Raw genomic sequence first — 54,933 nt, forward strand, 5'->3', positions numbered from 1 at the left:
TCCGCTCCGGACCCGCTCCGGGGCGGAGTTTTGTTTTCAACAGCGGATCGCGCTCCGATCCACAGCGTCAGCCCGAATCAGGGCTAAGGTGATCCCCCGTGGCTAGATATGTATTCATCACGGGCGGCGTGGTTTCCTCGCTGGGCAAGGGGCTGGCGTCCGCAGCCCTGGGGGCCCTGCTTCAGGCGCGCGGCTACAAGGTTCGGCTGAGGAAGCTCGATCCCTATCTGAACGTCGATCCCGGGACGATGAGCCCCTATCAGCACGGCGAGGTCTTCGTGACCGACGACGGGGCGGAGACCGACCTCGACCTCGGCCACTACGAGCGGTTCACGGGCGTGTCGGCCGCCAAGTCGGACAACATCACCACCGGCCGCATCTATTCGACGATCCTGGAGAAAGAGCGGCGCGGGGACTACCTCGGCGCCACGGTGCAGGTCATTCCTCACGTCACCGATCAGATCAAATCCTTCTGCCTGACGCCCGCCCTGACCGACGACGGGGAAGACGTCGACTTTGTCCTGGTCGAGATCGGCGGCACCGTCGGCGACATCGAGGGCCTGCCCTTCTTCGAGGCCATCCGCCAGCTGGGCCAGGACCTGCCGCGCGGCCAGTCGTGCTTCGTTCACCTGACCTTGCTGCCCTTCATCAAGACCGCCGGCGAGATGAAGACCAAGCCGACGCAGCATTCCGTCAAGGAACTGCGATCCATCGGCATTCAGCCCGACATCCTGCTGTGCCGCTGCGAGTTCCCGATCCCGGAGGACGAGAAACGCAAGATCGGCCTGTTCTGCAACGTGCGGCCCAGTGGCGTGATCCAGGCGATGGATTCGGCCGACATCTATGCCGTGCCGCTGGACTATCACCGCGAGGGCCTGGATTCCGAGGTGCTGGCTCACTTCGGCATCGCCGACGCACCCGAGCCGGATCTGTCGGGCTGGCAGGAGATCGTGCGTCGCCGGCTGCAGCCCGACGGCGAGGTGACCGTGGCCGTGGTCGGCAAATACACGGTGCTGAAGGACGCCTACAAATCCCTGATCGAGGCCCTGCATCACGGCGGGGTCGCCAATCAGGTCAAGGTCAACATCGACTGGGTCGAGGCCGACACCTTCGAAGGCGACCGCGAGCTGTGCGAGCAGCGCCTGCAGGGGGCCCACGCGGTGCTGGTGCCCGGCGGCTTCGGCGAGCGAGGGGCCGAGGGCAAGATCGAGGCGGCGCGCTTCGCCCGCGAGCGCAACATTCCCTATTTCGGCATCTGTTTCGGGATGCAGATGGCGGTGATCGAGGCGGCGCGGAACCAGGCCGGGCTCGTCGGGGCGTCTTCCACCGAGTTCGGCCCGACCGAGGAACCGGTCGTCGGCCTGATGACCGAATGGACGCAGGGCAACCAGCGGGTGCTGCGCCAGCAGGGCGGAGACCTGGGCGGGACCATGCGACTGGGGGCCTATGATTCGACGCTCGCGCCGGGGTCGAAGATCGCCGAGATCTATGGGACCAGCGCCATCAGCGAGCGGCACCGCCACCGCTATGAGGTCAACATCAACTATCGCGAGGCGATCGAGGCCAAGGGCCTGCGCTTCGCCGGCCTGTCGCCCGACGGGGTCCTGCCCGAGACGGTCGAACGAACGGACCATCCCTGGTTCATCGGCGTGCAGTATCACCCCGAGCTGAAGAGCCGGCCCTTCGCGCCGCATCCGCTGTTCGCCAGCTTCATCGGCGCGGCCCTGGTGCAGAGCCGTCTGGTCTAAGGGTCGCCGGAGTTCCAGTGCAGGGGCTGTGGACTCCAAGGTCAAAGGGACTCGATCGTCCCCGGGAGAGGTTTGCTATTTATTACAATAGCTTGTAGTATATTTCTTCGCGGCTACATCCGAAATTGTACCTTTTGGACTCGGTGCCTCCGGAGTCTAATCCGCCCCTTGGGGCCAGCCAACGCTTTAAGGGTTCGGCGTCTCGCGCGGCAGGGTCGGATCCGCGACCGTGCCGTCAGGGTTGGCCGTGTCGTCGGATTCGTTCGACGAGCCGGGCACGCCGCCACCTTCGGGCGGGGCGTAGCCGACGCTGGGTTCGGCCGGCGTGGTCCCCTCCGGCGCCGTGGCGTTGGTGTCGGGCACCGATGCGGGCTCCTCGGGCTGGGAACAGGCGGCCAGGGTCAGGGCGGCGGCGACGGGCAGGGCAATCCGGGCGATCAGGCGCATGGGTGTCTCCTCATGGTAGAGCTGCAACCCGGATCACGCCGTTCGGGTTCCGCGACCCGTGCGGCGGGATGACCGTTGCCACCGGAGACGCGGTCGCCTAGGTCCGGAGCCGTGAGCCTAGAACCCATTCCCGACGACGCCGTGAGCCAGAGCGAGGCCCGGGCCTATCGCGACGCGCTGGGGGCCTTCGCGACAGGCGTCTGTGTCGTCACGGCCGACGGGCCGGACGGGCCGTTGGGCATCACCATCAACTCCTTCACCTCGGTGTCGCTGAGGCCCCGACTGGTGATGTGGTGCCTGGACGAGCGTTCCGAGCGGTATCCGGCCTTCGCTGAGGCCGAACGGTTCGCCATCCATGTGCTGGACGCCCAGTCCGAAGCCCTGGCCCGCCGGTTCGCCAGGGGCAGCGGTATCATGGTCGAGGGCGAGTTCGAACGGATCGGCGACGGGCCGCCGCAGCTGGCCGCCGCCGCCGCGCGCTTCGACTGCCGCACCCATCAGCGGGTCCAGATGGGTGACCATGTGATCCTGGTCGGGGCCGTCGAGGGGTTCGCCGCGTCGGACAGCGCGACCTTGACCTATTTCCGGGGCCGGTACGGCATCGCGGGCGGAGCAGGGGCATGAGGATCGGGTTCGCCGGGCTGGGCGTCATGGGCGGGCCGATGGCGCGGCACCTGATCGGCGCCGGGCATTCGGTGGCCGGCTACAACCGCTCGCCGGAGAAGGCGCGGGCCTGGGCCGAGGCGCATGGCGGCCGGTTCGCGGCGACGGCGGCCGAAGCGGCGGAGGGGGCGGAGCTGTTCGTCCTGTGCGTCGGCAACGACGATGACGTGCGGCGGGTCGCAGGCGAGGTCCTGCCGGCTCTGGGCGGGGGCGCGGTGATCGTGGATCACACCACGACCTCGGCGAAGGTGGCGCGCGAGATGGCGGGGGTGGCGGCCGAACGCGGCGTGGCCTTCATCGACGCGCCGGTCTCGGGCGGTCAGGCCGGGGCCGAGAACGGGCAGCTGAGCGTCATGGCCGGCGGCGACGCCGAGGCGCTGGAGCGGGTGCGGCCGGTGCTGATGAGCTATTCCAAGGCGATCCAGCATATGGGGCCGTCGGGGGCCGGCCAACTGACCAAGATGGTCAACCAGATCGCCATCGCGGGCGTGGTCCAGGGCCTGGCCGAGGCGGTGCATTTCGCGCAAGGAGCCGGGCTCGACACCGACGCGGTCTACGAGGCGATCTCCAAGGGGGCGGCCCAGTCCTGGCAGATGGACAACCGCTGGAAGACGGCGGCGCGGGGCGAGTTCGACTTCGGCTTCGCCGTAGACTGGATGAGGAAGGATCTCGGGCTGGTGCTGGACGAGGCGCGGACGAACGGCACGCAGCTCGCCATCACCGCTCTCGTCGATCAGTTCTATGCCGAGGTGCAGGCCATGGGCGGATCGCGATGGGACACCTCGAGCCTGAAGGCGCGGCTGAAGTAGAACCGGTTCAACCCACGTCGTCATTCTCGGATCAAGTCCGAGGATATCCCTAAGCCAAATGCGCCCTAGAACCGGAAGCTGGCCCGCAGCAGAAGGGTGTAGCGGACGTAGTCCTCGATCATCTCGGCGTCGGCGGTGACCGACAGGCGGCCCAGGTCGTTGCCGACCGACAGGTTGAAGCCCGCGATCGGTCCGCCGCCTTCGATGGAGTCCGGCGTCAGGGTGAAGGGACCGCCGCCCGAGACGAAGCGGGCGATGGTCTCGCCCGGATCGACCGAGATGTTCTGGCGCCAGCCGAGGCGCAGCTCCGGCCGAATCCAGCCGTTCTCGCCAAAGCCGTAGCCGATATTCACCGCCGCCACGCCCGCGAACATGTGCCCGTCGCGGTCCTCGATCTCGAGGTTGAAGCCGTCGTTCAGGCCTTCCTCGACGTGGGCGTCCTCGCTGAGCGAGAAATATTCCAGGTAGGCCTCGGGACGGATGTTCAGCCGCCCGAAGTTGCGCTCATACGAAGCGCCGCCCGCCAGCGAAAGGGTGAAGCCGTTCCAGCTGGACTGGTTGATCAGGTTGATGTCCTGGGTCACCAGCTGACGCGTGGACTCGAAGGTGGCATAGCCGCCGGCCGCCCGCGCCCAGGTCGACCAGGCCTGCCCCTGGGCGCGCCACGACAGGCCCAGCTCGATCAGGCTGGCCGACAGGATTTCCTCGGCCTCGGCCTCGGGGTCTTCGATGTCGGACGAGGTGAAGGCCACGGTGACACCCAGCGCTCCCAGGCTGGTGCCGCGCTCGACGCCACCGGCCACGCCGAAGCCTTCGGAGCGGAAGCCGTAGGAATCGGTCTTGTCCTTGTCGGCGTAGAAGTTGATCTCCTGCAGCCAGGCGCTGGTCTCGCCGGGGGTGACCGTGGCGTTGCGGCCGGACAGGGCGCGGGTGACCGCGTCGACGCCCGACGCCAGCGACAGCAGCGGTCCGCCGGAATGGTCGGGCAGGATCTGCTCGTACAGATCGATGAAGCCCTCGCGCCCCGCCTGGGCGATGAAGAGTTCGCGCAACGGGGTGTTGCCGGACAGGGCGCCGTAGAAGGCGTCGAAGGCCTGGGCCTCGACCGCGATCAGGTCGGCTTCGGCGGCGGTGCGGCGACGGGCATCGACGAAGACATCGCCGGCGGCGACATCGGTTCCGGCCGCCACCACGAACAGATAGGGCGAGTTCGCCTGCACCGCCGACTGGTCGAGAGCGCCGGCGTTCAGCACATCGGCGTCGATGATGGTGAAGCGGCGAGGATCGGTGATCAGCGAGTTGAAGCGAATACCCAGCCCGGCACCGGCCGCCAGGGTGGCTGTGCCGTTGACCCTGAAGCCGGCGTTGCTGCCGGTCGCGGGATCGAGCGTGACGATCAGGTCTCCACTCGAGCCGATGTTCAGGCTGGTCGCGCCGGTGACGCCCACCTGGCGGGCGTCGAGGGTGCCGTTGGCGACGTCGACGGTCAGCAGACCATCGGTGTCCGTCACCGCGCCTGTGACGACGCTGCCGCCGGTGATCGACAGCCGGTCCGCGCCGGTGCCGAAGGCGATGGCCCCGCGGACCTGGCCGTTCTCGACCGACAGGATGTCGGCGCCCGAGCCGAAGCGCACATCGCCCACGATCGCCGGCTCGCGCGAATTGGGCACGCCGTCACCGTCGGTGTCGGGATCCAGGTCGGACGGGGTGCTGGTCACGCCGAACTGGCGCACGGTCACGCCGGTGGTGTTCGCCGACACGTCGATCGCGGTCGCCGTGCCCGTGACGGCGTCGCCGGCCAGATTGGGGGCCACGAGGGCCTGAACGAAGCGGGAGTTGGTCAGCGTCGTCAAGGAGCCCGACAGGTCCCGGATGCCGTAGGCGCTGCCCAGGCCGCCGTTGGCGTTGACCAGGATGGAGCCCGAGTTGTTCAGCGTCGGCACGCTGGCTCCGGCCCCGATCAGCACGCCCCCCGCGCTGACGTTGTCGACGGTCGAGACGATGCCCGTGCTGATCGCGCTGGTGTTGTCGAAGCGGGGAGTCGAGACACCTGCGCCGATCGAGACGCCCGTCGTCGATGCGTTGCGGCCAACAGCCGTGATATTGCCCTCGTTGCGGACGCCGCCGGCGATCGCAACGGTCTGGCCACCCGCCACGCCCAGCTGGATGCCGGTCGTGCTGATGCCGTCGTAGACGCCGTCGCTGTTGATCGTGCCCCGGTTGATGAGGCCGTAGTTCAGGTCGCCTGTTCCAGCGGCACCCAGTGTGATGGAGCGGGTCGAGGAGCCGACGAGAAGCGCCGGCGCGGCACCGTAGCTGGTCAGGGCCGAGTTGCCCTCGACCGAGTCCTGAATCCCGTCGTTGTCCTCATCGGTCGAGGTGGTGCTGTTGTCGGCCGGGCGCACGTCGAGCACGACGCCACCGGCCACATTGCCCGCGACGACGACCGTCGATCCGCCCTGTAGCAGATCGTCGGGCTCCAGCCGGCCGATGGCGGCGTCGCTGGGCCGGTTGATTGAGCGATAGCCGGTAGACGTCATCGCCCCCTGGAGCGTCAGGCGCCCACCTACGTCGCCCTGGATGTTGACGCTCGACGCGCCCTCACCCTGGGCCGCGACCGTGCCACCCAGGTTCACTGGACCGGAGACGGAGCCGGTCTGGTTGTAACCGATGGCATTGGTGCCGATGGCGCGCATCGAGCCGAACACCGTCACATTGCCGGTCAGGTCCCGTTCCAGCGAGACGGTGCGGGCACCGTTGCCCTCGACCTGAAGGTTGGCCGTGCTTTCGATCAGAATGTTGCCGGTCAGGGCCGTGCCGCCTGTCAGGCGCAGGGCGTACCGATCGACACCGTTCGCGAAGGGGCCATCCAGATCGCCGTCGCTGTCGGTGTCCGGATAGGTTTCGATATTGTCGGTGGCGGTGATGTTGCCGCCGATGGTGACGTTCGCCGCCGTGGCGCCGGGGCCCACCAGGATGCCCGTCGATCCGTCGGCCGAGTTCAGCATGCTGATGCTGGAGCCCGAATCCAGGTCGATGAAGTTGTTGGTGTCGACGGTGACTGCCACGCCACTGGTCACCGTGATCGAGCCGCCTGAGGCGATGCGGATGTCGTCGCGCGCCGAGCCGGTGGCGTTCGAGGTCAGGATCGGCGTCGTGCGCGCGTTGGAGATTACGGTCTGGGCCTGGACGCCCGTGGCAGCCATCAGAGGGGCAAGCGCCACCGCGGTCGCAAGCAGTCTACGCATTCGAGAAATCACCCCAGATGGATACGCGCAATCGGGCGCCGGAGCCTTCTAACAAGGGCCGCGCGGCCTGTCCCAAGTTTCGCGAATTTGAGGCGAATGCAAGGCCGAAAGTCAGGCGCTGGGGGAACGGCGGTCCCTCTGCTATTGCAAAGGTCGCGATCAATATGATATCACTTTCATATCGATTGGGAGGCTGAGATGAACGACCGCAGAACCATTTCCACCGAACGACCCGCCAGCACGGCCAACGGCATCACCATGCTGCTGGCGGGTCTGGGTCTCGTCATCCTGGGGCCCGTGTGGATCGCTCAGGGGCCGGACGCGCTGCTCAATCTGATCGGCGGGATCGTGCTGGCGACCATCGGCCTGTTCCTGATGTGCGGTCTGTATTCGCTGCAGCCGAACGAGGCGGCGGCCATCCTGCTGTTCGGCGACTATCGCGGCACCGACCGGGCGACCGGCCTGCGCTGGGTGCTGCCCTGGTATACCCGCAAGAAGATCTCGCTGAGGGCGCGAAACGTCACCTCGGACACGCTGAAGGTGAACGACAAGCGGGGCAGCCCCGTCGAGATCGCGGCGAACGTCGTCTGGCGGGTCGAGGATTCGGCCCAGGCCCTGTTCGACGTTGATGATTACCAGGCCTTCGTGAACATCCAGATCGAGACGGGTCTGCGCGATATCGCGTCCCGCTACGCCTACGACCACGGCGAGCAGGAGGAGGGGGCCGACGCCGAACTGACGCTGCGCTCCGATGCCGAGGAGGTCGCCGACAAGCTTCAGATCGAACTGGCCAGTCGTGTGCGGGTGGCGGGCGTGACCGTGGACGAGGCGAGGCTGGCGCACCTGGCCTATGCGCCCGAGATCGCCGGGGCCATGCTGCGTCGCCAGCAGGCCGAGGCCATCCTGTCGGCGCGTCGCCTGATCGTGCGTGGCGCGGTGGGCATGGTCGAGAGCGCCCTGGCGGACCTCAGCGACCGGCGCGTCGTCGATCTGGACGAGGACCGCAAGGCGGCCATGGTGTCCAACCTGCTGGTCGTGCTGTGCGCCGACCGCGAGGCCCAGCCCGTGGTCAACACCGGGACGCTGTACGGCTGACGCGCGATGGCACGGGCGCGCAAACCTTTCCTGATGCGAGCCTCGCCCGGGCTGATGGCGGCGGTCGAGCGCCTGGCCGCCGCCGAGCTTCGCTCGGTCAACGCCCAGATGGAGATGCTGGTTCGGGAGGCGCTGGCCCGGCGCGGGGTGGCGGTTCCGGCGGAAGACGATCGGCGTGACGATAGCGCTTGAGCTTGGCGGTTCCCGGGCGTAGGGGCGCGTCATGGTCCGGCGCACATCGTCCGCACGCATCCAAAAACGTCGTGCGCGCGTTCAGCCGCCGCAATCGCAGGAGCACGACCCCATGAGCATGACGGATCTCGATGTCCATGAGGGCGAGCTGAGGCTCATTCCCGGGCTGGACGAAGAGGTCGCCGAAACGCTCCGGGTCCTGAAGGCCTCGACGAGCGATCCGCGCCCCCGGATGGTGGACACGACCATGCTCTATGCGCCGCGGTCCGGCGGGGTGAAGCGGTATCTGCTGTCCAAGAAGGCGTGGCTTGAAGAGAACCGGCCGGGCGTGGCCCATTCGCTGGTCGTGCCGGGCACCCGCCACCAGGCGGGCAAGGACGGCATCATCAAGTTGCATGCCACCAAGCTGCCGTTCGGCGACGGCTACCGCTGGCCGACCTCGGTCAAGCGCTGGGGGGCCTGGGTGGCGTCGATGAAGCCCAGCCTGATCGAGGCGGGCGACCCCTATACGCCGGGGCAGGGCGCGCTGGAGGCCGGACAGAGGGCCGGCTGCCCGGTCGTCGGTTTCTGCCACTCGGACCCGGCGGGCCTGGCGGCCCTGCATTTCGGCGAATGGGCCAAGAAGCCCGTCGAGAAGCGCTGGGCCCGCCTGTTCGGTCAGTTCGACCGCGTGATCTCGCCCAGCCGCTTCATCGCCCGGCGGCTGGAGGAGGCGGGCATCAGGGACATCGTCATCCGGCCCCTGGGCGTCGAGATCGACACCTTCCGGCCCGACCGGGGCGACCGCGACTGGCTGCTGAAGCGGCTGGGCCTGCCCGCCAGCGCGCGTTTGCTGTGCTTCGCCGGCCGTCCGGCGCGCGAGAAGAACATCGACGTCCTGATCGAGGCGGTCCAGCGGCTGGGCGCGCCCTATCATCTGGTGCTGGTCGGGGCCGGGGCGGGCATGCCGCCCGAGGACCGCGTCATCGCCCTGCCGTACGAGCGCGACCCGCGCGCGGTGGCCCGGATCATCGCCAGCTGCGACGCCTTCGTCCACGCCAACGACAAGGAGCCCTTCGGCCTGATCGTGCTGGAGGCCATGGCGTGTGGTCGGCCGGTCGTCGGCGTCAACGCCGGCGGCGTGGCCGAGACGGTCAACGACAGCGTGGGGCAACTGGCCCGCAGCGCCGACCCCGACGATTATGCCCAGGCCATCGAGGCCCTGTTCGCGCGCGACATCGAGGCCCTGGGGGCCGCCGCGCGGGTCCACACCGTGGAGACCTTCTCCTGGAACCGGGTCTTCGAGGACCTGTGCATGACCTATGGCGAGGTCAGCGGACGTCCGGAGTTCGTGCAGCCAGCGGAACAGCCGGCGGTTCACTGACCTCGCCGGCCTCGGGCGTCAGCCCATAGGGCGCGACCAGCCGCCAGACGTGATCGGGGATCATCGACTTCATGCGCCGGGGTTCCTCGCGGCGCAGGTGGATGACGGTCTCGGCGGCCTTCATCTCCAGCCGGGTGCGGGCGAACTCCAGGCCGCGGGGGCCGGTGCGGGGCTGGAGCCAGCTGACGATCGGGCGGACCCAGTCGGGCATGCGGCGTAGCGGCAGGCCGCCGGCCGCGCGTTCGACGTTGGCGATGAAGCCCTGGACCGCGACCTTGCGCTTGCCGTGGCTTTCGGGCTCCGACAGGCGCACCTCGTCGCCCAGCAGGTCCAGCAGGGCCTGGCCGCGTTCGTTGCGCACGATCAGCCACTGCTCGCCCTGACCGGCCATATAGCCGACCGTGATGTCGGACAGGGCGTTGGTGTAGTCGACGCAGGTCCGGCACGTCAGGGAGAAGAAGTCCGGGGCCAACTGGGAGATGGGTAAAGACAGGAAGGGGATCGTCTTTACCCGCCCGTCCGTGAAGCGCAGCTCGACGTGATAGTCGGCGCGAAACTCCAGATAGGTGATGGTCTCGGGCGCGTCGGACAACAGCGCAAGGAAGGCGTGGAAGTTCTCCGTCGTGGTGTTGTCCGAGCAGGGCGTGCCGATGACGGTGATGGCCTCGAAGCCCAGCTCGGCCTCCAGGGCGCGCAGGGCATAGACCTGGCAGGGGATGCCGATGACGGCGAGGCGGCGGACGCCCCGCTCGCGCGCGGTCTCCAGCAGGGCCAGCAGAGGCGCATAGCCCATCCGCATGCCGCGTGCCTGGGCCATATCCGACGCCTGGGTGATCAGGACGGGCATGGGCTTCCAGCGGTCGTCGGGGTCCGGGGCCATGGTCAGGACGGCCTCGACCGCGCCGGTCTCCAGCAGCCGCTCGCCGATCCGTGTGGTGATGCCAGTCCACTGGGCCCCCTCGGCGGGCGGCGTCAGGGACGCGCGGACCATGCGACGGAAGGGACCGAAGAACAGCTCGTCGCCATCGGTGGCGCGGGCGCGGCCGTGGATGCGCGTCTCCATGGCCGGGTAGTCGGGCTTGATGAACTGGCAGGCCCGGCCGCACAGGCTGGGGTCCTCCATGCGCGAGACACCGCAGTCGGTGCAGAGATTGCGAGGGACGGGCGCGCGGAGCATTCCGCCACCGTGCACCCCGGCGAAGGCCGGGGTCCAGAGGCAAAGGTCACGGTAGATCAGGCGCACGGTCTCTGAGAGCGCCGGCATGCATCTGTGATCTGGACCCCGGCCTTCGCCGGGGTGCACGGAGTGGGGAGGGACCGCGCTCAAGCAGCGAGCGACCGCGTCGCGAGCGCTAGCGCACTAAAGAATGAGGGGGGCGGACGCGCCACTTTCCAGATCATGGAAAGTGGCGCGAGTGACGGGGCTCGAACCCGCGACCTCCGGCGTGACAGGCCGGCACTCTAACCAACTGAGCTACACCCGCGTTTCCCGCTGCGTCGTCTCCGGCGCGGCGAGGGGCGTCGTTTAGGCGGGGGTGCCGGAAGGTGTCAAGCGGCGCGACTGTGGATATGTCCCTATCGTGCGATCGGGGCGACCGCCGGCGACCCGAGGGCGGTCGGTGGCGCGCCTGTGGCGGCCGGCGGTGGGGGCTCGTAGTGCACCCCCACGCCCGGTCCCAGAGGCAGGTCCAGCGCCACCCACATTCCGACCATGGCGAGGCCGGCGATCAAGAAGACCCCCGCGTAAGGCAGCATGGTCGACATCAGCGACCCCAGACCGAACTTGGGGTCCCAGCGTTGGGCAAAGGTCAGGATCAGCGGGAAATAGCTCATCAACGGCGTGGCGATGTTGGTGACCGAATCCCCCATCCGGTAGGCGGCGGTGGTCATCTCCGGGCTTATTCCCAGCAGCATGAACATGGGCACGACGATGGGAGCAAGCGCCGACCATTTGGCCGAGGCCGAGCCGATGAAAAGGTCGAAGAAACACGACACCAGCACGACCGCCACCAGCAGCAGGGGGGCGGGCAGGGCGAGCGTTTTCAGATATTCCGCCCCGCTGACCGCCAGGATCGGTCCCAGGCCCGACCAGTTGAACATGGCCACGAAGTGGGCGGCGAAGAAGGCCAGGACGATATAGGGGGCCATCTGGGCGATGCCGTCGCGCATCATGACCACCAGGTCGCGGTGGCTGGTGACCGTGCCCGCACCGACGCCATAGGCCCCGCCCGCCAGGAAGAAGGTGATGGCGAAGAAGGCGACCAGCGACTGGTACAGCGGATTGAACCGCTGGTTCGGCTCGGCCTCAGCGTCCACGAAGGGCGAGCCGGGCAGGAAGGTGATGGTGGCCCACAGCGCCACCATGGCCAGCAGCGTCAGCCCCGCGAAGGCCAGGCCGCGCTTCTCGGCGGCGGTCAGGGGCACCTTCTCGTCGGAGGTCGGGCCCTCGGGCATGATCGGCGAGCGGGTCTTGAGCCTGGGCTCGATGACGACATCGGTCAGGAACCAGATGATCGGGGTGAAGACGATCACCATGCCGATGGAGAAGAACCAGTTGCCCGCGATGGTGACGTTATAGGCCGGGTCGATGAGCTGGGCGGCGGGCTCGGTGATGCCCAGGATCAGGGCGTCGGACGCGCCGGGAAACAGATTGCCCGCGAACCCGCCAGACACCGCCGCGAACCCGGCGGCCAGGCCTGCGAGCGGATGGCGGCCCACGGCGGCGAAGATCACCGCCGCCAGCGGGATGACCACCACATAGGACGCATCCGAGGCGTGGTGCGAGACCATGCCGGTCACGGCCACCGCCGGGGTCAGGATGAAGCGGGGGGCGTTCAGCAGCATCCCGCGGAAGGCGGTGGTGAACAGTCCCGCGCGCTCGGCCACCGCCGCGCCATAGACCACGGTCAGCACGATCCCGAGCGGCGGGAAGGCGGCTAGGGTCTTGGGCATGTCGATGAAGAGCCTGGACAGGTTCTCGGTCGACAGCAGGCTCTGCGCCTGAAGCGCATCGCCCGTCACAGGATTGACCGTCGCCCAGCCCAGGCCCGCGCCGACCATGCTGAGCACGATCAGGGCCAGGATGAACCACAGGAACAGGAAGACGGGGTCGGGCAGCTTGTTGCCGACATTTTCGACAGCGTTGAGGACGCGGGAACCGAGGGCCATGCGGGGTCCGTGTGATCGTTGAGCCGATTTTCAACGGCTAACCTGTGACAGCCAAGATGAACAGCCGACAACGGCGGTACTGTTGCGAGAGGTTCGCAATGAAAATCCTTTCCTCGCATGGGTTTGAACCGGCCGAAGGTTGGGTCTAGAAAGCGCCGAATCCGCCGCCACCTCCCCCGCGGCGAGGACCAAATCGAATGAACGCATTCCTTCTGCAGTACCTGCCGATCGTGATCTTCATCGGGATCGCGACGGTGCTCGGCATCGGCTTCATGGTGGCGGCCTGGGTGCTGGCCCCATCGAACCCCGACAGCGAGAAGCTGTCGGCCTATGAGTGCGGGTTCAACGCCTTCGACGACGCGCGGATGAAGTTCGACGTGCGGTTCTATCTGGTGTCGATCCTGTTCATCATCTTCGACCTGGAAGTGGCCTTCCTGTTCCCGTGGGCGGTGTCGATGTTCGACCTGGCGCGGCCCGACATGATCTTCGCCTTCTGGTCGATGATGGTCTTCCTGGGCGTGCTGACCGTCGGCTTCATCTACGAATGGAAGAAGGGCGCGCTGGAATGGCAGTGATCTCTCCGCCGCTGTCCGGCCCATCCTCGCCGCTGCCCACCGCCTATGGGCAGACTCCCTATGGGGGGGGCGCGCGCTCGACCGTCGAGGGCTATGACCCCAAGCTGCACGACAAATTCTTCGAGGCGGTCAACACCGAGGTCGCCGAGCACGGCTTCCTGACCGCGTCGCTGGACGACGTCATCAACTGGGCCCGCACCGGCTCGCTGATGTGGATGACGTTCGGGCTCGCGTGCTGCGCCGTGGAGATGATCCAGGCGTCGATGCCGCGTTATGACCTCGAACGCTTCGGCATGGCTCCGCGCGCCAGCCCGCGCCAGTCGGATCTGATGATCGTGGCCGGCACCCTGACCAACAAGATGGCCCCCGCCCTGCGCAAGGTCTACGACCAGATGCCGGACCCGCGCTACGTCCTGTCGATGGGCAGCTGCGCCAACGGCGGCGGGTACTATCACTATAGCTACAGCGTCGTGCGCGGCTGCGACCGGATCGTGCCGGTCGACGCCTATGTGCCCGGCTGCCCGCCGACGGCCGAGGCCCTGGTGTATGGGCTGCTGCAGTTGCAGAAGAAGATCCGGCGCACCGGGACGATCGAGCGATGAGCGGCCATCTCGCCACCGTCGCGGCCAACACCGCCGTCCTGACGCCGCTGGGCCAGGAGATGGTGGCCGAGCTGCAGGTCGATGCGACCGTCGCCTTTGGCGAGCTGACCCTGACCTGTCACCGCGACCGGATCATCGGCGTGCTGACCGACCTGCGCGACCGCTTCGGCTTCCAGCAGCTGCTGGACGTCTGCGGCGCGGATTATCCCGATCGGGCCGAGCGGTTCGAGGTCGTCTATCACCTGCTCAGCCTGACACGGAACGCGCGGGTTCGGGTCAAGGTCTCGACCGACGAGGTCGCGCCGGTGCCCAGCGTGATCACCGTCTATCCGTCGGCCGGCTGGTTCGAGCGCGAGGCGTTCGACATGTACGGCATCCTGTTCTCGGACCACCCGGACCTGCGCCGGCTGCTGACCGACTATGGCTTCCAGGGACATCCGCTCAGGAAGGACTTCCCCATGACCGGCTATGTCGAGGTGCGCTACGACGAGGCGCAGAAGCGGGTGGTCTATGAGCCCGTCAAGCTGACGCAGGAGTTCCGCAACTTCGACTTCCTGTCCCCCTGGGAAGGGGCCGAGTATCCGACCGACGTCCTGCCGGGCGACGAGAAGGCCATCGGTTCGGCGGGCGCGCCTTCGGGAGGCAAAGTCTGATGGCCGACGGACAGCCCATCGCCAACAAGACGCCCGAGCGGGCCGAACTGGACGTCGTCACGAACGACCTGGGCCAGATCGCCTTCGACGCGCCGGATAACCGCACCGCCCACGCGCGGGAGATGGACGACCGCAAGTTCACCATCAACTTCGGACCCCAGCATCCGGCCGCGCACGGCGTGCTGCGTCTGGTGCTGGAGCTGGACGGCGAGGTCGTGGAGCGCGTCGATCCGCACATCGGCCTGCTGCATCGCGGCACCGAAAAGCTGATGGAAGCGCGCACCTATCTGCAGAACGTGCCCTATCTGGACCGGCTCGATTACGTCGCGCCGATGAACCAGGAGCACGCCTTCTGCCTGGCCATCGAGCGGCTGCTGGGAATCGAGGTGCCCTATCGGGCACAGCTGATCCGGGTTCTGTATTCCGAGATCGGTCGCATCCTGTCGCACATGCTGAACGTGACGACCCAGGCCCTGGACGTCGGCGCCTTGACGCCGCCGCTGTGGGGCTTCGAGGAGCGCGAGAAGCTCATGGTCTTCTACGAGCGGGCCTGTGGGGCGCGTCTGCACGCCAACTATTTCCGGCCGGGCGGCGTCCATCAGGACCTGCCCATGGCCCTGATCGACGACATCGGTCGCTGGTGCGCCGAGTTCCCGCGCGCGCTCAAGGACATCGAGAGCCTGGTCACCGAGAACCGCATCTTCAAGCAGCGCAACGTCGACATCGGCGTGGTGTCCAAGGAGCAGGCCCTGCAATGGGGCTTCTCGGGCGTCATGCTGCGCGGCTCCGACATCGCCTGGGACCTGCGCAAGTCCCAGCCGTACGAGTGCTACGCCGAACTCGATTTCGACGTCGTCGTGGGCAAGAACGGCGACTGCTGGGACCGCTATCTTGTGCGCGTCGAGGAGATGAAGCAGTCGGTGCACATCATGGAGCAGTGCATCCACAAGCTGCGCAACTGCCCCGGCGAGCCGGTGATGGTCGAGAACAACAAGATCGTTCCCCCGACGCGCGGCGAGATGAAGCGGTCGATGGAAGCCCTGATCCACCACTTCAAGCTCTACACCGAAGGCTTCCACACCCCGGCGGGCGAGGTCTATGCCGCCGTGGAGGCCCCCAAGGGGGAGTTCGGCATCTATCTGGTCTCGGACGGCACCAACAAGCCGTACCGGGTCAAGATCTCGGCCCCCGGCTTCCGCCACCTCCAGGCCATGGACTGGATGAACCGCGGCCACATGCTGGCCGACGTGTCCGCCATCCTGGGCTCGCTCGACATCGTCTTCGGCGAGGTGGATCGCTGAGATGAGCGCCTTCGCCGTCGATCCCATCTTCACAACCCTGCAGGCCATAGCCTTTGCGGGCTTCATGCTGCTGGCTGTTCTGACCCAGTATGCCTTCTCGCCACGTCGTCGCGCCGTGATGGGTCGCGCGAAATTCGCGCTGGCCTCCGCGATGATCGCGACGCCGGGCATTGCCGGAGTGACTTTGGTGCGCGGGGCGTACCGGGCCGGATATATGGCCGAGGGGCGGGGCTTTCTCGAAGCCAATCTGCGCTCGATCGTATGGATGAGCGGCTTCATCTTCCTCAGCCAGCTGGCCGTGCGGTTCCTGCCGCCGATGTCCTGGCTGTCGCGCGATCTCGCCCAGGCCGGCAAGGCCGTGTGGCGCGCGCGCCTGAACCGCTGGATGGGTAGATCATGAGCGTTCGCCGCCTCGCCAAGGAACAGCCCGCCACGTTCGCCTTCTCGAAGGAGACGGTGAAGAAGGCCGAGTGGTGGATCGCCAAATACCCCGCCGACCGGCGTCAGTCGGCCGTGATCCCGATCCTGTGGCTGGTCCAGAAGCAGGAAGGCTGGGTGTCGGAGCCCGCGATTCGCGCGATCGCGGACCTTCTGGGCATGGCCTACATCCGGGTGCTCGAGGTCGCGACCTTCTACACCATGTTCATGCTGGAGCCGGTGGGCTCGGCCGCCCTGATCCAGGTCTGCGGCACCACGCCCTGCATGCTGCGTGGGTCCAATGATCTGATGAAGGTCTGCAAGGACCGGATCGGTCCCAAGCAGACCCTGTCCGCCGACGGCCGCTTCTACTGGGAAGAGGTCGAGTGCCTGGGGGCGTGCGTCAACGCGCCCATGGCAATGATCAATGACTACTATTTCGAGGACCTGACGGCCGCCGATCTGAACCAGATCATCGACGACTTCGCTGCCGGCAAGACGCCCGAGCGCGGGCCGCGCGTCGACCGGATCAACTCGGCGCCCGAAGGCGGGGCCCTGACCCTGACCGATCCCAAGCTGTATGACGGCTCGGCCGCCAAGCCGATCAAGAAGCTGCCGAACACGGAGCCTGTGTCGGCGTGACGTCCTCCGACCCCCACACCGACAACAGAGTCGCCGCCTATCGCGCGGAGATACGCGCCGTGGTCCGCACCCAGCGGCTGGCGGGGTTCGGGCTGGTGCTGCTCGGCGCCGTGCTGGTCTGGGGCGGCACGCGGGCGGGTGGCCTGGCCGAGATCGTCCAGATGACCGGGTATGCGGCCCTGGCCGCTGGATGGGCCCTGATGCTGGCCGCCATCTTCCTGCGCACACGCTATCACCGTCGCCGCATGGCCGAGATGGACGGAGGCCCGCGATGACCGCGCTTCTCCTGACCGGCGAACCGTCGCACGGCTGTCCGACGACCGGTGCACAGTGGCTGATCTCAAGACGCTCGGGGGACCGTCGTGGCATCGTCGAAATCGGGCAGGCGCGGCACGGCCGGCTTGTTTTTGGCCAATCTGATGGGCGCGGGGGCCTTGCCTCTGGGCGGCGTGGCGCCGCCGCAACCACCCGCGGCCACGCCTTCGGCACCCGTGCCGCCCCCATCGCCTTCTCCTGGTACCCCGAATGCGCCTGAGCCTCCGTCATCCCAATCCCAGCGCCCGCCACCGCGCGAGGAACGCGACACCGGTGATCGTCGCAGCGAAGTCTCGCGCCCGCGTGGCCGGGGCGTCGGTGGCGGCGGCCGTGGCAGAGGGGGCTCGCTGATGGTCGGGATGCTGGCGGACAAGGATCGCATCTTCACCAACCTTTACGGCCTGCACGACTGGGGCCTGGAGGGGGCGAAGCAGCGCGGCTGCTGGAACGCGACCAGGGACATGCTGGACATGGGCCGCGACTGGCTCATCACCAACGTGAAGAACTCCGGGCTCCGCGGACGCGGCGGGGCGGGATTCTCGACCGGTCTGAAGTGGTCCTTCATGCCCAAGGAGGTGAAGGACCGGCCGCACTATCTCGTCGTCAACGCCGACGAGTCCGAACCCGGCACCTGCAAGGACCGGGAGATCATGCGCCATGATCCCCACCTGCTGATCGAGGGCTGCCTGATCGCCTCTTTCGCGATGCAGGCCCACGCCTGCTACATCTATCTGCGCGGCGAATATGTGCTGGAACGCGAGCGCATGGAGGCGGCGGTCAAGCAGGCGTACGAGGCCAAGCTGATCGGCAAGAACAACGTCCACGGCTGGGACTTCGACGTCTACATCCACCACGGAGCCGGGGCCTACATCTGCGGCGAAGAGACGGCTCTGCTGGAAAGCCTGGAGGGCAAGAAGGGCCAGCCGCGCCTGAAGCCCCCGTTCCCGGCCGGCGCGGGCCTGTATGGCTGCCCGACCACGGTGAACAACGTCGAGTCGATCGCGGTCGTGGGCACCATCCTGCGGCGCGGGGCGGACTGGTTCGCGGGCTTCGGCCGACCGAACAACACCGGCACCAAACTGATGAGCATCAGCGGCCATGTGAACAGGCCGTGCAATGTCGAAGAGGCCATGTCGATTCCGCTGCGCCAGCTGCTGGAAGAGCATTGCGGCGGGGTTCGCGGCGGCTGGGGCAATCTGAAGGCCGTGATTCCGGGCGGGGTCTCGGTGCCGCTGATCACGCGGGAGATGTCCGAGGTCGCCCTGATGGACTTCGACAGCCTGCGGGACATGAAGTCGGGCCTGGGCACAGCGGCGGTCATCGTCATGGACAACGACACCGACCTGGTGAAGGCGATCGCCCGCATCAGCTATTTCTACAAGCACGAGAGCTGCGGCCAGTGCACCCCGTGCCGGGAGGGCACCGGCTGGATGTGGCGAGTGCTGGAGCGGATGGCAGTGGGCGAGGCGGATCCGTCCGAGATCGACCTGTTGCTGGACGTCGCCGGCCAGGTCGAGGGCCACACCATCTGCGCTCTGGGCGACGCCGCCGCCTGGCCGGTCCAGGGCCTGATCCGGCATTTCCGCCACGAGATCGAGGACCGCATCTCGGCCTACCGCAGCCGCCGCGCGAACTTCGCCGGCCATGCGATCGCGGCGGAGTAGGGATGCGGGCTCGCCAAACATCCTCCGCTTCCCTCGGACTTGATCCGAGGGCCGGACGTTCCGCCGCTCGTGCGACGGGATGGGGCGAGATCGCGCATCGCACGGTCGTCCGCGCCGCTCGACGTCCGATCCTCGGGTCAAGCCCGAGGATGACGGTGGTGGGGTTGATGGCGGTGGGACTGGCCGCCTGTTCGCCCGCTCCGGAAATAGACCCGACGCCGGTCGAAAAGGCTGCGGCCGCCGCGCCCGTGTCCGACGCGGTCGCCGAGACGCCCGCCGTTCTGACCGCCGTCGATCTGCGACGCGTGTGCCGCGCCGGGCTGGCGGCCATCCATGGCCAGACGCTGGATGCCATCGAGATCACGGGCGCGGAAGGACCTGCCCTGAACGCCCAGTGGCGCGCGCCGGTCGACGGCGGCCTGATGAAGGCCCAGTGCAGGGCCGGCGACGGCCTGGTGGTGTGGAAGCCGCTGGAACTGCCCGACCCGACCCAGGTGCGGTGGATGAACGAGGCGGGCGATCCGGTCGTGACCTACGCCATCCGGGGTGAAGAGATCGAGATCGTTCAGGCTCTGCCGGACGGCACGACGCAGCAGGCGATGATGGCCGTGCGTTCTGAGGAAGAGGTAAGCTGATGCCCGTCGCCAAGGTCAACGGCGTCGAAGTCGAGTTCGAGCCCGGGATGACCGTGCTGCAGGTCGCCGAGCGCGCCGGGCATGAGATTCCGCGCTTCTGCTATCACGAGCGCCTGTCGATCGCCGGCAACTGCCGCATGTGCCTGGTCGAGGTGAAGCCCGGACCGCCCAAGCCGCAGGCCAGCTGCGCGCTTCCCGCCGCCGAGAACCAGGAGATCTTCACCGACACGCCGATGGTGAAGAAGGCGCGCGAAGGGGTGATGGAGTTCCTGCTCATCAACCACCCGCTGGACTGCCCGATCTGCGACCAGGGCGGCGAGTGCGACCTGCAGGATCAGGCCATGGGCTATGGCCGCGACGGTTCCCGTTATGCCGAGAACAAGCGCGCGGTCGAAGAAAAGCACATGGGGCCGACCATCAAGACCTTCATGACGCGGTGCATCCAGTGCACCCGCTGCGTGCGGTTCGTGTCGGAAGTGGCGGGCGTGCCGGACATCGGGATGATCTCGCGCGGCGAGGACGCCGAGATCACCACCTATCTGGAGAGCGCGGTCGGCTCGGAGCTGTCGGGCAACGTCAACGACCTGTGCCCGGTCGGTGCCCTGACGCACCGGCCCTGGCAGTTCCACTATCGCCCGTGGGAGCTGAAGCGGACCGAAACCGTCGACGTCATGGACGCCTTGGGATCGAACATCTCGGCTCAGGCCAAAGGTGCCGAGGTGATGCGTATCCTGCCGCGCGTGCACGAAGGCATCAACGAGGAGTGGCTGTCGGACAAGAGCCGCTATGTGGTCGACGGCTTGCAGGCGCGTCGTCTGGACCGGCCCTATGTCCGCGAGAACGGCAAGCTGCGCGTCGCCTCCTGGGACGAGGCCCTGAACGCGGTGGCGGCCAAGCTTAAGGCGGCCAAGCCGGAGAAGATCGGTGTCATCGCGGGCGACCTGCAGGACGCGGAGTCCATGAAGGCGGCGCTGGACCTGTTCCGCGCCCTTGGATCGGCCAACACCGACTGTCGCCAGGACGGAACGGCGCTCGGCGTCGGTCCCCGCGAAGGCTGGCTGTTTAACACCGGGCTGCAAGGCCTTGAAAACGCAGGTTCCATCCTGCTGGTCGGGGTCAATCCGCGCACCGAGGCACCGCTGCTGAACCAGCGCATCAGGAAGAGCTGGCTGGCCGGCAAGACCCGCGTCGGCGTGATCGGCGAACAGGCCGATCTGACCTATGACTATGATCTGATCGGGCGGGGCACCAAGACCCTGGCCAAGCTGCCCAAGGCGGCGGTGGACGCCCTGTCGAACGCCGAGCGGCCCGCGATCGTCGTCGGGGCCGGGGCCCTGACCGGACCGAACGGCCCGGCCGTGTTGAACGCGTTGGGCAAGCTGGCGGCCAAGGTCGGCGTGGTGAAGGACGGCTGGAACGGCTTCAACGTGCTGCACACCACCGCCGCGCGCGTCGGTGGCCTGGACATGGGCTTCGTGCCCGCCGCCGGCGGTCTGTCGGCGCTCGAAATGGTGCAGAAGGGCGCGCTGGACGTGCTGTTCCTGCTGGGCGCCGACGAGATCGAGACGGGGGCGTCGAAGGCCTTCAAGGTCTATCTGGGCAGCCACGGCGACCGAGGCGCGCACGGCGCCGACGTCATCCTGCCGGGCGCGGCCTGGACCGAGAAGTCGGGTCTCTACGTCAACACCGAGGGCCGGGTGCAGATGGCCGAACGCGCTGTCTTCCCCAAGGGCGAGGCCAAGGAGGACTGGGCCATCCTGCGCGCCCTGTCCGAGCGGGTGGGGCAGACCCTGCCGTACGACACCCTGGACCAGCTGAGGTCCAGGCTGATGGCGGATCATCCGACCTTCGGCCGCATCGACTATCTGGCCCCGGCCGGATCGTTCGACGTGGCGGGCCTGGGGGCCAAGGGCGAGTTGGGTGACGTGGCCCTGCGCTCCATCGTCGTCGACCCCTATCTGAACAATCCGATCGCGCGGGCCAGCGCGACCATGGCCGAACTGAGCGCCCAGCGCGTCGCTCCGGCCCTGATGGCGGCTGAATGACGATGCTTCTTTCTCTTTCCGCTCATCCCCGCGAAAGCGGGGACCCAGTTCTTTCGCTGAGACATGGCGCGTCGATCGACGGCCTGCGCTTCACCTCTGTCAGCCATCGCCCACAGCACTGGGTCCCCGCTTTCGCGGGGATGAGCGGGGTTTCAGAATGACCGAGATGTGGAGCACCCCCGGCGGCTGGACGCTGCTGACCAGCGTCGGCATCCTGATCGTGACGGTCGGGATCCTGTTGTCGCTCGCCTTCCTGCTGCTGCTGGATCGCAAGATCTGGGCGAGCGTGCAGATGCGAAAAGGGCCCAACGTCGTCGGCCCCTTCGGCCTGCTTCAGTCCTTCGCCGACTTCTTCAAGTTCGTCCTGAAGGAGATCGTCGTCCCGGCGGGCGCGGACAAGGTCGTCTTCATCCTCGCGCCCCTGATCACCTTCGTCCTGGCCTTCATCGTCTGGGCCGCGATCCCGTTCGCGCCGGGCTGGGTCATCTCGGACCTGAACGTCGGCATCCTCTACATCTTCGCGATCAGCTCGCTGGGCGTATACGGCATCATCATGGGCGGCTGGGCTTCGAACTCGAAGTATCCGTTCCTGGGATCGCTGCGGTCGGCCGCGCAGATGGTCAGCTACGAGGTCTCGATCGGCCTGATCATCATCAACGTCATCCTGCTGGCCGGGACCATGAACCTGTCGGCTATCGTGACGGCGCAGGAGGGCTGGTTCTGGAACTGGTTCGGCTTCGGCGGCGGGCTGGACAGCTGGCCGCTGCTGATCGTGATGTTCCCGATGTCGATCATGTTCTTCGTCTCCGCCCTGGCCGAGACGAACCGCCCGCCGTTCGACCTGCCCGAGGCTGAGTCCGAGCTCGTGGCCGGGTATCAGGTGGAATATTCCTCGACGCCGTACCTGCTGTTCATGATCGGCGAATACGCGAACATCGTCTTCATGTGCGCCATGATCAGCCTGCTGTTCTTCGGCGGCTGGAACCCGGGCTTCCCCATCGACTTCGCCGCCGAATGGCCACCGTTCCTGGTGAACTTCCTGTTGTTCCTCGTGTTCGCAGCCAAGATCGTTTTCTGGTTCTTCATGATCTCGATCGTGAAGGCCTTCGTGCCCCGCTATCGCTACGACCAGCTGATGCGGCTGGGCTGGAAGATCTTCCTGCCGACCTCGCTGGTGGCCGTGGTGATCGTGGCGGCCTGGCGCGTCTTCGTGGTGGGCGGGTGATGCGCGTCCTGATCCTCAGCCTGCTGGCCCTGGGCATGAGCGGCTGCCTGCCCGCGCCCTACGATCCGCTGCCGACCTCGGTCTATCAGTGGGAACGCCGCCAGACCGAGATTACGCGCCGCGAGGCCGAGCGCGTGCGCCTGTGCCAGATGATGAACAAGGACTCTGAGCGCTACGAGCGCGACTGCCGCCGTTCGGGAGACCCCTCGTAATGCTGACCCGCATCGTCCAGGCCGCGAAGGGCGCCATGCTGATCGATCTGATCGGCGCGGTCGGCCTGTCGCTGAAATACATGGCGCGGCCCAAGGCGACCGTGAACTATCCCTTCGAGCGCAATCCCAAGTCGCCGCGCTTCCGGGGCGAGCACGCCCTGCGCCGCTATCCGAACGGTGAGGAGCGCTGCATCGCCTGCAAGCTGTGCGAGGCCATCTGCCCGGCCCAGGCCATCACGATCGAGTCCGAGCCTCGCTCGGACGGCAGCCGCCGCACGACCCGCTACGACATCGACATGGTCAAATGCATCTACTGCGGGCTGTGCCAGGAGGCCTGTCCGGTGGACGCGATCGTCGAAGGGCCGAACATGGATTTCACCGTCGAGACCCGTGAGGAGCTGCTCTACGACAAGGCGCGGCTGCTGGACAACGGCGACCGCTGGGAGCGGGTCATCGCCAAGAACCTGGAGCTGGACGCGCCCTATCGGTGATGTCGGCTCGACCCGTCGCGCGACGGGTGAATTGGCCGCTTCCGTTGGGGGCGGTCGCTGTCTAAGAGGTGCGGCGAAATCGCCGCGCTGAATCGGAAAGGGGCACGCGCCTCCCATGCTGCAAGGCATAGCCTTCTATCTGATGTCGGCGGTCGCCGTTCTGTCGGGCCTGCTGGTCGTGACGGCGCGCAACCCCGTGCATTCCGTCCTGTGGCTGATCCTGGCCTTCTTCTCCTCCGCCGGGCTGTTCGTGCTGCTGGGGGCCGAGTTCCTGGCGATGCTGTTGGTGGTGGTCTACGTCGGCGCCGTGGCGGTGCTGTTCCTGTTCGTCGTCATGATGCTGGACGTCGACTTCGTGCGACTGCGTGAAGGATTCGCGGCCTATCTGCCGCTGGCGGCCATCGTGGCGGGCGTGCTGCTGGCCGAGATGGTCATGATCTCGATCGTGGTCGCCCAGGGCGGCGCGGCCGCGGATGCCGTGGCACCTGCGCTGGCCACGGCGGACACGACCAACGTCGAGGCCATCGGTCGGGTGCTCTATACCGACTATGTCTATGTCTTCCAGGCGGCCGGGATCGTGCTGCTGATCGCCATGATCGGGGCCATCGTCCTGACGCTGCGCAGGAAGGAATCGGTGCGCCGCCAGGACCCGGGCGCCCAGACCAACCGCGACCGCCGGACCTCGGTCGAGATCAAAGGCGTGACGACCGGCGTCGGCGTCACCGGCGAGGAGCTGCGCTGATGGAGGTCGGGCTGCAGCACTATCTGGCGGTCGCCGCCATGCTGTTCACCATCGGGGTGTTCGGCATCTTCGTGAACCGCAAGAACGTCATCATCATCCTGATGTCGGTCGAGCTGATCCTGCTCGCGGTGAACATCAACTTCGTGGCCTTCTCGACCTATCTGAACGACGTCCAGGGGCAGATCATGGCGATGTTCGTCCTGACGGTCGCGGCCGCCGAGGCCGCCGTGGGCCTGGCCATCCTGGTGACCTTCTTCCGCAACCGCGGCGACATCGCGGTTGACGACGCCAGCGTGATGAAGGGGTGACGATCATGCCCACCCCTCCGCTCATCCCCGCGAAAGCGGGGACCCAGTCCTTTGGCCACTCGGCATGTACCGAGAGCGCCCCGACCGCAATCCCGTCCGCCGGTGCCTCGCTTAAGCACTGGGTCCCCGCTTTCGCGGGGATGATCGGAAACGAAATTCAAGGGCTGGCCGCGTGAGCCTCCAACTGCTCGTCACCCTGGGCGTCTTCGCCCCTCTGCTCGGCGCGGCCGTGGCCGGCTTCTTCGGCCGCCGCATCGGCGACATCCCTTCGCAGGCGGTCACGACCGGCCTGTTGTTCTTCTCGTGCGCCGTCGCCTGGACGGTGTTCGGCCAGTGGACCTGGGGCCATCTGGAGCCGTTCACGGTCACGCTCGCGCCCTTCATCAACGTGGGTGATTTCCAGTCGAACTGGGCCATCCGTATCGATGCGCTAAGCGCCGTCATGCTGGTGGTGGTCACGACGGTGTCGTCGCTCGTCCACCTGTATTCCTGGGGCTATATGGCCGAGGACGACAGCCGTCCGAGGTTCTTCGCCTATCTGTCGCTGTTCACCTTCGCCATGCTGGCGCTGGTCACGGCGGCCGACTTCATGCAGCTCTTCTTCGGCTGGGAAGGGGTGGGGCTGGCGTCCTATCTGCTGATCGGATTCTGGTTCAAGAAACCGACCGCCAGCGCCGCCGCCATCAAGGCCTTCGTGGTCAACCGGGTCGGCGACTTCGGCTTCGCGCTGGGCATCATCACCGTCTTCTGGATGTTCGGCACAATCCAGTTCGCCGAACTGTTCCCGATGATCGCGTCGCGGCAAGGCGAGGGCTGGGAATTCCTCGGTCAGACCTGGTCGGCGCTGGATCTGGCGGGGGTGCTGCTGTTCATCGGCGCCATGGGCAAGTCGGCGCAGTTCTTCCTGCACACCTGGCTGCCCGACGCGATGGAGGGCCCGACGCCGGTCTCGGCCCTGATCCACGCGGCCACCATGGTGACGGCGGGCGTCTATATGGTCTGCCTGCTGAGCCCCATCTACGAATACGCGCCGACGGCGGCCCTGCTGATCGCCATCACCGGCGGGATCACGGCTCTGTTCGCGGCGACGGTCGGCCTGGCCCAGAACGACATCAAGCGGGTCATCGCCTATTCGACCTGTTCGCAGCTGGGCTACATGTTCTTCGCGGCGGGCGTCGGGGCCTATCAGGCGGCCATGTTCCACCTCTTCACCCACGCCTTCTTCAAGGCCCTGCTGTTCCTGGGCGCCGGCTCGGTGATCCACGGCATGCACCACGAGCAGGACATGCGGAAGATGGGCGGGCTGTGGAAGCTGCTGCCCGTGACCTATGCGGTGATGATGATCGGCACCATCGCCATCACCGGCATCGGCATCCCCGGCCACGAGTTCAAGTTCGGCTTCGCGGGCTTCTACTCCAAGGACTCGATCCTGGAGAGCGCGTTCGCGGCAGCGGACTACAGCCCCGTGGGCCTGTTCGTCTTCTTCATCGGCCTGTTCGCGGCGGGGCTGACGGCCTACTATTCGTGGCGTCTTATCTTCATGACCTTCCACAACAAGCCGGCGTGGAAGCACGATCACGCCCATGACGATCACGCGGCTCCGCACGCCCAGATCGAGACCCACGCCGAGCCGCTGCCGGACGATCGTGGCCATGCGCATGACGATCACGGCCACGGTCACCACGGTCCGTTGAAGCCGCACGAGAGCCCGTGGGTAATGCTGGTGCCGCTGCTCTTGCTGTCCGTCGGAGCGATCGCTTCGGGCTTCGCCTTCTACGAGTTCTTCGTCGGCCATCACGAGCACGAGTTCTGGCGCGGCGCGATCTTCACCGGACCCGAGAACCACGTCATTCACGACAGCCATGAGGTCCCGACCTGGGTCCTGTGGGCGCCGCTGGTCGTGTCGGCGATCGGCACCTTCGCCGCCGTCTATTTCTACGTCCTGCGCGAGGGTCTGGCCCGGCGCATGGCCGAGCGGGGCGGGCCGATCAACAGCTTCCTGTCCAACAAATGGTATTTCGACGAGATCTACGACGTCCTGTTCGTCAAGGGCGCGCGGGCGCTGGGCGACCTGTTCTGGAAGGTCGGCGACGTTCGGATCATCGATGGGTTGGGTCCCAACGGGGCCGCCTGGGCCTCGCTGAAATCCGCCGCGCGGCTGGCCAAGGTCCAGTCCGGCTATGTCTATCACTATGCGTTCGTGATGCTGCTCGGCGTGGCCGGCCTGCTCGCCTTCGCCATCTACGCCTGGGGCGCATAGAATGGGCGCGATCCCCAATATCCTGAGCGTCGTCACCTTCCTGCCGCTGGTCGGGGCGCTGCTGATCCTGATCGGCCGTTTCGCGTCCAAGAACGCCGACGGCCTCGCGCGCTGGATCGCGCTGGCGACGACGCTGGTCACGCTGGCCGTGTCGTGCGTGCTGGTGGCGCAGTTCGATCCGTCCAGCGCCGCCTATCAGTTCGTTGAACGCTATGTCTGGTTCGCCGGGGCGGAATACCACCTCGGCGTCGACGGGGTGTCGATCCTGTTCGTCCTGCTGACCGCCTTCCTGTTGCCGATCTGCATCGCGGCCAGCTGGAAGTCCATCGAGACCCGCGTCGTCGACTACATGATCGCCTTCCTGGTGCTGGAGACGCTGGTGATCGGCGTTTTCACGGCGCTGGATCTGTTCCTGTTCTACATCTTCTTCGAGGGCACCCTGGTGCCGATGTTCATCATCATCGGGGTGTGGGGCGGGGCGAACCGGATCTACGCGGCCTACAAGTTCTTCCTCTACACCCTGCTGGGGTCGGTCCTGATGCTGCTGGCCATGCTGTGGATGGCCAATGAGGTGGGCACGACCTCGATCCCCGAGCTCAAGGACTACGCCTTCGGGCCGTGGGCCCAGTCGATCCTGTGGCTGGCCTTCTTCGCCTCCTTCGCGGTGAAGATGCCGATGTGGCCGGTCCACACCTGGCTGCCGGACGCCCACGTCCAGGCCCCGACGGCGGGGTCGGTCATCCTGGCCGGCATCCTGCTGAAGCTCGGCGGCTACGGCTTCATCCTGTTCAATGTGCCGATGTTCCCGGATGCGTCGGTGCTGTACCGGCCGCTGGTCTTCACCCTGTCGGTGATCGCCATCGCCTATACTTCGCTGGTCGCCTTCCGTCAGACCGACATCAAGAAGCTGATCGCCTATTCGTCGGTGGCGCACATGGGCTTCGTGACCATGGGCATCTTCGCCGGCAACGCGCAGGGGATGCAGGGCGCGATCTTCCAGATGCTGAGCCACGGCCTGATCTCGGGCGCGCTCTTCCTGTGCGTCGGCGTGGTGTATGACCGGATGCACACCCGCGAGATCGCCTTCTACGGCGGCCTGACCAGCCGCATGCCCTGGTATGCGGCGATCTTCCTGATGTTCACCATGGCCAACGTCGGCCTGCCGGGCACCAGCGGTTTCATCGGCGAGATCCTGACCATGACCGGCGTCTATCAGGCCTCGACCTGGGCGGCGTTCGTGGCCGCGACCGGCGTGATCCTGTCGGCGGTCTATGCCCTGACGCTGTATCGCAACGTCATGTTCGGCGAGATCACCAATCCGGCGCTGGCGACCATCAAGGACATCGACCTGCGCGAGTTGGCGATCTTCGTTCCCCTGATCGTCGGCACCATCTGGCTGGGCGTGCAGCCCGGCCTGGTGCTCGACTACACCGCCGCCTCCGTCGACGCCGTCGTCGGCGGCTGGCGCCTCGCGACCGGCGGGTGAGAGACTGATGACCCCTGACCTGCTCAAGGACCTGAACATCGCGGCGTCGGAAAGCGTGCTGGCGCTCGGCGGGCTGGTTCTTCTGATGATCGGCGCCTTCCTCGGCGAGAAGTCGGCGCGCCTGGTGTCGATCCTGTCCGTCGCCCTGCTGATCGCCGCCGCGGCGGTGGCCGCGACCGGCCCGCTGGGCGTCGCCTTCAACGGGGCCTATGTCGCCGACCCCCTGGCGATCTACGGCAAGGTCGCGATCTACATCGCCTCGGCCGTGGCCGTCGTGCTGGGCGGCGGCTGGATGCAGCGCGAGCGGATCGCGCGGTTCGAATATCCCGTCCTGATCGTGCTGGCCGCCGTCGGCATGGGGATGATGGTGTCGTCCGGCGACCTGATCAGCCTGTATGTCGGGGTCGAGCTGCACTCGCTGGCGCTCTATGTGCTGGCCGCCTATCACCGCGACGACCTCAAGGCCTCCGAGGCCGGGCTGAAGTATTTCGTGCTGGGGGCCCTGTCGTCGGGCCTGCTGCTCTATGGGGCCAGCCTGATCTACGGCTTCACCGGCTCCATGCGGTTCGACGAGATCGCGGCCTATGCCACCGCCAATCCGGGGCCGGGCCTGATCTTCGGTCTGGTGTTCCTGATCTGCGGCCTGGCGTTCAAGGTCTCGGCCGCGCCGTTCCACATGTGGACGCCCGACGTCTATGAGGGCGCGCCGACGCCGGTCGTGGCCTTCTTCACGACAGCGCCCAAGATGGCGGCCATGGTGCTGTTCGCCCGCGCCCTGTCGGAAGGCTTTCTGGAGGCCCACAACCAGTGGGCCCAGGTGCTGATCCTGATTTCCCTGGCCAGCTTCGTCGTCGGGGCCTGGGGCGGTCTGGCGCAGAAGGACATCCAGCGGCTGCTGGCCTATTCGTCGATCGCCAACATCGGATATGCCATCCTGGGCATCGCGGCGGGGACCGAGGCGGGCCTGCAGGCCATGATCGTGTTCATGACCCTCTATATGATCGACACCATGGGCTTCTTCGCCATCCTGCTGTCGCTCAGCCGGAACGGACGTCCGATCCGCTCCATCGCCGATCTGGCGGGGCTGAAGACCGATCGGCCGGTGACGGCCATCGCCATCACTGTGCTGTCGCTATCGGTACTGGGGATGCCGCCGCTGTCGGGTTTCTGGGGCAAGTACTATGTTTTCGGGGCGGCGGCCTCGGCCGGCTACTGGATGGTGGCGGCGGCGGGCCTGGTGGCCTCGGTCGTGGCGGCCTTCTACTATCTGCGCATCATCAAGCTGATGTGGTTCGACGCGGCCCCCGAAGGCGTGGCCAAGACAGACATGGCCCCGGTCGAAAGCCAGTGGATCGGCTGGGCCTGCGCGGCCTTCGCCTTCCCGCTGGTCATCGTCGGCCTGACGTGGCTGGAGCCCGCGACCCGGATTGCCGCCTCGGGCTTCGGAGCAGGGTAGGGCGGTGATCCCGCCCATCGACCTGCTCGACGACATCGATTCCACCAACGCCGAGGCGCGCCGTCGCGCCGAGGCCGGCGACCCCGCCAGCCGCTGGATCGTGGCGCGCCGCCAGACCGCCGGACGCGGGCGCCGGGGCCGGGCGTGGGACAGCGACACGGGCAATCTGTTCGCCACCCTGACCCTGCTGACCCAGAAATCCCCGGCCGAGGCGGCGCAGGTGACCTTCGTGGCGGCTCTGGCCGTCGCCGACCTGCTGGAAGCCTTCGCCGCGCCGGGCTCGGTCAGCATCAAATGGCCCAACGACGTCCTGCTGGCGGGCGACAAGGCCGCGGGCATCCTGGTCGAGTCCGGGGGCCACCCGGCCGGTGGCCTGTGGCTGGCGGTCGGAATCGGCGTCAACCTGGCCCACGCCCCGGACGGGACCGAACGCCCCGCGACCTGCCTGAAGGCGCATCTGCGGTCGGACGTCGCTTATCCGCCGTCGGTCGAGGCCGCCGCCGGTGTGCTGGCCGAAGCCTTCGCCGCTTGGCAGGCACGGTGGGAGACCCTGGGGTTCCAGCCGGTGCTCGACGTCTGGACGGCGCGGACCCGGGGCCTGGACGGCCCCTGCGTGGCGCGCCTGGGCCATGAGACGGTCAGCGGCGTGGCCGAGGGCGTCGCGCCGGACGGGGCGCTGCGGCTTCGCACGGCCGACGGATCGCTGAGGCTGATCTCCGCCGGCGATGTGTTCTTCGGAGAGGCGGCCTGACCGCCTTGCGCTTAAGAGCGGCGAAGCGCATCTTACGAACTGCCGATCGATCGAACCGGGTAAGGCGATGTCCAACACTACGACGCTGTCGTCCAAGTTCCAGATTTCCGTTCCCAAGGAAGTCCGCGAAGAACTGGGCTGGAAGGCGGGGCAGAGGTTTGCCTTCATCCCGAAGGGCAAGAGCGTCGTCCTGGTGCCGGTGCCGGAACTGGAGGACCTCTTCGGCATGGCCAAGGGCGCCGATCCAAGCGGCTATCGAGATCGTAACGACCGCTACTGATGCGGCTTGTCGACACTTCCGCCTGGATCGAGTTTCTGCTCGGCACTCCGACGGGGGCACGAGTGCGACCGGCCATGCCGACAGTCGAAGAGTGGCTGGCTCCCACCATGGTCCAGCTCGAGCTGACGAAGTGGCTTATGCGGAACCGGTCGGAGCTGCTGGAGCCGACAATCGCTCTCAGCCGCATTTGTGTGGTCGCGCCTATGACAATGCGGATCGCGCTGATCGCCGCAGAGATTTGCGTCAAGCACAAGCTGGCCACGGCGGACGCGGTCATCTATGCCACCGCGCAGGAACACGGTGCTGAGCTTTTGACCTGCGACGCCCATTTCCGCGACCTGCCGGGCGTCATCCTGGTCGAGAAGACCTGACCTGTTTCACGGACCCGCCGCCGCATGCTTCTCGCCATCGAACAGGGCAATACCAACACGCTGTTCGCCGTACATGACGGCGAGAGCTGGATCGCACAGTGGCGCACGGCGACCGAGGCCAGCCGCACGGCGGATGAGTACGCGGTTTGGCTGACGCAACTCCTGGCCATGCGCGCCATCGCCCTGACCAGCCTGACCGGCTGCATCATCTCCAGCGTCGTGCCCCAGTCGATCTTCAACCTGAGGAACCTGGCGCGGCGCTATCTGTCGGTCGAGCCCCTGGTCATCGGCGACAATGTCGAGCTGGGCATTACGGTGCGGATCAACAAGCCGAGCGAGGCGGGGGCCGACCGACTGGTCAACGCGATCGGAGCGCATCTGGTCTATCCCGGCGACCTGATCGTGATCGACTCGGGCACGGCCACCACCTTCGACATCATCGCCGCCGACGGTGCCTTCGAGGGCGGGGCGATCGCGCCCGGCATCAACCTGTCGCTCCAGGCTCTGCACGAGGCGGCGGCCATGCTGCCCCGCATCGCTATCCAGCGGCCCGACCGCGTGATCGGCAAGGACACCGTGTCCAATATGCAGTCGGGTGTCTTCTGGGGCTATGTCGGCCTGATCGAAGGCATGGTGGCACGCATCAAGGACGAGTGGGCCAAGCCCATGACGGTCGTCGGCACGGGCGGCGTGGCCAGCCTGTTCGAAGGGGCCACAGACAGCATCGACCGGTTCGACCCGGACCTGACCATCCGCGGCCTGCTCGAAATATGGCACCGCAATACCCATCTGACGGACGCATGACCAAAATCAAAGCAAAGCCAAACTCTGGCGACGAGCTCGTCTTCCTGCCGCTGGGCGGCTCGGGCGAGGTCGGAATGAACCTCAACTGCTATGGCTACGGCTCCGAAGAGGACCGCCAGTGGATCCTCGTCGATGTCGGCGTGACCTTCGGTGATTCCACGACGCCCGGCGTCGACATCATCGTGCCGGACCCCGCCTTCCTCGAGGGCGAGACCATCCGCGGCATCCTGCTGACCCACGCGCATGAGGACCATATCGGTGCCCTGCCGTGGCTGTGGGAACGGCTGAAGGCCCCTCTGTACGCCACCCCCTTCACCGCTTTCCTGATCCGCGAGAAACTGCGCGACCGGGGTCTGCGTGAGGTGAAGATCATCGAGGTGCCCATCGGCGGCCACGTCGATCTGGGGCCGTTCTCGGTCGACTTCATCACCATGACCCATTCGATCGCGGAGCCGAACGGCCTGAAGATCACGACGCCGCTGGGCACGGTCTTCCACACCGGCGACTGGAAGCTGGATCCGGCCCCCGTCATCGGCAAGCCGACCGACGTGGCCGCCATCCAGAAGATGGGCGACGAGGGCCTGCTGGCCATGGTCTGCGATTCGACCAACGTCTTCGTCGAGGGCGAGGCGGGGTCCGAGACCGAGGCCCAGGCGGGGCTGATCGAGCTGATCGGTTCGCTGAAGACCGGCAAGATCGCCGTCGGCTGTTTTGCCTCCAACGTCGCCCGCATGGTCAGCGTCATCAAGGCGGCGGACAAGGCCGGGCGTCGCGTGGCCCTGGCCGGCCGCTCGATGCACCGGATCACGGCGGCGGCGAAACACGTCGGCCTGTTCAACGAGTCCAGGGCCATCCTGTCGGAAGACGAAGCTCGCCACTGGCCCGCCGACGAGATCCTGTATCTGTGCACCGGCAGCCAGGGCGAGGACCGGGCTGCCCTGTCGCGCGTCGCGGATGGGTCGCACCCCTTCATCAAGCTGGGGCTGGGCGACCACTGCCTGTTCTCGTCGCGGGTCATCCCGGGCAATGAACTGGCCATCGCCGACCTGCAGGACCGCCTCGCCGACCGGGGCGTGCGCCTCTACACCGAGAAGGATCACCCGGGCATCCACGTCTCCGGCCACCCGTGCCGCGACGAGATGCGTCAGATGTACGCCTGGGCCCGGCCGCGCATCTCGGTCCCGACCCACGGCATGCGGCGCCATCTGATGGAGCACGCCGCGCTGGCCCGCGACCTGGGCGTGCCGGAGACGGTGACGCCCCGGAACGGCGACCTGGTGCGGCTGGCCCCCGGCAAGGCGGCCATCATCGACGAGGTGCCGAACGGCCGGCTCTACGTCGACGGCGGCATGGTTGTGACCGAGAAGGGCGAGGCCCTGCGCGAGCGTCGCCACGCCTCGACCAACGGTGTGCTGGTGGTCAGCTTCGCCATGGACAAACGCGGCAAGATCGTTTCGGACATCGACGTGCGCGGCATCGGCCTGCCCGGCGACGAGGTCACGCCACTGGGCAATGCGCTCGACGACCTGGCCGAACGCGTCGAACAGGCCGTCACCAGCCTGAAGGGCGAGGCGCGCGACGACGACATGGTGGTCGAACAGGCCGTGGCGCGGGTGCTGAAGAAGGCGTCGCAGCAGATCTGGGACCGTCGTCCGATCGTCGAGACGGTGATCCTGAGGCTGTAGCGGTCGCCGGGCTCGCTTGCCGCGACAGGGAGGCGGCTTTGCCCGAGGGATGAACGGTCCTAGACAGGCTCCATGATCGGTCGTCTGAACCACATCGGCGTCGCCACGCCGTCCATCGAGGACAGCGTGCGGATGTACGCCGACCTTCTGGGTGCCACGCAGGCGGGCCAGCCCTTCGAGCTGCCTGCGCAAGGGGTGCGGGTCTGTTTCATCGACCTGCCCAACAGCCAGATCGAGCTGATCGAGCCGCTGGGCGACGACAGCCCCATCCACGGGTTCCTGGCCAAGAACCCCAGGGGCGGCCAGCATCACGTCTGTTTCGAGGTGGCGGACATCCTGGCGGCGCGCGACGCCCTGCGGGCCAAGGGCGCGACCATCCTGGGGACCGGCGAGCCGCGCATCGGGGCCCACGGCACGCCGATCCTGTTCCTGCACCCCAGAGACATGGGCGGGGTCCTTGTCGAACTGATGGAAACCCCCAAGGAAGCGCACTGATGCCCATCGGCCCCGTGACCATGTTCGCCATCTACATCGTCGTCTGGTGGGTGGTGCTGTTCGCCATCCTGCCGCTGGGCACGTCCAGCGAAACGCATGAGCCACCGACCGACGGCCGCCAGTGGGGCGCGCCCGAGGCTCCGAACCTCAAGAAGAAGTTCATCACTACGACCTGGGTCGCCCTGATCGTCTGGGCCGGGGTGATGGGACTGGTCTACATCGGCTGGATGCCTCTACCGGACCTGGCCCCGCCGGTTCCGTAGATCGGCTTGCATCGCCACGGCTCTCTCGCATACCGTCGCTATCGGAGGCGCGCATGGTCGCGCCGGCGGAGGGAACGCAATGATGCGCGCAAAGGCGGGAAGTCTGGCTTTGGCGATGGCACTGCTGTTGGCTGGCTGTGGGGCGGCGACTGACAAGGCCGAACCGACGGAGGCGGACGCAGCGGTCGCGCCGGCGGTGCCTGATGTGCCGGCGGCGTTCGTCGGCACTTGGACCAGCGACGGGTGCGACAACCCTTCGGTTCGCATTGGCGTCAACGATATCCGGCACTTCTACACCGATGTGCCGTCACCCCTGACCGCGGTGACGCCCGGTGATGATGGGCGGCTCGTGCTTGCCTGGGTCGATGAGGGAAAGGCCATCACGGACACGTTCCAGCTGACCGACGGCCAACTCAATCACGTCAGCAGCGTTTCGGCAGACGTTAACGAGGATTACGCGGCCGATCCCATGACGCGCTGTTCTGGTCTGACGCAGCTCGACTGAGCGGTTTTCCCCGCGAGCGCGCTGATCGTCTCGCCTTCGCGTTGCCAAGGTTGGAGGCCACGGGCTAGACGGAAGGCCTGTCAACAAGGACCGACCGATGCGCCTGTCGCGCTATTTCCTGCCGACCCTGAAAGAGGCGCCTTCGGACGCCCAGATCGTCTCTCACCAGCTGATGCTGCGCGCCGGCATGATCAAGCAGGAGGCCGCCGGTATCTACGCCTGGCTGCCGCTGGGGCTGCGCGTCCTGAACCGCATCGAGCAGATCGTGCGCGAGGAGCAGGAGCGGGCAGGGGCGGTCGAACTGCTGATGCCGACGCTGCAGCTGGCCGACCTGTGGCGCGAATCGGGGCGCTACGACGCCTACGGCCCCGAGATGCTGCGCATCACCGACCGGCATGAGCGCGAACTGCTGTACGGCCCCACCAACGAGGAGATGATCACCGACATCTTCCGGGGCTTCGTGAAGAGCTACAAATCGCTGCCGCTGAACCTGTTTCACATCCAGTGGAAGTTCCGGGATGAGCGTCGCCCCCGCTTCGGCGTCATGCGGGGCCGTGAGTTCCTGATGAAGGACGCGTACAGCTTCGACATCGACGAGGCGGCGGCGCGGCGGGCCTATAACCGCATGTTCGTGGCCTATCTGAACACCTTCGCCCGCATGGGTCTGAAGGCCGTGCCGATGCGGGCCGACACCGGGCCGATCGGCGGCGATCTGAGCCACGAGTTCATCGTTCTGGCCGAGACGGGCGAGAGCCAGGTGTTCTGTGACAAGACTTTGGTCGAGATGGCGGCGCCCGGTGGCGACGTCGACTGGAACGACCTTCAGTCAATCGTTGATCAACGAACCTCGCTCTATGCCGCGACTGAAGAAATGCACGACGCGGCCGCTTTCGAGAGCCAGACGGCCGAGGCCGACCGGCTGACGGCGCGCGGCATCGAGGTCGGGCACATCTTCTACTTCGGCACCAAATACTCCGCCCCGATGAAGGCCCGCGTGGCGGGACCCGACGGGGCCGACACCGACGTGCATATGGGCAGCTACGGCGTGGGCGTGTCGCGTCTGCTGGGCGCCATCATCGAGGCCAGCCATGACGAGGCGGGGATCATCTGGCCGGACGCGGTCGCGCCCTTCGATGTCGTCGTCATCAACCTGCGCGCCAACGATCCCGACGTCTGCCAGGCCTGCGAGGCGGCGGTGGAGGCGTTGGAGGCGGCGGGCAAGTCGGTCCTCTACGACGACACCGACGAACGTCCGGGCGGCAAGTTCGCCACGGCCGATCTGATCGGCATCCCCTGGCAGCTGACCATCGGACCGAAGGGCGTGGCCGAGGGCGTGGTCGAGCTGAAACGCCGGGCGACCGGCGAGAAGACGACGGCTCCGCTGGCGCAGGCCATGGAGACGATCGGTTGACCGCGACGCCGCTGGGCACCCCGCCCAAGCCTGCCGGGCCCTTCTCCGCCTGGGAGATCGGCCTGGCGCTCCGCTACTTGCGCGCCAAGCGCAAGGAGGGCGGGGTGGCGACCATCGCCATCATCAGCTTCGTCGGCATCATGCTGGCCGTCGCCGTTCTGATCAGCGTCATGAGCATCATGGCCGGGTTCAGGAACGAGTTGCTGGGTCGGATGCTGAGCTTCAACGGCCATATGTACGTCCAGGGCGAGGTGCTGAACGCCGCCGACCGGGACCAGGTCATCACGCGCATCGCCAATGTCCCGGGCGTCCAGAGCGTCAGCCCCCTGACCGAGAACCAGGCGCTGATCCGGGCGGCCGGGCAGACGACGGGGGCGATCGTTCGAGGGTTGCGTCCGCAGGATCTGGAGTCGATGCAGTATGTCGCGTCCAGCCTGTCGGAGCGCGCCCGCGTGAACTTCGGCCTCGGGGCCTACGGCGGCGACAACGTGCTGATCGGGCAGGCACTGGCGGACCAACTGGGTCTGCGCGTTGGCGATCCGATCCAGATCTATTCCCCGACCGGGGCCGACAGCGCCTTCGGCAATCTGGGCGGACTGGAGAAGACCTATGTCGTCGGCGGCACCTATTCGTCCGGCACGGCCGACTATGATCGCGCCTTCATCTTCATGCCCCTGGAACAGGCCCAGCTGTTCTTCGGCAAGGAGGGGCTGTGGGACGTCATCGAGCTGAAGGTCGACGATCCCGATCGGGTGCAGGCCTATCTCGAACCCGTCGCCACCGCCGCCGGGCCGGGGGCCTTCGTTCAGGACTGGCGCGACCGCCTGGCGGCCTTCTGGGGCGCGCTGAAGGTCGAGCGGGTGGCCATGTCGATCATTCTCGGCCTTGTCGTGGCCATCGCCGCCATGAACATCATCTCGGGCATCGTCATGCTGGTGAAGAACAAGGGCCGCGACATCGCCATCCTGCGGACCATCGGAGCCAGCCCTTCGTCGATCCTGCGGGTCTTCTTCATGGCCGGGGCGACCATCGGCGTGGCGGGCACGCTGGCGGGATTGATCCTCGGCCTGCTGTTCTGCCTGAACATCGGCCCGATCCAGCATTTCCTCGAGGCCATCACGGGGGTCCAGCTGTTCAACGCCGACGTCTATATGCTGGACGCCATCCCGGCCGAGGTCGATCCCGTGGACGTCTTCTGGGTCGCGGTCTGGTCTCTGGTCATGAGCTGCGTCGCCAGCCTGCCACCGTCGTGGAACGCCTCGCGCATCGATCCGGTCGAGGCCCTGCGTTATGAGTAGTCCCGTCCTGTCGCTGCGGGGCGTGACCCGCACCTACGCGACCGGCCAGGGCGGACTGACGGTGCTGAAGGGCGTCGATCTGGACCTGTTCCCGGGCGAATTGGTCGGACTGATCGGGCCGTCCGGCTCGGGCAAGTCGAGCCTGTTGCACGCCGCCGGACTGCTGGAACGGCCGACGTCCGGCGAGATTCGCATCGACGGCGAGGACGTCGGCGCGCTGGACGAGCGGGCTAGGACACGGTTGCGCCTCAGCCGCGTCGGCTTCGTCTACCAGTTCCACCACCTGCTGCCGGAGTTCGACGCGCGCGACAATGTCGCCCTGCCGATGCGGATCGCCGGCTGGCCGCTGGCGGAGGCCCAGGCCCGGGCCGAGGCCTCGCTGGCTTCGCTGGGTCTTGCCGAACGGACGCGTCACCAGCCGGCCCAGATGTCGGGCGGCGAGCAGCAGCGTGTCGCCCTGGCGCGTGCGCTCGCCAACGGCCCGCGCCTGCTTCTGGCCGACGAGCCGACCGGCAACCTGGATCCCGCGACCAGCCAGTCGGTGTTCGAGACCCTGCAGGCACTGGTCAAGGAGACCGGCGTCGCGGCCCTGATCGCCACCCACAACATGGAACTGGCCGGGCACATGGACCGCGTTTTCGCCCTGAAGGACGGCCACCTGGAAGAGCGGCAGGCCGAAGCCCGGGAATACTGACGCAGCGGCGTTCGCGCCCTTCACCTGCGACGCTGTCGGGCTTATGAGCGACGCATGACCTCCGACGACGTTCTGAACGAATTCCGCTCCGCCGGGGCCCTGCGCGAGGGGCATTTCGTGCTGTCCTCGGGGCTGCACAGTCCGGTCTTCCTGCAGAAGAATCTGGTGTTCATGGACGCCGCCCGCTGCGCGCGGCTGTGCAAGGCGCTGGCGGACAAGATCGTCGCGGCCGTGGGGCCGGTCGACGTGGCCATCTCTCCGGCGGTCGGCGGCATCATACCCGGCTACGAGACCGCCCGGCACCTGGGCGTGCCGTCCATGTACGTCGAGCGCGAGGGCGGGGCCTTCAGGCTGCGGCGGGGCTTCCATGTCGAGCCGGGCCAGAAGATCGTGATGGTCGAGGACATCGTGACCACGGGCCTGTCCAGCCGCGAATGCATCGCCGCGATCCGCGAGGCGGGAGGAGATGTCGTGGCCGCCGCCTGCATCGTCGATCGCTCGGGGGGGCGGGCGGATGTCGGCGTGCCGCTGGTGGCGCTGGCGACGCTGGACGTGCCCGCCTATCCCGCCGACGCCCTGCCGCCCGAACTCGCGGCCCTGCCGGTCGAGGATCCGGGCAGCCGGAGGCTGGCCAAGTGACCCAGCGCGTTCGTCTCGGCGTCAACATCGACCATGTCGCCACGGTGCGGAACGCGCGCGGCGGCGCGTCGCCCGACCCGGTGCGCGCAGCGCGAGAAGCCCTGGCCGCCGGAGCCGACGGCATCACGGCCCATCTGCGCGAGGATCGGCGGCACATCTCGGACGCCGACATCGACCATCTGTCGGCTGTCCTGCGCGAGCAGGAACGTCCGCTGAACCTGGAGATGGCCGTGACGCAGGAGATGCTGGCCATCGCCCTGCATCACCGGCCCCACGCCGTCTGTCTGGTCCCGGAAAAGCGTGAGGAGCGCACGACCGAGGGCGGGCTGGACGTCGTCGGCGGTCACAACTGGATCACCCCCTTCGTGGGGCGGCTGAACGACGCCGGGGCGCGGGTGTCCCTGTTCATCGGCGCCGACCCGGCCCAGATCGAGGCGGCAAAGCGCACAGGCGCGGCGGTGGTCGAACTGCACACGGGGGCCTATTGCGACGCCGTGCGCGATGAGCGGCCTGAGGACGCCGCCGCCGAACTGGCCGCCCTGACCGCCGGGGCCGCCCATGCCCACGCCCTGGGGCTGGAGGTCCACGCCGGTCACGGCATCGACTACGAGACCGTCGCCGCCGTCGCCGCGATCCCGCAGATCATGGAGCTGAACATCGGCCATTTCCTGATCGGCGAGGCCATCTTCGTCGGCCTGGGTCCCGCGATCGGCCGAATGCGCGACCTGATGGATCAGGCGCGCGGTCTGGAGGCTGCCGCGTGATCATCGGCGTCGGAGCCGACCTGAGCGACATCCGGCGTATCCAGACGTCGCTCGACCGGTTCGGCGATCGCTTCAAGACCCGCTGCTTTACCGAACTGGAGCGAACTCGGTCCGACCGCAAGCCGGACGCCGCCTGGAGCTACGCCAAGCGATTCGCCGCCAAGGAGGCCTGCGCCAAGGCGCTGGGCACCGGCATGCGGCGCGACGTCTACTGGAAGGACATGGGGGTGGTGAACCTGCCCAGCGGACAGCCCACCCTGGCCCTGACCGGCCCGGCGGCGGCGCACCTGGCCCGCCTGACACCGCCGGGGCACGAGGCGCGCATTCACCTGACCCTGTCGGACGAGCACCCCTATGCACTCGCCTTCGTGGTGATCGAAGCCTTGCCGATGGCGTAATCGCGCTATACCCGTGCCGCGACGATCAGACCGCGTTCGGCGGGCGGGGACAGACCTTCACATGAGCGAAGAGCATAAGCACGGCGTGCCGGCCGACGGCGTGGAACCGGCTTCGGTCGATCTGCCCGACGCGGCCGCGGCCTCGACGGACCCAGCGCCGACTGCGGGGACCGGAGAAGTCGACGCCGCGGAAGCCGCCTTCGCCGCCTCGGAAAGCGGCGTTCCGGTCGAGCCCGATGCGCCGGAGGAGGCCGATGCCTCCCAGGGCGACGTCAAGGATGCCGAACCCGTCGAGTCGACGCTCGCCATCGAGCCTGAGCCCGCTCCGGTCGAGCCCGAGCCCACCGCGCCGCCGGTCGAGCCGGTCGTGGCCGCCGCCGCCGCCGGAACCGTTGCAGCCTCGCGCCCGATCTGGAGCGACCAGGGCGACGCCCCCTTCGAGGAAAGGAAGGAAAAGATCCCAGGTCCCGCCCGCGTCCACGCCAGGGATGACGATGACGACGGCGGCCGCTCGGCCGGCTCCGAGACCCTGGAGATCGTCAAGACCGTCGTCGTGGCCCTGGCCATCGCCTTCGTGCTGCGGGTGCTGCTGTTCCAGCCCTTCACCATTCCGTCGGCCTCGATGGAGCCGAATCTTTACGAGGGCGACTACATCGTCGTGTCCAAGTGGGCCTACGGCTATTCGAAATACTCGTCGGGCCTGCCGATCAACCTGCCGCTGGGCGAGGACCGGGTGTTCGGCCGCGCGCCCGAGCGGGGCGACATCGTGGTGTTCAAACTGCCGCGCGACGACAAGACGGACTACATCAAGCGCGTGATCGGCCTGCCGGGCGACCGCGTCCAGATGATCGGCAACGTCCTGCACATCAACGGCGCCCCGGTCGACAACGTCGTGGTCACGCGCGGCGAGGTCGCGGACATCTTCGGACCGCGCGCCATGACCCAGTCGCGCGAGACCCTGCCGGGCGGCCGGTCCTTCCTGATCCAGGATTTCGGCCCCGGTGGCGATCTGGACGACACCCCGGTCTATGAGGTGCCCGAGGGCTACTACTTCATGATGGGCGACAACCGCGACAACTCCATCGACAGCCGGGTTCAGGAATCCGCCGGCGTCGGCCTGGTCCCGGACGAGAACCTGGTCGGAAAGGCCGAGATCATCGCCTTCTCGTGGAGCCCCGGCGCCTCGCTGTTCAACCCGGTCAGCTGGTTCGCCAACGTCCGGCCCAGCCGCTTCTTCCGCGTTCTCGACTGATGGTGAACACACGGGCCGAGGCGGTGGCCGCTCTGGTCGACCGCATCGGCCACGATTTCCGCGACCCCGCCCTTCTGGAGCGGGCCCTGACCCATTCCAGCGTGGGGGAGGGGGCCGACAAGGCCGCGGGCAGGCCGGCGCGCCACAATGAGCGGCTGGAGTTTCTGGGCGACCGTGTCCTGGGCCTGCTGGTCGCCGACCGGCTGCATCGCGACCTTCCCGAGGCGGACGAGGGCGAACTGTCCTCGCGCCTGCATGCCTTGGTCGACAAGTCGGCCTGCGGTCGTGTCGGGGAGCGGATGGGGGTCGGGTTGGCGCTGCGTCTGTCGCCCGGCGAGACCAAGACCGGGGGGCGGCGCAAGGAGGGCGTCGTCGCCGACGCCATGGAGGCGATCCTGGCGGCGGTCTGGCTGGATGGCGGCGTCGAAGCTGCTCGCGCCGTGTTCGACCGCGCCTGGGCCGAGGAACTGGCTGCACCCGCCCCGCGCGCCCTGAACAATCCGAAATCCGCGCTGCAGGAATGGTCGCAGGGGCAGGGCAGGGCGCTGCCCGCCTATCGCGTCACGGGCCAGACCGGCTCCGATCACGCCCCGACCTTTACCGTCGAGGTGTCGATCCCGGGCCTCGAACCCTTGACCGCGCAGGGGCGTTCGCGTCAGGACGCGGAGAAGGCCGCCGCCACGGCGATGCTGAAACGTGAAGGCGTGATTTGACCGAGACCTCCCAGACCCGCGCGGGCTTCGCCGCCATCATCGGCGCGCCCAATGCCGGCAAGTCCACGCTGGTGAACCGGCTGACCGGGTCAAAGGTCTCGATCGTGACCCAGAAGGTCCAGACCACCCGGTTCCCTGTGCGCGGCATCGCCATGGAGGGCGAGGCCCAGATCGTTCTGGTCGACACCCCCGGCATCTTCACCCCGCGCCGCCGCCTGGATCGGGCCATGGTCGCCTCGGCCTGGGGCGGAGCGCAGGACGCAGACGTCGTGGTCCATCTGGTCGACGCGGCCTCGCACATCGCCTCGGAGGGCAAGGAAGGCCAGGCCGCCGATCGCCGCTCGGCCGAGGACACCGAGACCATCATCGCCAATCTGAAGGCAACCGGGACGCAGGTCATCCTGGTGCTGAACAAGATCGACGGCATGCGGCGCGACACCCTGCTGGCCCTGTCGCAAAATCTCTTCGAAACCGGCGTCTACAGCGAGGTCTTCATGATCTCGGCCCTGTCTGGCGACGGCGTCGACGACCTGAAGAAGCGCCTCGCCGCGGCGATGCCCGAGGGTCACTGGCTGTATCCCGAAGACCAGTCCGCCGACGTGCCGATCCGCGTCCTGGCCGCCGAGATCACGCGCGAGAAGGTCTATCTGCGCGTCCATGAGGAACTGCCCTATTCGGCCGCCGTCGAGACCACGGCCTTCGACGACAAGGCCGACGGCTCGGCCCGGATCGAACAGACCATCTATGTCGAGCGCGAGAGCCAGCGGCCCATCGTCCTGGGCAAGGGCGGCCAGACCCTGAAATGGATCGGGCAGAAGTCGCGCGAGGAGCTGACCGAGCTGCTGGACAGGCCCGTCCACCTGTTCCTGACCGTCAAGGTCGATCCGAAATGGCAGGACAGCCGTGCCCTGTACGCCCAGTTCGGGCTGGAGTTCGACGTCTAGGGTGTTCCACGTTCCGCGTTTCGCCGGGAACCACCCCCGGATCGTTCTGGCCGGTCTGATCGCCCTCGTGCTGCTGGTCGGCGCCGCCTTCGTCGCGACAGGATACGCCTCCCGCCACACGGCCGCCGCCTCCGCCGACGCCGCCGACGTCGCGCCTCCACCCCGCCCGCCCGTGGTGGTGGTCGAGGCCCTGCCGCAACTCGCCGCCCGCCTGCGCCGCGAGGCCGAGGCGGGCCGGTTCATGGGCGGGGTTCTGGTCATGCGCGGCGACGACGTCCTGTTCCGCCAGGTCTATGGCGTCGCCGACGCCGACACCGGCGCGCCCCTCGCGCTGAATTCGCGGTTCCGCCTCGCCAGCCTGTCCAAACAGGTCACCGCCGCGGCCATCCTGCGGCTTCAGGACGACGGCGTCCTGTCGGTCGACGATCCCGTCTGCCGCTGGATCCAGCCGTGCCCCGCCGCCTGGGCGCCTCTGCGTATCCATCATCTGATCTCTCACACCTCGGGCATCCCCGACCTGATGCAGCGGCCGGGCTGGGGCGCGCGGCGCACGACGCCGGCGACGATGCGCGAGCTGACCGAGGACTCCGCTCAATATGGCCTGTCCTTCGTCCCCGGCGAGGACCTCCGCTACAACAACGCCGGCTTCAACCTGGCGGCCGACATCGTCGAGCGCGCGTCCGGCATGGCCTTCGGCGCCTGGCTCCAGAGCGCCTTCTTCGACCCCCTGGGAATGGCCGACACCGGCCTCGGCGACGGGGCCGGCCTGGTCGCGGGCCATGCGACCTTCCCCGAGGGACTGACCCCTCAGCGACTGGCCAATGTCTCGATCATCCCTGGCGCGGGGGCCCTGTATTCGACGCTGGACGACATGCGGGTCTGGCAGCGCGCCCTGCACGCCGGACGCCTGCTCAGCGCCGAGGGCCACGCCGCCATGATCGCCGACTACGCTCCGCCCGATCAGGGCAGCGAGCGCGGCCGCGTCCGCCGCAGCTGGGGGTATGGCTTGATGGCCAACCGGCTGGGACGCCGCGTCGAGCCGGGCTTCGAGGAGGTCCAACTCTATCACACGGGCAGCTGGTCGGGGTTCCGCAACCTGATGAGCTGGCAGCCCGGCGCGCAGATCAGCGTGATCGTGCTGTCCAACAACTATCACCAGCAGGAGCAGGTCTTCCTGATCGCCCAGCAGGCCATGGCCGAGGCCCTGGGCCACCCGTTCCCCGGCGCGGTGGTCGCGACGCGCTGATCGGTGTCAGTCTGGCCTCTGGCTCAGTTCTGATCGCCAGGAGCCCTCTGCCCCGTTCCGCTCAGGGCGACTGCCAGACCCTCCGATCCGGTCTCCACCGGCCGCCATCCCGACGCGGCCCAGTGCGTCCGGTCGATGCAAAGCGGATCGAACAGGCTGGAGACGATGCCGGAGCGCCCGACCAGCGCCAGGGGCGCGGACAACAGCCCCCGTGGCACCGGCCACAGCACAGGGCGACGTCCTTCCAGGGCCGCGATCGCGACGATCAGGTCGCGGGGAAGGATGTCGTCCGGATCGGCGGGCAGAAGGACCTCCCCCGCGACGCCTGCCAGGATCGCATGCTCCACCGCCGATGCGGCGTTGTTGATCGAGCACAGACTACGGGGCGAACGCGCCAAAGCCAGCGGCAAGGGAAGTCCGCTCCGAACCAGGGCGACAAGCTGCGCGAAGCTGCCGCCCGCGCCCGGGCCATAGATCATCGGTGGACGCAGGACGCACACGGCCAGACCCGTCTCCTGCGAGACTGCGGCGAGCGACTGTTCGGCCGCGACCTTCGACCGCCCGTAGCCGTCGGTCGGCTGGAATGGCGACTCCGGCCCGACGGCGGCGACCGATGACCGTCCGTAGACGTGCAGCGAGCTTGTGAAGACGAACCGCCTGACACCGGCGGACGCGGCGGCTCTCGCGGTCTCGCGGGCGAGCTCGACATTGGCCTGCCACAGCTCCGCCTCCGGCGCCCGGGCATTGGTGAGAGCCGCCAGGTGAACGACGACATCCAGGCCCTCCAGGGTCGAAGGTCGCGTTGGATCCAGTCGCTCGATGCGGTGGCCGGAGATCGTGCCGTCCCTGCGTCCGAAGAGCCTTGGCTGAACCTCGCCGCGTCTCGTCAGCCGGTCGACCAACGCGGCCCCGAGGAAGCCGGACGCGCCGACGATACCGACATGCCTAGGTTCGGATGGCATCGCCGCGCCCCTTGCCGAAAATCGTGATCAGGATAAGCCAGACATAGTCGCGAAGATTTGGACGGGCGGACCAGATCGCGTCTTCCACGGCCAGCTCGACCGGCGTGGACATGTCCAGTCCCCCGGTCTGACCCCGACCCGTTATGCCGGGACGAACCTCATAGACGCCGCGTCGGCGCCGTTCCTCGATCAGCTGGGTCTGCATCGGCAGGCACGGCCGAGGGCCGACCAGACTCATCTTCCCCCTGGCGACATTCCAGAGCTGAGGCAGTTCATCGATCTTCAGACGACGCAAAACCCGTCCCACCGGCGTCACGGACGCGGCGGAGACCTCGTCTCTTGAGCTCTGAAGAGAAGGAAGCTGACGACAAGAAAGGTGACCGCCGTCAGGACCGTCGTGCGGAACAGGTCGAAAGCGTCATGGATCGAGACATAGCGCCAGCTGGACCGTTCGGATTTCAGCAGGAGTTCAAAGGCGGTCGCCAAGGTTGCGTAAAGAGCCGCGATGCCCAGCGTCATGACCGAGCCGTTCGAGAGCCACCAGGTCGAATCCGGCCAGACCACCAGCTGGAAGGCCAGCAGATAGGCGCAGAGCGCCGTTGCGACGTGGATCGCCGACTTTATCAAACGCTGCAATGCCGATCCCCCAGCACATCACGCAGTCAAGCACGCGAGCACAACTCGTTGTTTTAGGGGAAAGCGTCCCGATTCAAAACACAACGTTCTTCTTGGACGGTAAAAACCTGCGGGATGATGCAGGGATAGCGCACCGGTCGGCCCCGGCGCGCCGGCCGCCGCTGCCCTGGATCAGCAGGTCACGCTCGCCCGAGGCTTTCAGCCGTCGCACCGCATCGGCCGGATCGCCGGTCAGGCGGTGGCTGTTGGCCCAGGTCAGGGGGGTATCTGGGCCGGCGACCACGAACTTGTCGATGGCGTTGAAGACGCGGCCGATCTCGTCGTCCTGATCGGGCCAGTGGGCGGCGAAGATCTCATAGGTCTTTCGGCCCAGGAGCAGGTCGTAGTCGCGGCCGATCCAGTGATCCATCATCTCGCCGACCGTCTCGTCGAAATGCGGTGCCAGCCAGCCGCCGTAGGGGAAGCCGCCGGTCCAGACCTCGGTCGGACCACCGGGGGCCTGCATCACCCCGTCGAGGGTGAGGAAGGTGGACAGTCGAACCTTGCGCATGGTCAGGCCTGGCCCGGGGTCCAGCCTTCCGACGGAATGGTGTTGACCATCCAGGGGATGCCGAACCTGTCGGTCAGGCTGCCGTAGCCGGGCGACCAGAAGGTCTCCGAGAAATCCATGCCGACCTGACCACCCTCGGCCAGGGCGCGGTAGACGCGACGGCCGTCCTCGATGTCGTCGGTGTGGAAGGTGACGTCGAAGCCGTTCTTGGGCTTGTCGATATTGGGAGCCCACTGGGTGTCCATGTCGGCCCCCATGATCGCCTGGTCGCCGACCTCCAGCCAGCAGTGCATCAGCCAGTCCTTGTAGTGGGGCGGCACCGGCATGTCCGGCGGGCCATCGCCGTAGGGCAGGGCGGCGGTGATCTTGCCGCCCAGCACCTCGGCGTAGAACTCGAATGCGGCTCTGCATTCGCCCTTGAAGCTCAGGCTGGTCACGATCTTCATGGTCGTCTCTCCTGTCGGGGGTTCAGTCGGGGTTGGCGGCCAGCCAGGCTTCCAGTCGGTCCAGGGTGGAGTTCCAGCCGTATTCGTGGCCGGTCAGGCTGCGTTCGGACTTCAGGCCCTCGTGGGTGAAGTCCATGCGGGTGCGGCCGTCGTCGGTCTCGTGCAGGACGACGGTGACCAGGGTGTCGGCGGGCGGGCCGTCCTCGTGGCTCTCGTCCCACCTGAAGCTGAAGACCAGCCGTTCGGGCTCGACGATCTCGCGGTAATGGCCGCCCTGCCACAGGTCCTCGCCGGTCTCGACCGAGCGCAGACCGGCGCGCCATTCGCCGCCCACGCGCAGGTCGTTGAACCCCTCGACCATCGGCCAGTCGACCGGACCCAGCCAGTTCACCCGCATGTCCGGCCGGGTCCACGCCATCCAGACCAGGGCGCGCGGGGCGGCGAAGGTGCGTGTCAGATCCAGCCGGCGCGGCAGCAGCGGCGGCAGGGCGGGCAGGGCGGTTTCGACCAGCGACATGTCACAGGCTCGGCAGGATGGCGTTCAACTGGTCGGCCACCGTGCCCCAGCCGTCGTGGAAACCCATGGCCTCGTGCTGCTTCATGGTTTCCTCGGACCAGTGGCGGGCCGTGGCGACATAGCGGGTCTTGCCGTCGGCCAGGGGCGTCAGCACGATCTCGGCGACCATGAAGGGCATGCCGGCGGGCAGCCAGCCCTTCACGAAGGCGTCGGTGGTGATCCAGCGGCGGTTTGGCTCTACAGCCAGGAAGACGCCGTCGTTCGGCATCACTTCCCCGTCAGGGCGGTGCATGGTGAAGGCGAAACGGCCGCCGACCTCAGGCTCGATCACCGCGTCGGTGATGGACCAGGGCTTGGGGCAGAACCACTGGGCCAGGATCTCGGGCGTCATGAAGGCCTTCCAGATCTTCTCCGGCGTGCCGTTCAGGACGCGGTCGAGCACGAGCGCATGGTTGTGCGCGCCGGTGGCGACGCAGGGGTCGATTTGGGGGTCGATGGTGTCAGTTTCTTGGGCCACGGGGGTCTCCCTTCTGGATCTTGGTCAGGTAGGCGTCGAGGCGGTCGAAGCTGGAGTCCCAGTATCGCCGATAATGTTCCAGCCATTCGGCCACGCCCTTCAGGGCCATGGGCTCCAGCCGCGCGGGGCGCCACTGCGCCTCGCGCCCCCGACTGATCAGTCCGGCCTTCTCCAGCACCTTCAGATGCTTGGAGACGGCGGGCAGGCTCATGTCGAAGGGCTCGGCCAGCTCGTTCACACTGGCCTCGCCCTCGCACAGCCGCGACAGGATGGCCCGACGGGTCGGGTCGGCCAGGGCGGCGAACTTCGCGGAGAGGTCGTCGGTCTGCATGGCGGGACTTTGTGTTGAACTGATCGGTTAAATGGCAGGGGCGTGTGCGCCTGTCAACCGATCGGTTAAATGAAACTGGGGAACGCCCCTCCCGGGGTCTCGTTCATGTCGGACCCAACCGGAGAAACCCATGCGCGCCGTCATCCTGAGCTGCACCCTCAAGCCGTCCCCCGCGAAGTCGAATACCGAGGTCCTGGCCGAGGTGGTCGCGGCGGAGCTGAAGAAGGGGGGCGCGACGGTCGAGACGATCCGGCTGGTCGATCTCAACATCAAGCCCGGCGTCAGCGGCGACGAGGGCGAGGGCGACGACTGGCCCGGTGTCGATGCCAGGCTGAAGGCGGCGAACATCGTCGTCTTCGCCACCCCGACCTGGCTGGGTCAGATGTCCAGCGTCTGCCTGCGTGCGCTGGAGCGTCTGGATGCCTGGTTCGCCGAGACCGACGAAGCGGGGCGCCCCATCGCCTTCGGCAAGGTCGGGGGCGTGGTGATCACCGGCAACGAGGACGGGGCCCACAACATCGTCGCGACGGTGTGCCAGGGCCTGATCGACATGGGCTTCACCATCCCGGGGCAGAGCTGGACCTACTGGCACCTGGGGCCGGGACCGGGGCCGGACTACACCGAGACCGACCAGGGCCACGACTATTCCGACCGCGTGGGCCGCAACGCCGCGCGCAATCTGCTGGCCATCGCCAGGGCGATCACGCCCGAGACCTATCCGGTTCCGGAAAGCGGCGATTAGGGCGGGGATTCAACCCCCACTCCGTCTTCCTCGGACTTGATCCGAGGATCGGACATGGTGGCGAAGGCGGCGTCGAGGGGCTAGACCGGGCGTCGAACCCGTCACGATCGCTGCGGACAATCCGATCCTCGGATCAAGTCCGAGGATGACGGCGGGGAGGAGACATCGCCGTGCTGATTCCTTTGATCGCCGCCCTGGCCCTCCAGTCCGCCCCGGTCTCTGCCGAGGCCGAGGTTGCCGCCGTCCTCGACCAGCTGAACGCCGCGTCCAGCGCCGCGGACGGAAACGCCTATTTCGCCCTGTTCACGCCGGACGCCCGCTTCGTCGGCACCGACGCGACCGAACATTGGACCATCGATGAGCTCCGAGCCTACGCCGCCGGTGCCTTTGGCAGCGAGGGAGGGGGCTGGTCCTATCCCGCGACCGAGCGCGCCATCACCATCGCTTCGATCGAGTGCCGCTGCATCGCCTGGTTTGAAGAGGAACTGGTCAACGAAAGCTATGGCCGGACGCGCGGGTCGGGCGTGATGCGGCTGACCGACGGCGGCTGGAAGATCGAACAGTACGTCCTCAGCCTGGCGGTTCCCAACGATCTCGCCAGTCCGATCGCCCGCATCATCAAGGCCTATGAGACCGCCAAAGAGGCCCCGCTGGCCGGGACGACCGCCCCCTGATGGAGTTCCACGAAGAGGCCTTCGTCCTGTCGGCGCGGGCCCATGGCGACACCGGCGTGGTCGTAGATCTGCTGACCGAGACCCACGGTCGCCACGCCGCCTATGTCGCGGGCGGGGCGTCGCGGCGCATGAAGCCCTTCCTCCAGGCCGGGGCCCGGGTCATCGCCGATTACCGCGCCCGCACCTCCGACCATCTCGGCTCGGCGCGGCTGGAGCCGGTCGGGGAGGGGCCCAGCGGTCTGTTCGATGACGCCCTGGCCCTGGCCGGGCTGGCGGCCGCCGCGTCGGTGGCCCAGGGAGCCCTGCCGGAGCGCGAGGCGCACCCCGGTGCCTTCTTCGCTTTCGAGGCTCTGATGGGGGCCTTCGCCATCCCCGACATCTGGCCCGCCATCTTCGTCCGCTTCGAGGCGGGCCTGCTGGAGGACCTGGGCTTCGGGCTCGATCTGGGATCGTGCGCCGTCACGGGAACGGTCGACGACCTGATCTGGGTCAGCCCCCGCACGGGGCGCGCCGTCAGTTCCGACGCCGGCCGGCCCTATGCCGACAAGCTGTTGAAGCTGCCGCCCTTTCTTCTCGGCGCCCAGGCCGGGTTGGCCGATGGCGACGTCGGCGCCGGCCTCGACCTGACCGGCCACTTCCTTGAACAGTTCGTCTTTCACCCTCAGAATCGCCCCCTGCCGCCGGCGCGGGTCTGGCTGATCGACAAGCTGCGCGACGCTGGGCGTCTGTGAGCGATCACAACGCGTGCTTAAGCGAATCCATTTAGGGTCTGAATCGTTCAGTCCGGATTTCGCCAGCATGTCTTTCGATGCGATCGCAGATTCCGCCTCGCCTCGTCACGCGGACAGCGATCGCGCGGTTGATCTGAGCACCTTCTTCGAGGTGTCGCTGGACCTGCTGATCATCCGGGAACTGGACGGCACCGTGGTCATGGCCAGCCCGTCCTGGCTCACCACGCTCGGTCATCACCCGGCGGACATGGTCGGTCGTCCTCTGCTTCGCCTGGTCCATCCGGACGACATGCCGGGCACCCTGGGCAGCGTGATCGAGGTCGAGACACGCCGGCCGGGCGCGCCGATCGTGGGCTTTCGCAATCGCTACCGGCATCGCGACGGCGACTATCGCATGCTGGAATGGCGCGCCCAGAGGCATGAGGACCGCATCTACGCCGTCGCCCGCGACGTCACCGATCGGGTCGCCGAGGAGCGCGCCCTGATCGAGGCCAAGGCCGCGGCCGAGGCCGCAAGCCAGGCCAAGTCCGACTTCCTCGCCAATATGAGCCACGAGATCCGCACGCCTCTGAACGGCGTGATTGGCATCGTCGACGCCCTGTCGCGCACCGCCATGACGCCCGAGCAGGCGGAGATGGTCGGACTGATCCGCCAGTCCGGCGTGACGCTGGAACGTCTGGTCTCGGACGTGCTCGACGTCTCCAAGATCGAGGCGGGCCAGTTGACGCTGGAAGAGCGTCCCTTCGACCTGGACGAGGCCTTCGCCTCGGCCGCCGAGGTCGCGCGCCAGCGGGCCTGGGACAAGGGCCTGCTGTTCCGCCTCCAGCGCTCGCCGTCCGCCTCAGGCACCTTCATCGGCGACAGCACCCGCATCCGCCAGGTGGTCTCGAACCTGCTGTCCAACGCGATCAAGTTCACCGAGGACGGCTCTGTGACCCTGTCCATCAATCTCGAGCCCGACGACTTCGGTCAGGCCTGGCTGGCGCTGGTGGTCGAGGACACCGGCGTGGGGTTCGACGCCGACCACGCCACCCGCCTGTTCGACCGGTTCAGCCAGGCGGACACCAGCATCACCCGTCGGTTCGGTGGAACCGGCCTCGGGTTGTCGATCTGCCAGTCCCTTGTGGAGATGATGGGCGGCGACATCTCGGCCATGTCGCGCCCGGGCGAGGGCAGCCGGTTCGAGGTGGTCATCCCGCTTCGTCGCGCCGAGGCCGGGGCGGTCGCGGCCCCGGCGCAGCCCGCGGGCCCCGTCGCGCCGCTCGGTGAGCGCCCGCTGCGCATCCTGCTCGCCGAGGATCACCCGACCAACCGCCGCGTGGTCCAGCTGATCCTCCAGGCCCACGATATCGACCTCGTCATGGTCGAGGACGGGGCCCAGGCCGTCGCCGCCTTCGCCGAGAGCCATTTCGACCTGGTCCTCATGGACATGCAGATGCCCGTGATGGACGGCCTGTCCGCGACCCAGGCCATCCGCGCGCTGGAGGCTCAGAGGCGTACCCCCATCGTCATGCTCAGCGCCAACGCCATGGCCGAGCATAGGGAACAGGCGCTCGCCGCCGGCGCCGACCTGCACCTGCCCAAGCCCATCACGGCCGAGACCCTGATCGCGGGCATCCAGACCGCCCTGAGCGCCTGATTCACAACGGCGGACCCGCAGGCTCAGGTCTGGGCTAGACTCGCGGCTTCGCATCCCCGATTCGCTAGGCCATGACCCTCCACACTCCGCCGCCGGAAGGCGGTCGCATCGTCGATGAGCCCATGGGCGAGGCGCTCAGCCGCCGCTATCTGGCCTATGCTCTGTCGACCATCACCAACCGGGCCCTGCCGGACGTGCGCGACGGCTTCAAGCCCGTGCACCGCCGCATCCTCTACGCCATGCAGCAGATGCGGCTGAACCCCCAGGCGGCCGCCCGCAAATGCGCCAAGGTCGTGGGCGAGGTCATGGGCGGCTATCACCCCCACGGCGACGCCTCGATCTATGACGCCCTGGTGCGCCTGGCTCAGGACTTCGCCCAGCGCTATCCGCTGGTCGACGGCCAGGGGAACTTCGGCAACATCGACGGCGATAACCCCGCCGCCATGCGCTACACCGAGTGCAAGCTGACGCCGGCGGCCATGCTGCTGATGGACGGAATCGATCAGGATTCCGTGGACTTCCGTCCCACCTATGACGATCAAGATGAAGAGCCGATCGTGCTGCCGGCCGGGTTTCCGAACCTTTTGGCCAACGGATCGTCGGGCATCGCCGTGGGCATGGCGACCTCCATCCCGCCCCACAATGTCGGAGAGCTGATCGACGCCTGTCTGGTGCTGCTGGACCGCCCGGACGCCACGACCGCCGAGCTGGCCGAGATCGTGCCGGGACCGGACTTTCCGACCGGCGGCGTCGCCGTCGAGGGCCATGCCTCCATCCTCGAAGCCTATGAGACGGGGCGGGGCGGGGTGCGTCTGCGCGCTCGCTGGGCGCGCGAACCGCTGGAACGGGGCGGCTGGCAGGCCGTCATCACCGAGGTCCCCTACCAGGTCCAGAAGGGCAAGCTGATCGAACAGCTGGCCGATCTGCTGGAGCAGAAAAAGCTGCCCCTCGTCGCCGATGTCCAGGACGAGTCGGCCGAGGACATCCGTATCGTCATCGAGCCCAAGAGCCGCAACGTCGAGCCCGAGGCGATGATGGAGACCCTGTTCCGCCTGTCGGATCTGGAGGTCCGGTTCCCGATCAACATGAACGTGCTGGACGCCACCGGCACGCCCGGCGTCCTGGGTCTCAAGGCCTGTCTCCAGGCCTTTCTGGATCATCGCCGCGAGGTTCTGAACCGCCGCTCGCAATGGCGGATCGAGCGGGTCGAGAAGCGGCTGCACCTCTTGGAAGGCCTCCGGATCGTCTTCCTGAACCTGGACGAGGTCATCCGCATCGTGCGCGAAGAGGACCAGCCCAAGGCCGTCCTGATCGCCCGTTTCGGCCTGTCGGAGACCCAGGCCGACTTCATCCTCGACACCCGTCTGCGCCAGCTGGCGCGGATCGAGGAGATGACGATCGAGAATGAATACAAAGCTTTGTCGGAAGAACTGGCGGCCCTGCGTTCGCTGTCGGCGTCGCCCGCCAAACAGTGGAAAGCCATCGGCAAGGAACTGGAGGGGACCCGCAAGGCCCTGGTTTCGCCTCGTCGCACCACCATCGCCGAAGCGGTCGACGCCTCCGCCTTCGTCGCGCCCGAAGCCTACATCCCTCGCGAGGCGATCACCGTCATCCTGTCCGAGCGCGGCTGGATCCGCGCGGTCAAGGGCAAGGTCGAGGACCCCTCGGAGCTCAAGTTCAAGGAGGGCGACGCCCTCGGCTTCCTCGTGCCCGCCTTCACCACCGACAAGTTGCTGGTCGCGGCGTCGGACGGCCGGGTCTTCACCGTCGGGGCCGACAAGCTGGCGTCCGGCCGCGGTCATGGAGAGCCGCTCCGCCTGATGATCGAGCTGGAGGAGAGCGCGGGCATCGTCGCCGTCCTGGCCCACCAGCCAGGGGCGAAGCTGCTGATCGCCTCGAAGGCGGGGTATGGTTTCATCGCGCCGGAGGACGACCTGTTGGCGCAAAAGCGCGGCGGCAAACAGGTGCTGAACGGCGACCTTCTGGCCGCGCTTCGGCTGGGCTCGGCCGACCATGTCGCCACGATCGGCGAGAACCTGAAGACCCTGATCTTTCCCGCCGCCGAACTGCCAGAGATGGGGCGCGGCAAGGGGGTCAAGCTGCAGTCCTTCAAACAGGGCGGTTTGTCCGACGTCACGGTCTTCGACGGCGGCCATGGTCCGGAATGGGTCGATGGCGGTGCTCGTCGTCGCAACTGGCCCGACTGGAAGGACTGGCTGGGCAGGCGGGCGGGGGCAGGGCGCATGGGCCCGAGAGGGCTGCGCAAGTTCCGGTGAACCTTGGGTCTTCGCTCCCGTCTTCGACCTTGGTGCGGTGGCCTAAGGGTTTCATCACAGCGAGCACAGCGGGTTCACAACGGACACGACGACACCGAACGGACGGACAGGTCGCCGACCGTTCACCCCCGATAGCCAGCAAGGAAGGGCGGCTCCGCCGCCAAACCTTTTGGGCCCCCGCTCCCACCGGGACCGATCGGCGCTGCGGACGCGCGCGCGGTCCCGTCGTGTCCGTTGTGAACTCGTTGTGTTCGCTGTGATGAACCTCTTTCGGACCTCAAACCCCAGCCGGACCGTCGAACGAAAATCTCAATCATCCGCGCTCGCCCGGATTCCCCCAACGATCTCAACGCCCGCCGCGCTCGAAGCCCCGCGAACGCGCCCGCATTGACGTGCATGCTACCCTCCCCCTCGGTTCCGTCGCCTGGGAAGGGCGCAAGGCCTTGCGAGCTTGTCGCGGCGGAAGCGGTTGGAGCGGGGGCTCTTGAGGTCCAACGACCGGAGGCCGTGAAGAGCGGTCATCCGGCGTCCCGGGCCGAGGGGGTGGTGTGGGTGACGACGCCGTTCGAAACGAGGGTCCCGGGCTCAAGCAGCTCGGGACCGCGTCCCGGGCGGTAGCCCACCAAAAAGGCGGCGA

At 67.5% G+C, this 54,933-nt stretch carries 60 protein-coding genes and 1 tRNA gene; 48 read left to right on the top strand and 13 right to left on the bottom strand.

Annotated elements, in window-relative coordinates; translation table 11 throughout:
- The first annotated feature begins 98 nt into the window (after positions 1-98).
- Positions 99-1,748, top strand: coding sequence for a CTP synthase (gene pyrG, locus ABN401_RS10920; RefSeq protein WP_349684874.1), 1,650 nt, complete (start codon positions 99-101; stop codon positions 1,746-1,748).
- 186 nt (positions 1,749-1,934) lie between these two features.
- Here the strand turns inward: pyrG and ABN401_RS10925 are convergent, their stop codons facing one another.
- On the bottom strand, positions 1,935-2,195 hold the full coding sequence (locus ABN401_RS10925) for a hypothetical protein (protein WP_349684875.1): 261 nt from the start codon (positions 2,193-2,195) through the stop codon (positions 1,935-1,937).
- A gap of 111 nt (positions 2,196-2,306) precedes the next feature.
- On the opposite strand from ABN401_RS10925, the gene ABN401_RS10930 reads away from it, so the two are divergent.
- Positions 2,307-2,819, top strand: coding sequence for a flavin reductase family protein (locus tag ABN401_RS10930; RefSeq protein WP_349684876.1), 513 nt, complete (start codon positions 2,307-2,309; stop codon positions 2,817-2,819).
- Positions 2,816-3,667: an NAD(P)-dependent oxidoreductase gene (locus ABN401_RS10935; RefSeq protein ID WP_349684877.1), complete on the top strand. Its 852-nt coding sequence runs from the start codon at positions 2,816-2,818 to the stop codon at positions 3,665-3,667. The genes ABN401_RS10930 and ABN401_RS10935 overlap by 4 nt, the downstream gene beginning before the upstream one ends.
- A 65-nt stretch (positions 3,668-3,732) precedes the next feature.
- On the opposite strand, the gene ABN401_RS10940 is transcribed toward ABN401_RS10935, so the two are convergent.
- Positions 3,733-6,915 carry an autotransporter outer membrane beta-barrel domain-containing protein gene (locus ABN401_RS10940; protein WP_349684878.1) on the bottom strand — a complete coding sequence of 1,061 codons (3,183 nt, stop codon included), beginning with the start codon at positions 6,913-6,915 and terminating at the stop codon, positions 3,733-3,735.
- Positions 6,916-7,113: 198 nt separating this feature from the next.
- Between ABN401_RS10940 and ABN401_RS10945 the strand changes: the two genes are divergently transcribed.
- From ABN401_RS10945 to ABN401_RS10955, 3 genes are all read left to right on the top strand, one after another.
- Positions 7,114-8,010, top strand: a complete 897-nt coding sequence (locus tag ABN401_RS10945) for an SPFH domain-containing protein (protein ID WP_349684879.1) — start codon at positions 7,114-7,116, stop codon at positions 8,008-8,010.
- Between the two features lie 33 nt (positions 8,011-8,043).
- Complete coding sequence (locus ABN401_RS10950) at positions 8,044-8,202, top strand: type II toxin-antitoxin system antitoxin (protein ID WP_349684880.1); 159 nt, start codon at positions 8,044-8,046, stop codon at positions 8,200-8,202.
- Positions 8,203-8,314: 112 nt separating this feature from the next.
- Entirely contained in the window at positions 8,315-9,565 is a 1,251-nt protein-coding gene (locus ABN401_RS10955) for a glycosyltransferase (RefSeq protein WP_349684881.1), read from the top strand.
- Here ABN401_RS10955 and ABN401_RS10960 read toward each other — a convergent pair.
- The 3 genes from ABN401_RS10960 to ABN401_RS10970 form a co-directional block, all read right to left on the bottom strand.
- The gene (locus tag ABN401_RS10960; RefSeq protein WP_349684882.1) at positions 9,513-10,829 is read right to left on the bottom strand and encodes a Coenzyme F420 hydrogenase/dehydrogenase, beta subunit C-terminal domain; all 1,317 of its coding nucleotides are present in this window, start codon (positions 10,827-10,829) and stop codon (positions 9,513-9,515) included. The genes ABN401_RS10955 and ABN401_RS10960 overlap by 53 nt on opposite strands.
- Positions 10,830-10,972: 143 nt before the next feature.
- Positions 10,973-11,049: transfer RNA gene (locus ABN401_RS10965), tRNA-Asp, on the bottom strand.
- A gap of 91 nt (positions 11,050-11,140) precedes the next feature.
- The gene (locus tag ABN401_RS10970) at positions 11,141-12,733 is read right to left on the bottom strand and encodes an AbgT family transporter (protein WP_349684883.1); all 1,593 of its coding nucleotides are present in this window, start codon (positions 12,731-12,733) and stop codon (positions 11,141-11,143) included.
- Positions 12,734-12,930: 197 nt separating this feature from the next.
- On the opposite strand from ABN401_RS10970, the gene ABN401_RS10975 reads away from it, so the two are divergent.
- The 37 genes from ABN401_RS10975 to ABN401_RS11155 all read left to right on the top strand — a co-directional run bounded on the left by ABN401_RS10975 (position 12,931) and on the right by ABN401_RS11155 (position 44,275).
- Positions 12,931-13,308: an NADH-quinone oxidoreductase subunit A gene (locus ABN401_RS10975; RefSeq protein ID WP_349684884.1), complete on the top strand. Its 378-nt coding sequence runs from the start codon at positions 12,931-12,933 to the stop codon at positions 13,306-13,308.
- Positions 13,278-13,910, top strand: a complete 633-nt coding sequence (locus ABN401_RS10980) for a NuoB/complex I 20 kDa subunit family protein (RefSeq protein ID WP_349684885.1) — start codon at positions 13,278-13,280, stop codon at positions 13,908-13,910. Before ABN401_RS10975 ends, ABN401_RS10980 begins: the two co-directional genes overlap by 31 nt.
- The gene (locus ABN401_RS10985) at positions 13,907-14,563 is read left to right on the top strand and encodes an NADH-quinone oxidoreductase subunit C (protein ID WP_349684886.1); all 657 of its coding nucleotides are present in this window, start codon (positions 13,907-13,909) and stop codon (positions 14,561-14,563) included. The genes ABN401_RS10980 and ABN401_RS10985 overlap by 4 nt, the downstream gene beginning before the upstream one ends.
- 122 nt (positions 14,564-14,685) lie before the next feature.
- The gene (locus ABN401_RS10990; RefSeq protein ID WP_349684934.1) at positions 14,686-15,864 is read left to right on the top strand and encodes an NADH-quinone oxidoreductase subunit D; all 1,179 of its coding nucleotides are present in this window, start codon (positions 14,686-14,688) and stop codon (positions 15,862-15,864) included.
- 1 nt (position 15,865) lies between these two features.
- Positions 15,866-16,264 carry a hypothetical protein gene (locus ABN401_RS10995; RefSeq protein ID WP_349684887.1) on the top strand — a complete coding sequence of 133 codons (399 nt, stop codon included), beginning with the start codon at positions 15,866-15,868 and terminating at the stop codon, positions 16,262-16,264.
- On the top strand, positions 16,261-16,923 hold the full coding sequence (gene nuoE, locus ABN401_RS11000; RefSeq protein ID WP_349684888.1) for an NADH-quinone oxidoreductase subunit NuoE: 663 nt from the start codon (positions 16,261-16,263) through the stop codon (positions 16,921-16,923). The genes ABN401_RS10995 and nuoE overlap by 4 nt, the downstream gene beginning before the upstream one ends.
- Positions 16,920-17,198 carry a hypothetical protein gene (locus tag ABN401_RS11005; protein WP_349684889.1) on the top strand — a complete coding sequence of 93 codons (279 nt, stop codon included), beginning with the start codon at positions 16,920-16,922 and terminating at the stop codon, positions 17,196-17,198. The genes nuoE and ABN401_RS11005 overlap by 4 nt, the downstream gene beginning before the upstream one ends.
- Positions 17,195-17,458, top strand: a complete 264-nt coding sequence (locus tag ABN401_RS11010) for a hypothetical protein (RefSeq protein ID WP_349684890.1) — start codon at positions 17,195-17,197, stop codon at positions 17,456-17,458. Before ABN401_RS11005 ends, ABN401_RS11010 begins: the two co-directional genes overlap by 4 nt.
- 130 nt (positions 17,459-17,588) lie before the next feature.
- Positions 17,589-18,902 carry an NADH-quinone oxidoreductase subunit NuoF gene (nuoF, locus tag ABN401_RS11015; protein ID WP_349684891.1) on the top strand — a complete coding sequence of 438 codons (1,314 nt, stop codon included), beginning with the start codon at positions 17,589-17,591 and terminating at the stop codon, positions 18,900-18,902.
- Positions 18,903-19,069: 167 nt separating this feature from the next.
- Positions 19,070-19,537 (top strand): hypothetical protein, encoded by a 468-nt coding sequence (locus tag ABN401_RS11020; protein ID WP_349684892.1) that lies wholly within the window; start codon positions 19,070-19,072, stop codon positions 19,535-19,537.
- A complete protein-coding gene (gene nuoG / locus ABN401_RS11025; RefSeq protein WP_349684893.1) occupies positions 19,537-21,582 on the top strand; it encodes an NADH-quinone oxidoreductase subunit NuoG in 2,046 nt (681 codons plus the stop codon). The genes ABN401_RS11020 and nuoG overlap by 1 nt, the downstream gene beginning before the upstream one ends.
- 157 nt (positions 21,583-21,739) lie before the next feature.
- Entirely contained in the window at positions 21,740-22,807 is a 1,068-nt protein-coding gene (nuoH, locus tag ABN401_RS11030) for an NADH-quinone oxidoreductase subunit NuoH (RefSeq protein WP_349684894.1), read from the top strand.
- Positions 22,807-23,019: a hypothetical protein gene (locus tag ABN401_RS11035; RefSeq protein ID WP_349684895.1), complete on the top strand. Its 213-nt coding sequence runs from the start codon at positions 22,807-22,809 to the stop codon at positions 23,017-23,019. Before nuoH ends, ABN401_RS11035 begins: the two co-directional genes overlap by 1 nt.
- Positions 23,019-23,510 carry an NADH-quinone oxidoreductase subunit NuoI gene (gene nuoI, locus ABN401_RS11040; RefSeq protein WP_349684896.1) on the top strand — a complete coding sequence of 164 codons (492 nt, stop codon included), beginning with the start codon at positions 23,019-23,021 and terminating at the stop codon, positions 23,508-23,510. The genes ABN401_RS11035 and nuoI overlap by 1 nt, the downstream gene beginning before the upstream one ends.
- 115 nt (positions 23,511-23,625) lie before the next feature.
- A complete protein-coding gene (locus ABN401_RS11045; RefSeq protein ID WP_349684897.1) occupies positions 23,626-24,252 on the top strand; it encodes an NADH-quinone oxidoreductase subunit J in 627 nt (208 codons plus the stop codon).
- Positions 24,252-24,560 carry an NADH-quinone oxidoreductase subunit NuoK gene (gene nuoK / locus ABN401_RS11050; RefSeq protein ID WP_349684898.1) on the top strand — a complete coding sequence of 103 codons (309 nt, stop codon included), beginning with the start codon at positions 24,252-24,254 and terminating at the stop codon, positions 24,558-24,560. Before ABN401_RS11045 ends, nuoK begins: the two co-directional genes overlap by 1 nt.
- Positions 24,561-24,732: 172 nt before the next feature.
- Positions 24,733-26,820 carry an NADH-quinone oxidoreductase subunit L gene (nuoL, locus tag ABN401_RS11055; RefSeq protein ID WP_349684899.1) on the top strand — a complete coding sequence of 696 codons (2,088 nt, stop codon included), beginning with the start codon at positions 24,733-24,735 and terminating at the stop codon, positions 26,818-26,820.
- Between the two features lies 1 nt (position 26,821).
- Positions 26,822-28,306, top strand: coding sequence for an NADH-quinone oxidoreductase subunit M (locus ABN401_RS11060; RefSeq protein ID WP_349684900.1), 1,485 nt, complete (start codon positions 26,822-26,824; stop codon positions 28,304-28,306).
- A gap of 7 nt (positions 28,307-28,313) precedes the next feature.
- Positions 28,314-29,762 carry an NADH-quinone oxidoreductase subunit NuoN gene (gene nuoN / locus ABN401_RS11065; RefSeq protein ID WP_349684901.1) on the top strand — a complete coding sequence of 483 codons (1,449 nt, stop codon included), beginning with the start codon at positions 28,314-28,316 and terminating at the stop codon, positions 29,760-29,762.
- Positions 29,763-29,766: 4 nt separating this feature from the next.
- Complete coding sequence (locus tag ABN401_RS11070) at positions 29,767-30,513, top strand: biotin--[acetyl-CoA-carboxylase] ligase (protein WP_349684902.1); 747 nt, start codon at positions 29,767-29,769, stop codon at positions 30,511-30,513.
- 67 nt (positions 30,514-30,580) lie between these two features.
- Positions 30,581-30,793 (top strand): AbrB/MazE/SpoVT family DNA-binding domain-containing protein, encoded by a 213-nt coding sequence (locus ABN401_RS11075; RefSeq protein WP_349684903.1) that lies wholly within the window; start codon positions 30,581-30,583, stop codon positions 30,791-30,793.
- The gene (locus ABN401_RS11080; protein ID WP_349684904.1) at positions 30,793-31,164 is read left to right on the top strand and encodes a type II toxin-antitoxin system VapC family toxin; all 372 of its coding nucleotides are present in this window, start codon (positions 30,793-30,795) and stop codon (positions 31,162-31,164) included. The genes ABN401_RS11075 and ABN401_RS11080 overlap by 1 nt, the downstream gene beginning before the upstream one ends.
- A gap of 24 nt (positions 31,165-31,188) precedes the next feature.
- The gene (locus tag ABN401_RS11085; RefSeq protein ID WP_349684905.1) at positions 31,189-31,968 is read left to right on the top strand and encodes a type III pantothenate kinase; all 780 of its coding nucleotides are present in this window, start codon (positions 31,189-31,191) and stop codon (positions 31,966-31,968) included.
- Complete coding sequence (locus ABN401_RS11090; protein WP_349684906.1) at positions 31,965-33,653, top strand: ribonuclease J; 1,689 nt, start codon at positions 31,965-31,967, stop codon at positions 33,651-33,653. The genes ABN401_RS11085 and ABN401_RS11090 overlap by 4 nt, the downstream gene beginning before the upstream one ends.
- 72 nt (positions 33,654-33,725) lie before the next feature.
- Positions 33,726-34,148, top strand: a complete 423-nt coding sequence (gene mce, locus ABN401_RS11095) for a methylmalonyl-CoA epimerase (protein WP_349684907.1) — start codon at positions 33,726-33,728, stop codon at positions 34,146-34,148.
- Entirely contained in the window at positions 34,148-34,411 is a 264-nt protein-coding gene (locus ABN401_RS11100; RefSeq protein ID WP_349684908.1) for a DUF1467 family protein, read from the top strand. Before mce ends, ABN401_RS11100 begins: the two co-directional genes overlap by 1 nt.
- A 79-nt stretch (positions 34,412-34,490) precedes the next feature.
- Positions 34,491-34,916 carry a hypothetical protein gene (locus ABN401_RS11105; protein ID WP_349684909.1) on the top strand — a complete coding sequence of 142 codons (426 nt, stop codon included), beginning with the start codon at positions 34,491-34,493 and terminating at the stop codon, positions 34,914-34,916.
- A 97-nt stretch (positions 34,917-35,013) separates the two neighbouring features.
- The gene (proS, locus tag ABN401_RS11110; protein WP_349684910.1) at positions 35,014-36,327 is read left to right on the top strand and encodes a proline--tRNA ligase; all 1,314 of its coding nucleotides are present in this window, start codon (positions 35,014-35,016) and stop codon (positions 36,325-36,327) included.
- Positions 36,324-37,625 carry a lipoprotein-releasing ABC transporter permease subunit gene (locus ABN401_RS11115; protein ID WP_349684911.1) on the top strand — a complete coding sequence of 434 codons (1,302 nt, stop codon included), beginning with the start codon at positions 36,324-36,326 and terminating at the stop codon, positions 37,623-37,625. Before proS ends, ABN401_RS11115 begins: the two co-directional genes overlap by 4 nt.
- Positions 37,618-38,319 carry an ABC transporter ATP-binding protein gene (locus ABN401_RS11120; protein ID WP_349684912.1) on the top strand — a complete coding sequence of 234 codons (702 nt, stop codon included), beginning with the start codon at positions 37,618-37,620 and terminating at the stop codon, positions 38,317-38,319. Before ABN401_RS11115 ends, ABN401_RS11120 begins: the two co-directional genes overlap by 8 nt.
- Before the next feature lie 54 nt (positions 38,320-38,373).
- On the top strand, positions 38,374-38,958 hold the full coding sequence (pyrE, locus tag ABN401_RS11125) for an orotate phosphoribosyltransferase (RefSeq protein WP_349684913.1): 585 nt from the start codon (positions 38,374-38,376) through the stop codon (positions 38,956-38,958).
- Entirely contained in the window at positions 38,955-39,722 is a 768-nt protein-coding gene (locus ABN401_RS11130; protein ID WP_349684914.1) for a pyridoxine 5'-phosphate synthase, read from the top strand. The genes pyrE and ABN401_RS11130 overlap by 4 nt, the downstream gene beginning before the upstream one ends.
- Positions 39,719-40,120, top strand: coding sequence for a holo-ACP synthase (gene acpS / locus ABN401_RS11135; protein WP_349684915.1), 402 nt, complete (start codon positions 39,719-39,721; stop codon positions 40,118-40,120). Before ABN401_RS11130 ends, acpS begins: the two co-directional genes overlap by 4 nt.
- 457 nt (positions 40,121-40,577) lie before the next feature.
- Positions 40,578-41,372, top strand: coding sequence for a signal peptidase I (gene lepB, locus ABN401_RS11140; protein WP_432763554.1), 795 nt, complete (start codon positions 40,578-40,580; stop codon positions 41,370-41,372).
- 2 nt (positions 41,373-41,374) lie between these two features.
- Positions 41,375-42,085: a ribonuclease III gene (rnc, locus tag ABN401_RS11145; RefSeq protein ID WP_432763555.1), complete on the top strand. Its 711-nt coding sequence runs from the start codon at positions 41,375-41,377 to the stop codon at positions 42,083-42,085.
- Complete coding sequence (era, locus tag ABN401_RS11150; protein ID WP_349684917.1) at positions 42,082-43,029, top strand: GTPase Era; 948 nt, start codon at positions 42,082-42,084, stop codon at positions 43,027-43,029. The genes rnc and era overlap by 4 nt, the downstream gene beginning before the upstream one ends.
- Position 43,030: 1 nt before the next feature.
- Positions 43,031-44,275, top strand: a complete 1,245-nt coding sequence (locus ABN401_RS11155; RefSeq protein ID WP_349684918.1) for a serine hydrolase domain-containing protein — start codon at positions 43,031-43,033, stop codon at positions 44,273-44,275.
- A 23-nt stretch (positions 44,276-44,298) separates the two neighbouring features.
- Here ABN401_RS11155 and ABN401_RS11160 read toward each other — a convergent pair whose 3' ends face one another.
- The 8 genes from ABN401_RS11160 to ABN401_RS11195 all read right to left on the bottom strand — a co-directional run bounded on the left by ABN401_RS11160 (position 44,299) and on the right by ABN401_RS11195 (position 48,234).
- The gene (locus tag ABN401_RS11160; protein ID WP_349684919.1) at positions 44,299-45,237 is read right to left on the bottom strand and encodes an NAD-dependent epimerase/dehydratase family protein; all 939 of its coding nucleotides are present in this window, start codon (positions 45,235-45,237) and stop codon (positions 44,299-44,301) included.
- A complete protein-coding gene (locus ABN401_RS11165) occupies positions 45,221-45,553 on the bottom strand; it encodes a sugar transferase (RefSeq protein ID WP_349684920.1) in 333 nt (110 codons plus the stop codon). Before ABN401_RS11165 ends, ABN401_RS11160 begins: the two co-directional genes overlap by 17 nt.
- Positions 45,550-45,873, bottom strand: a complete 324-nt coding sequence (locus ABN401_RS11170; protein WP_349684921.1) for a hypothetical protein — start codon at positions 45,871-45,873, stop codon at positions 45,550-45,552. Before ABN401_RS11170 ends, ABN401_RS11165 begins: the two co-directional genes overlap by 4 nt.
- A 73-nt stretch (positions 45,874-45,946) precedes the next feature.
- A complete protein-coding gene (locus ABN401_RS11175; RefSeq protein WP_349684922.1) occupies positions 45,947-46,423 on the bottom strand; it encodes a dihydrofolate reductase family protein in 477 nt (158 codons plus the stop codon).
- A gap of 2 nt (positions 46,424-46,425) precedes the next feature.
- Positions 46,426-46,869: a VOC family protein gene (locus tag ABN401_RS11180; RefSeq protein ID WP_349684923.1), complete on the bottom strand. Its 444-nt coding sequence runs from the start codon at positions 46,867-46,869 to the stop codon at positions 46,426-46,428.
- A 22-nt stretch (positions 46,870-46,891) separates the two neighbouring features.
- Positions 46,892-47,386, bottom strand: coding sequence for an SRPBCC family protein (locus tag ABN401_RS11185; RefSeq protein WP_349684924.1), 495 nt, complete (start codon positions 47,384-47,386; stop codon positions 46,892-46,894).
- Between the two features lies 1 nt (position 47,387).
- Entirely contained in the window at positions 47,388-47,903 is a 516-nt protein-coding gene (locus tag ABN401_RS11190; RefSeq protein ID WP_349684925.1) for an SRPBCC family protein, read from the bottom strand.
- The gene (locus ABN401_RS11195) at positions 47,887-48,234 is read right to left on the bottom strand and encodes an ArsR/SmtB family transcription factor (protein ID WP_349684926.1); all 348 of its coding nucleotides are present in this window, start codon (positions 48,232-48,234) and stop codon (positions 47,887-47,889) included. The genes ABN401_RS11190 and ABN401_RS11195 overlap by 17 nt, the downstream gene beginning before the upstream one ends.
- Before the next feature lie 130 nt (positions 48,235-48,364).
- Here ABN401_RS11195 and ABN401_RS11200 point away from each other — a divergent pair, with 130 nt between their 5' ends.
- The 5 genes from ABN401_RS11200 to parC all read left to right on the top strand — a co-directional run bounded on the left by ABN401_RS11200 (position 48,365) and on the right by parC (position 54,296).
- Entirely contained in the window at positions 48,365-48,976 is a 612-nt protein-coding gene (locus tag ABN401_RS11200) for a flavodoxin family protein (RefSeq protein WP_349684927.1), read from the top strand.
- A 170-nt stretch (positions 48,977-49,146) separates the two neighbouring features.
- Positions 49,147-49,650: a nuclear transport factor 2 family protein gene (locus ABN401_RS11205; protein ID WP_349684928.1), complete on the top strand. Its 504-nt coding sequence runs from the start codon at positions 49,147-49,149 to the stop codon at positions 49,648-49,650.
- Entirely contained in the window at positions 49,650-50,381 is a 732-nt protein-coding gene (gene recO / locus ABN401_RS11210; protein ID WP_349684929.1) for a DNA repair protein RecO, read from the top strand. The genes ABN401_RS11205 and recO overlap by 1 nt, the downstream gene beginning before the upstream one ends.
- Positions 50,382-50,448: 67 nt before the next feature.
- Complete coding sequence (locus ABN401_RS11215; RefSeq protein WP_349684930.1) at positions 50,449-52,020, top strand: ATP-binding protein; 1,572 nt, start codon at positions 50,449-50,451, stop codon at positions 52,018-52,020.
- A 71-nt stretch (positions 52,021-52,091) separates the two neighbouring features.
- On the top strand, positions 52,092-54,296 hold the full coding sequence (parC, locus tag ABN401_RS11220; RefSeq protein WP_349684931.1) for a DNA topoisomerase IV subunit A: 2,205 nt from the start codon (positions 52,092-52,094) through the stop codon (positions 54,294-54,296).
- Positions 54,297-54,933: the final 637 nt, after the last annotated feature.

Origin of the sequence: Brevundimonas aurifodinae (assembly GCF_040195595.1) — a bacterium.
In the GTDB taxonomy this organism is placed as follows: Bacteria; Pseudomonadota; Alphaproteobacteria; order Caulobacterales; family Caulobacteraceae; genus Brevundimonas; species Brevundimonas aurifodinae.

What these genes read in the sequence shown, in the direction of transcription:
- ABN401_RS10925 (WP_349684875.1), bottom strand. Translation starts at nt 2,195, where the DNA reads ATGCGCCTGATCGCCCGGATTGCCCTGCCCGTCGCCGCCGCCCTGACC.
- ABN401_RS10935 (WP_349684877.1), top strand. Translation starts at nt 2,816, where the DNA reads ATGAGGATCGGGTTCGCCGGGCTGGGCGTCATGGGCGGGCCGATGGCG.
- ABN401_RS10940 (WP_349684878.1), bottom strand. Translation starts at nt 6,915, where the DNA reads ATGCGTAGACTGCTTGCGACCGCGGTGGCGCTTGCCCCTCTGATGGCT.
- ABN401_RS10945 (WP_349684879.1), top strand. Translation starts at nt 7,114, where the DNA reads ATGAACGACCGCAGAACCATTTCCACCGAACGACCCGCCAGCACGGCC.
- ABN401_RS10950 (WP_349684880.1), top strand. Translation starts at nt 8,044, where the DNA reads ATGCGAGCCTCGCCCGGGCTGATGGCGGCGGTCGAGCGCCTGGCCGCC.
- ABN401_RS10955 (WP_349684881.1), top strand. Translation starts at nt 8,315, where the DNA reads ATGAGCATGACGGATCTCGATGTCCATGAGGGCGAGCTGAGGCTCATT.
- ABN401_RS10960 (WP_349684882.1), bottom strand. Translation starts at nt 10,829, where the DNA reads ATGCCGGCGCTCTCAGAGACCGTGCGCCTGATCTACCGTGACCTTTGC.
- ABN401_RS10970 (WP_349684883.1), bottom strand. Translation starts at nt 12,733, where the DNA reads ATGGCCCTCGGTTCCCGCGTCCTCAACGCTGTCGAAAATGTCGGCAAC.
- ABN401_RS10975 (WP_349684884.1), top strand. Translation starts at nt 12,931, where the DNA reads ATGAACGCATTCCTTCTGCAGTACCTGCCGATCGTGATCTTCATCGGG.
- ABN401_RS10980 (WP_349684885.1), top strand. Translation starts at nt 13,278, where the DNA reads ATGGAAGAAGGGCGCGCTGGAATGGCAGTGATCTCTCCGCCGCTGTCC.
- ABN401_RS10985 (WP_349684886.1), top strand. Translation starts at nt 13,907, where the DNA reads ATGAGCGGCCATCTCGCCACCGTCGCGGCCAACACCGCCGTCCTGACG.
- ABN401_RS10990 (WP_349684934.1), top strand. Translation starts at nt 14,686, where the DNA reads ATGGACGACCGCAAGTTCACCATCAACTTCGGACCCCAGCATCCGGCC.
- ABN401_RS10995 (WP_349684887.1), top strand. Translation starts at nt 15,866, where the DNA reads ATGAGCGCCTTCGCCGTCGATCCCATCTTCACAACCCTGCAGGCCATA.
- nuoE (WP_349684888.1), top strand. Translation starts at nt 16,261, where the DNA reads ATGAGCGTTCGCCGCCTCGCCAAGGAACAGCCCGCCACGTTCGCCTTC.
- ABN401_RS11010 (WP_349684890.1), top strand. Translation starts at nt 17,195, where the DNA reads ATGACCGCGCTTCTCCTGACCGGCGAACCGTCGCACGGCTGTCCGACG.
- nuoF (WP_349684891.1), top strand. Translation starts at nt 17,589, where the DNA reads ATGGTCGGGATGCTGGCGGACAAGGATCGCATCTTCACCAACCTTTAC.
- ABN401_RS11020 (WP_349684892.1), top strand. Translation starts at nt 19,070, where the DNA reads ATGGCGGTGGGACTGGCCGCCTGTTCGCCCGCTCCGGAAATAGACCCG.
- nuoG (WP_349684893.1), top strand. Translation starts at nt 19,537, where the DNA reads ATGCCCGTCGCCAAGGTCAACGGCGTCGAAGTCGAGTTCGAGCCCGGG.
- nuoH (WP_349684894.1), top strand. Translation starts at nt 21,740, where the DNA reads ATGACCGAGATGTGGAGCACCCCCGGCGGCTGGACGCTGCTGACCAGC.
- ABN401_RS11035 (WP_349684895.1), top strand. Translation starts at nt 22,807, where the DNA reads ATGCGCGTCCTGATCCTCAGCCTGCTGGCCCTGGGCATGAGCGGCTGC.
- nuoI (WP_349684896.1), top strand. Translation starts at nt 23,019, where the DNA reads ATGCTGACCCGCATCGTCCAGGCCGCGAAGGGCGCCATGCTGATCGAT.
- ABN401_RS11045 (WP_349684897.1), top strand. Translation starts at nt 23,626, where the DNA reads ATGCTGCAAGGCATAGCCTTCTATCTGATGTCGGCGGTCGCCGTTCTG.
- nuoK (WP_349684898.1), top strand. Translation starts at nt 24,252, where the DNA reads ATGGAGGTCGGGCTGCAGCACTATCTGGCGGTCGCCGCCATGCTGTTC.
- ABN401_RS11060 (WP_349684900.1), top strand. Translation starts at nt 26,822, where the DNA reads ATGGGCGCGATCCCCAATATCCTGAGCGTCGTCACCTTCCTGCCGCTG.
- nuoN (WP_349684901.1), top strand. Translation starts at nt 28,314, where the DNA reads ATGACCCCTGACCTGCTCAAGGACCTGAACATCGCGGCGTCGGAAAGC.
- ABN401_RS11075 (WP_349684903.1), top strand. Translation starts at nt 30,581, where the DNA reads ATGTCCAACACTACGACGCTGTCGTCCAAGTTCCAGATTTCCGTTCCC.
- ABN401_RS11080 (WP_349684904.1), top strand. Translation starts at nt 30,793, where the DNA reads ATGCGGCTTGTCGACACTTCCGCCTGGATCGAGTTTCTGCTCGGCACT.
- ABN401_RS11085 (WP_349684905.1), top strand. Translation starts at nt 31,189, where the DNA reads ATGCTTCTCGCCATCGAACAGGGCAATACCAACACGCTGTTCGCCGTA.
- ABN401_RS11090 (WP_349684906.1), top strand. Translation starts at nt 31,965, where the DNA reads ATGACCAAAATCAAAGCAAAGCCAAACTCTGGCGACGAGCTCGTCTTC.
- mce (WP_349684907.1), top strand. Translation starts at nt 33,726, where the DNA reads ATGATCGGTCGTCTGAACCACATCGGCGTCGCCACGCCGTCCATCGAG.
- ABN401_RS11100 (WP_349684908.1), top strand. Translation starts at nt 34,148, where the DNA reads ATGCCCATCGGCCCCGTGACCATGTTCGCCATCTACATCGTCGTCTGG.
- ABN401_RS11105 (WP_349684909.1), top strand. Translation starts at nt 34,491, where the DNA reads ATGATGCGCGCAAAGGCGGGAAGTCTGGCTTTGGCGATGGCACTGCTG.
- proS (WP_349684910.1), top strand. Translation starts at nt 35,014, where the DNA reads ATGCGCCTGTCGCGCTATTTCCTGCCGACCCTGAAAGAGGCGCCTTCG.
- ABN401_RS11120 (WP_349684912.1), top strand. Translation starts at nt 37,618, where the DNA reads ATGAGTAGTCCCGTCCTGTCGCTGCGGGGCGTGACCCGCACCTACGCG.
- pyrE (WP_349684913.1), top strand. Translation starts at nt 38,374, where the DNA reads ATGACCTCCGACGACGTTCTGAACGAATTCCGCTCCGCCGGGGCCCTG.
- ABN401_RS11160 (WP_349684919.1), bottom strand. Translation starts at nt 45,237, where the DNA reads ATGCCATCCGAACCTAGGCATGTCGGTATCGTCGGCGCGTCCGGCTTC.
- ABN401_RS11175 (WP_349684922.1), bottom strand. Translation starts at nt 46,423, where the DNA reads ATGCGCAAGGTTCGACTGTCCACCTTCCTCACCCTCGACGGGGTGATG.
- ABN401_RS11180 (WP_349684923.1), bottom strand. Translation starts at nt 46,869, where the DNA reads ATGAAGATCGTGACCAGCCTGAGCTTCAAGGGCGAATGCAGAGCCGCA.
- ABN401_RS11185 (WP_349684924.1), bottom strand. Translation starts at nt 47,386, where the DNA reads ATGTCGCTGGTCGAAACCGCCCTGCCCGCCCTGCCGCCGCTGCTGCCG.
- ABN401_RS11195 (WP_349684926.1), bottom strand. Translation starts at nt 48,234, where the DNA reads ATGCAGACCGACGACCTCTCCGCGAAGTTCGCCGCCCTGGCCGACCCG.
- ABN401_RS11200 (WP_349684927.1), top strand. Translation starts at nt 48,365, where the DNA reads ATGCGCGCCGTCATCCTGAGCTGCACCCTCAAGCCGTCCCCCGCGAAG.
- recO (WP_349684929.1), top strand. Translation starts at nt 49,650, where the DNA reads ATGGAGTTCCACGAAGAGGCCTTCGTCCTGTCGGCGCGGGCCCATGGC.
- ABN401_RS11215 (WP_349684930.1), top strand. Translation starts at nt 50,449, where the DNA reads ATGTCTTTCGATGCGATCGCAGATTCCGCCTCGCCTCGTCACGCGGAC.
- parC (WP_349684931.1), top strand. Translation starts at nt 52,092, where the DNA reads ATGACCCTCCACACTCCGCCGCCGGAAGGCGGTCGCATCGTCGATGAG.